The sequence below is a fragment of the Bradyrhizobium sp. SZCCHNS30572 genome (assembly GCF_032484415.1).
GTDB lineage: Bacteria > Pseudomonadota > Alphaproteobacteria > Rhizobiales > Xanthobacteraceae > Bradyrhizobium.
On sequence record NZ_JAUESY010000009.1, the window covers coordinates 335324 to 392194 of the forward strand.

At 65.5% G+C, this 56871-nt stretch carries 52 protein-coding genes (2 of these 52 only partly in view); 30 read left to right on the top strand and 22 right to left on the bottom strand.

The window, feature by feature from the left end:
- A protein-coding gene (ppx, locus tag QX048_RS26660; RefSeq protein WP_315826938.1) for an exopolyphosphatase crosses the window boundary here: on the top strand, positions 1-816 show its 3' portion. It extends 684 nt beyond the left edge of the window; only the last 816 of its 1500 coding nucleotides appear in the window; the start codon falls outside the window, past its left edge; the stop codon is at positions 814-816.
- Positions 817-823: 7 nt separating this feature from the next.
- Here ppx and QX048_RS26665 read toward each other — a convergent pair whose 3' ends face one another.
- Positions 824-1246, bottom strand: a complete 423-nt coding sequence (locus QX048_RS26665) for a globin family protein (RefSeq protein WP_315826801.1) — start codon at positions 1244-1246, stop codon at positions 824-826.
- A 370-nt stretch (positions 1247-1616) separates the two neighbouring features.
- Positions 1617-3104, bottom strand: coding sequence for an aldehyde dehydrogenase family protein (locus tag QX048_RS26670; protein ID WP_315826800.1), 1488 nt, complete (start codon positions 3102-3104; stop codon positions 1617-1619).
- 118 nt (positions 3105-3222) lie between these two features.
- On the opposite strand from QX048_RS26670, the gene QX048_RS26675 reads away from it, so the two are divergent.
- Positions 3223-4308: a substrate-binding domain-containing protein gene (locus QX048_RS26675; protein ID WP_315826799.1), complete on the top strand. Its 1086-nt coding sequence runs from the start codon at positions 3223-3225 to the stop codon at positions 4306-4308.
- Positions 4309-4345: 37 nt separating this feature from the next.
- Here the strand turns inward: QX048_RS26675 and QX048_RS26680 are convergent, their stop codons facing one another.
- Positions 4346-5209: a TerC family protein gene (locus tag QX048_RS26680; RefSeq protein ID WP_315826798.1), complete on the bottom strand. Its 864-nt coding sequence runs from the start codon at positions 5207-5209 to the stop codon at positions 4346-4348.
- A gap of 79 nt (positions 5210-5288) precedes the next feature.
- Positions 5289-5711, bottom strand: a complete 423-nt coding sequence (gene ndk, locus QX048_RS26685; RefSeq protein WP_315712380.1) for a nucleoside-diphosphate kinase — start codon at positions 5709-5711, stop codon at positions 5289-5291.
- A 285-nt stretch (positions 5712-5996) separates the two neighbouring features.
- Here ndk and QX048_RS26690 point away from each other — a divergent pair, with 285 nt between their 5' ends.
- From QX048_RS26690 to QX048_RS26700, 3 genes are all read left to right on the top strand, one after another.
- Complete coding sequence (locus QX048_RS26690; RefSeq protein ID WP_315712648.1) at positions 5997-6266, top strand: sulfur globule protein precursor; 270 nt, start codon at positions 5997-5999, stop codon at positions 6264-6266.
- Between the two features lie 189 nt (positions 6267-6455).
- Entirely contained in the window at positions 6456-6647 is a 192-nt protein-coding gene (locus QX048_RS26695; protein ID WP_315712381.1) for a hypothetical protein, read from the top strand.
- Positions 6648-6698: 51 nt separating this feature from the next.
- Positions 6699-8564 (top strand): ABC-F family ATP-binding cassette domain-containing protein, encoded by a 1866-nt coding sequence (locus QX048_RS26700; protein WP_316200760.1) that lies wholly within the window; start codon positions 6699-6701, stop codon positions 8562-8564.
- A 131-nt stretch (positions 8565-8695) separates the two neighbouring features.
- Here QX048_RS26700 and QX048_RS26705 read toward each other — a convergent pair whose 3' ends face one another.
- Positions 8696-9094, bottom strand: a complete 399-nt coding sequence (locus QX048_RS26705) for an avidin/streptavidin family protein (RefSeq protein ID WP_315712383.1) — start codon at positions 9092-9094, stop codon at positions 8696-8698.
- A 156-nt stretch (positions 9095-9250) separates the two neighbouring features.
- Here QX048_RS26705 and QX048_RS26710 point away from each other — a divergent pair, with 156 nt between their 5' ends.
- The gene (locus QX048_RS26710) at positions 9251-9484 is read left to right on the top strand and encodes an acetyl-CoA carboxylase biotin carboxyl carrier protein subunit (protein WP_316200759.1); all 234 of its coding nucleotides are present in this window, start codon (positions 9251-9253) and stop codon (positions 9482-9484) included.
- On the opposite strand, the gene QX048_RS26715 is transcribed toward QX048_RS26710, so the two are convergent.
- The 4 genes from QX048_RS26715 to QX048_RS26730 form a co-directional block, all read right to left on the bottom strand.
- The gene (locus tag QX048_RS26715) at positions 9481-10299 is read right to left on the bottom strand and encodes a phytanoyl-CoA dioxygenase family protein (protein ID WP_315826796.1); all 819 of its coding nucleotides are present in this window, start codon (positions 10297-10299) and stop codon (positions 9481-9483) included. The two genes, QX048_RS26710 and QX048_RS26715, sit on opposite strands and share 4 nt — an antisense overlap.
- 15 nt (positions 10300-10314) lie before the next feature.
- Positions 10315-10809, bottom strand: a complete 495-nt coding sequence (locus tag QX048_RS26720) for a hypothetical protein (RefSeq protein ID WP_315712649.1) — start codon at positions 10807-10809, stop codon at positions 10315-10317.
- 204 nt (positions 10810-11013) lie between these two features.
- Complete coding sequence (locus tag QX048_RS26725; protein ID WP_315749957.1) at positions 11014-11466, bottom strand: DNA polymerase III subunit chi; 453 nt, start codon at positions 11464-11466, stop codon at positions 11014-11016.
- A 9-nt stretch (positions 11467-11475) separates the two neighbouring features.
- The gene (locus QX048_RS26730) at positions 11476-13011 is read right to left on the bottom strand and encodes a leucyl aminopeptidase (protein WP_316200758.1); all 1536 of its coding nucleotides are present in this window, start codon (positions 13009-13011) and stop codon (positions 11476-11478) included.
- A 339-nt stretch (positions 13012-13350) separates the two neighbouring features.
- On the opposite strand from QX048_RS26730, the gene lptF reads away from it, so the two are divergent.
- From lptF to QX048_RS26770, 8 genes are all read left to right on the top strand, one after another.
- The gene (lptF, locus tag QX048_RS26735; protein WP_315749956.1) at positions 13351-14520 is read left to right on the top strand and encodes an LPS export ABC transporter permease LptF; all 1170 of its coding nucleotides are present in this window, start codon (positions 13351-13353) and stop codon (positions 14518-14520) included.
- Positions 14517-15614, top strand: coding sequence for an LPS export ABC transporter permease LptG (gene lptG, locus QX048_RS26740; RefSeq protein WP_315712392.1), 1098 nt, complete (start codon positions 14517-14519; stop codon positions 15612-15614). Before lptF ends, lptG begins: the two co-directional genes overlap by 4 nt.
- Positions 15614-18124 (top strand): LPS-assembly protein LptD, encoded by a 2511-nt coding sequence (locus tag QX048_RS26745; protein ID WP_315826795.1) that lies wholly within the window; start codon positions 15614-15616, stop codon positions 18122-18124. Before lptG ends, QX048_RS26745 begins: the two co-directional genes overlap by 1 nt.
- A 104-nt stretch (positions 18125-18228) precedes the next feature.
- A complete protein-coding gene (locus QX048_RS26750) occupies positions 18229-19167 on the top strand; it encodes a SurA N-terminal domain-containing protein (protein WP_315712396.1) in 939 nt (312 codons plus the stop codon).
- The gene (gene pdxA, locus QX048_RS26755) at positions 19167-20168 is read left to right on the top strand and encodes a 4-hydroxythreonine-4-phosphate dehydrogenase PdxA (RefSeq protein ID WP_315712398.1); all 1002 of its coding nucleotides are present in this window, start codon (positions 19167-19169) and stop codon (positions 20166-20168) included. Before QX048_RS26750 ends, pdxA begins: the two co-directional genes overlap by 1 nt.
- On the top strand, positions 20165-21025 hold the full coding sequence (rsmA, locus tag QX048_RS26760; RefSeq protein ID WP_315712399.1) for a 16S rRNA (adenine(1518)-N(6)/adenine(1519)-N(6))-dimethyltransferase RsmA: 861 nt from the start codon (positions 20165-20167) through the stop codon (positions 21023-21025). The genes pdxA and rsmA overlap by 4 nt, the downstream gene beginning before the upstream one ends.
- 27 nt (positions 21026-21052) lie before the next feature.
- Positions 21053-22111, top strand: coding sequence for an alcohol dehydrogenase (locus QX048_RS26765; protein WP_315712400.1), 1059 nt, complete (start codon positions 21053-21055; stop codon positions 22109-22111).
- Positions 22112-22492: 381 nt separating this feature from the next.
- Positions 22493-24760 carry a hypothetical protein gene (locus QX048_RS26770; RefSeq protein WP_316200757.1) on the top strand — a complete coding sequence of 756 codons (2268 nt, stop codon included), beginning with the start codon at positions 22493-22495 and terminating at the stop codon, positions 24758-24760.
- Positions 24761-24772: 12 nt separating this feature from the next.
- Here QX048_RS26770 and gmk read toward each other — a convergent pair whose 3' ends face one another.
- The 7 genes from gmk to fabD form a co-directional block, all read right to left on the bottom strand.
- A complete protein-coding gene (gene gmk / locus QX048_RS26775) occupies positions 24773-25432 on the bottom strand; it encodes a guanylate kinase (protein ID WP_172109343.1) in 660 nt (219 codons plus the stop codon).
- 3 nt (positions 25433-25435) lie between these two features.
- Positions 25436-26323, bottom strand: coding sequence for a YicC/YloC family endoribonuclease (locus QX048_RS26780; RefSeq protein ID WP_315712651.1), 888 nt, complete (start codon positions 26321-26323; stop codon positions 25436-25438).
- A gap of 124 nt (positions 26324-26447) precedes the next feature.
- Positions 26448-27737 (bottom strand): endolytic transglycosylase MltG, encoded by a 1290-nt coding sequence (gene mltG / locus QX048_RS26785; RefSeq protein WP_315767262.1) that lies wholly within the window; start codon positions 27735-27737, stop codon positions 26448-26450.
- A gap of 277 nt (positions 27738-28014) precedes the next feature.
- Positions 28015-29280: a beta-ketoacyl-ACP synthase II gene (gene fabF, locus QX048_RS26790; protein ID WP_315712404.1), complete on the bottom strand. Its 1266-nt coding sequence runs from the start codon at positions 29278-29280 to the stop codon at positions 28015-28017.
- A 221-nt stretch (positions 29281-29501) separates the two neighbouring features.
- The gene (locus QX048_RS26795) at positions 29502-29741 is read right to left on the bottom strand and encodes an acyl carrier protein (protein WP_006610957.1); all 240 of its coding nucleotides are present in this window, start codon (positions 29739-29741) and stop codon (positions 29502-29504) included.
- A gap of 437 nt (positions 29742-30178) precedes the next feature.
- Positions 30179-30916: a 3-oxoacyl-[acyl-carrier-protein] reductase gene (fabG, locus tag QX048_RS26800; RefSeq protein ID WP_316200756.1), complete on the bottom strand. Its 738-nt coding sequence runs from the start codon at positions 30914-30916 to the stop codon at positions 30179-30181.
- A 34-nt stretch (positions 30917-30950) separates the two neighbouring features.
- The gene (gene fabD / locus QX048_RS26805; protein ID WP_316200755.1) at positions 30951-31910 is read right to left on the bottom strand and encodes an ACP S-malonyltransferase; all 960 of its coding nucleotides are present in this window, start codon (positions 31908-31910) and stop codon (positions 30951-30953) included.
- Between the two features lie 372 nt (positions 31911-32282).
- Between fabD and rpsF the strand changes: the two genes are divergently transcribed.
- From rpsF to rplI, 4 genes are all read left to right on the top strand, one after another.
- Entirely contained in the window at positions 32283-32744 is a 462-nt protein-coding gene (gene rpsF, locus QX048_RS26810) for a 30S ribosomal protein S6 (RefSeq protein WP_315826788.1), read from the top strand.
- Positions 32745-32749: 5 nt separating this feature from the next.
- A complete protein-coding gene (gene rpsR, locus QX048_RS26815; RefSeq protein ID WP_008963441.1) occupies positions 32750-32989 on the top strand; it encodes a 30S ribosomal protein S18 in 240 nt (79 codons plus the stop codon).
- Between the two features lie 132 nt (positions 32990-33121).
- Entirely contained in the window at positions 33122-34072 is a 951-nt protein-coding gene (locus tag QX048_RS26820; protein ID WP_315826787.1) for a hypothetical protein, read from the top strand.
- Between the two features lie 49 nt (positions 34073-34121).
- Positions 34122-34715 carry a 50S ribosomal protein L9 gene (gene rplI, locus QX048_RS26825; protein WP_315826786.1) on the top strand — a complete coding sequence of 198 codons (594 nt, stop codon included), beginning with the start codon at positions 34122-34124 and terminating at the stop codon, positions 34713-34715.
- A 60-nt stretch (positions 34716-34775) separates the two neighbouring features.
- On the opposite strand, the gene QX048_RS26830 is transcribed toward rplI, so the two are convergent.
- Entirely contained in the window at positions 34776-35552 is a 777-nt protein-coding gene (locus QX048_RS26830; RefSeq protein ID WP_315712428.1) for a hypothetical protein, read from the bottom strand.
- A gap of 422 nt (positions 35553-35974) precedes the next feature.
- Between QX048_RS26830 and QX048_RS26835 the strand changes: the two genes are divergently transcribed.
- The 4 genes from QX048_RS26835 (at position 35975) to QX048_RS26850 (ending at position 41860) form a co-directional block, all read left to right on the top strand.
- On the top strand, positions 35975-37225 hold the full coding sequence (locus QX048_RS26835; RefSeq protein WP_315826785.1) for a cyclopropane-fatty-acyl-phospholipid synthase family protein: 1251 nt from the start codon (positions 35975-35977) through the stop codon (positions 37223-37225).
- Positions 37226-37866: 641 nt separating this feature from the next.
- The gene (locus QX048_RS26840) at positions 37867-39375 is read left to right on the top strand and encodes a replicative DNA helicase (RefSeq protein WP_315712432.1); all 1509 of its coding nucleotides are present in this window, start codon (positions 37867-37869) and stop codon (positions 39373-39375) included.
- Between the two features lie 45 nt (positions 39376-39420).
- The gene (gene alr, locus QX048_RS26845) at positions 39421-40605 is read left to right on the top strand and encodes an alanine racemase (protein WP_315826784.1); all 1185 of its coding nucleotides are present in this window, start codon (positions 39421-39423) and stop codon (positions 40603-40605) included.
- 727 nt (positions 40606-41332) lie between these two features.
- Complete coding sequence (locus QX048_RS26850; protein ID WP_315712435.1) at positions 41333-41860, top strand: hypothetical protein; 528 nt, start codon at positions 41333-41335, stop codon at positions 41858-41860.
- Between the two features lie 373 nt (positions 41861-42233).
- On the opposite strand, the gene QX048_RS26855 is transcribed toward QX048_RS26850, so the two are convergent.
- A complete protein-coding gene (locus QX048_RS26855; RefSeq protein WP_315826783.1) occupies positions 42234-43124 on the bottom strand; it encodes an SDR family oxidoreductase in 891 nt (296 codons plus the stop codon).
- A 91-nt stretch (positions 43125-43215) separates the two neighbouring features.
- On the opposite strand from QX048_RS26855, the gene QX048_RS26860 reads away from it, so the two are divergent.
- Positions 43216-44043: a helix-turn-helix transcriptional regulator gene (locus QX048_RS26860; RefSeq protein WP_316173827.1), complete on the top strand. Its 828-nt coding sequence runs from the start codon at positions 43216-43218 to the stop codon at positions 44041-44043.
- Positions 44044-44200: 157 nt separating this feature from the next.
- Positions 44201-44971, top strand: coding sequence for an exodeoxyribonuclease III (gene xth / locus QX048_RS26865; protein WP_315826781.1), 771 nt, complete (start codon positions 44201-44203; stop codon positions 44969-44971).
- Positions 44972-44999: 28 nt separating this feature from the next.
- Here xth and QX048_RS26870 read toward each other — a convergent pair whose 3' ends face one another.
- Entirely contained in the window at positions 45000-45503 is a 504-nt protein-coding gene (locus QX048_RS26870; protein ID WP_315755755.1) for a hypothetical protein, read from the bottom strand.
- 160 nt (positions 45504-45663) lie between these two features.
- The gene (locus QX048_RS26875) at positions 45664-46389 is read right to left on the bottom strand and encodes an alpha/beta hydrolase (protein ID WP_315826780.1); all 726 of its coding nucleotides are present in this window, start codon (positions 46387-46389) and stop codon (positions 45664-45666) included.
- A 104-nt stretch (positions 46390-46493) separates the two neighbouring features.
- Between QX048_RS26875 and QX048_RS26880 the strand changes: the two genes are divergently transcribed.
- Complete coding sequence (locus tag QX048_RS26880) at positions 46494-47480, top strand: helix-turn-helix domain-containing protein (protein ID WP_316191210.1); 987 nt, start codon at positions 46494-46496, stop codon at positions 47478-47480.
- 13 nt (positions 47481-47493) lie between these two features.
- On the opposite strand, the gene QX048_RS26885 is transcribed toward QX048_RS26880, so the two are convergent.
- Positions 47494-47787 carry a GlsB/YeaQ/YmgE family stress response membrane protein gene (locus QX048_RS26885; RefSeq protein ID WP_315712445.1) on the bottom strand — a complete coding sequence of 98 codons (294 nt, stop codon included), beginning with the start codon at positions 47785-47787 and terminating at the stop codon, positions 47494-47496.
- Positions 47788-48286: 499 nt separating this feature from the next.
- Between QX048_RS26885 and QX048_RS26890 the strand changes: the two genes are divergently transcribed.
- The 5 genes from QX048_RS26890 (at position 48287) to QX048_RS26910 (ending at position 56180) form a co-directional block, all read left to right on the top strand.
- Positions 48287-50071, top strand: coding sequence for an amidohydrolase (locus QX048_RS26890; RefSeq protein WP_315826778.1), 1785 nt, complete (start codon positions 48287-48289; stop codon positions 50069-50071).
- Between the two features lie 79 nt (positions 50072-50150).
- Positions 50151-51647, top strand: coding sequence for an amidase (locus QX048_RS26895; protein ID WP_315826777.1), 1497 nt, complete (start codon positions 50151-50153; stop codon positions 51645-51647).
- A gap of 95 nt (positions 51648-51742) precedes the next feature.
- Positions 51743-52543 carry a hypothetical protein gene (locus QX048_RS26900; protein ID WP_315826776.1) on the top strand — a complete coding sequence of 267 codons (801 nt, stop codon included), beginning with the start codon at positions 51743-51745 and terminating at the stop codon, positions 52541-52543.
- A gap of 247 nt (positions 52544-52790) precedes the next feature.
- The gene (locus QX048_RS26905) at positions 52791-54602 is read left to right on the top strand and encodes an amidohydrolase (protein WP_315826775.1); all 1812 of its coding nucleotides are present in this window, start codon (positions 52791-52793) and stop codon (positions 54600-54602) included.
- A 72-nt stretch (positions 54603-54674) separates the two neighbouring features.
- On the top strand, positions 54675-56180 hold the full coding sequence (locus tag QX048_RS26910; RefSeq protein WP_315749931.1) for an MFS transporter: 1506 nt from the start codon (positions 54675-54677) through the stop codon (positions 56178-56180).
- A 14-nt stretch (positions 56181-56194) separates the two neighbouring features.
- Here the strand turns inward: QX048_RS26910 and QX048_RS26915 are convergent, their stop codons facing one another.
- Positions 56195-56871, bottom strand: the 3' portion of a protein-coding gene (locus QX048_RS26915; RefSeq protein WP_315749930.1) for an LssY C-terminal domain-containing protein. 142 nt of this gene lie beyond the right edge of the window; the window shows 677 of its 819 coding nt (coding positions 143-819); the start codon falls outside the window, past its right edge; it ends in the stop codon at positions 56195-56197.

The window sequence follows — 56871 nt, forward strand, 5'->3', positions numbered from 1 at the left end:
GGCTATGCGATTCCGGCGGCCGATGCGCTGGCCTTCGTGCGCCGGCTGCGTCGTCTCGTCGCCGCCGACATGCTGGCCGACATCGAAGCGATCGCCGAGGCGCGGCGCCCGCTGCTTGCCTATGCTGCGCTGGTGCTCGAGCACATCATCCGCGTCGCCAGGCCGACGACCGTCGTGTTCTCGACCTTCGGCGTGCGCGAGGGCCTGCTCTACTCCAAGCTTCCAGACGCCGAGCGCGCCAAGGACGGGCTGCTGTGCGCGGCGCAGGGCCTCAACGAGCTGTTGTCGCGCTCGGCCCAGCATGCCCGCGAGCTGATCGACTGGACCGACCGCCTGTTCCGCGTGATGCACATGCGCGAGACCGAGGACGAGCGCCGGCTGCGGCACGCCGCCTGCCTGCTGTCCGACATCGGCTGGCGCATGCATCCGGACCATCGCGGCGAGCAGACCTACGGCATCGTTCTGAACGGCAATTTCGGCTCGATCAACCACGAGGGCCGCATCTTCGTCGCGCTGTCGGTGTTCTTCCGCTACGAGGGCCTGCGCGACGAGGCGGCGGCGCCTGCCCTCACCGAGCAGCTGAGCCCGGCCCAGATCGATCGTGCGCGCCTGCTCGGCACCGCGTTTCGGGTCGCGCATCTGATCTCGGCGGCGCGGCCCGGCGTGCTGCCCGCAACGCATTTCCGCACCCAGGATCGCAAGCTGATGCTGGTGTTCGAGCACCAGATGGTCGACCTCGTCGCCGACCGCGTCGGCGGACGCTTCAAGCAGCTCGCGCGTCTCGTCGGCCGCTCCGGCTCGATCGTGCGCAGCTAGATCCGGATCAGGACCGCCGAGCGCCGACCGAAATTGCGATCATGCGCTTGGCGATGACGCCATAGACCTTGCGCCAGGCCTGCTCGACCTCATCATTCCAATGCGGACCAAGTCCTTTGGCGAGGCTCCACAGTAGTGCTTCGCCGACCACCGGGTAGTGCTCAGGCCGGACCCCATAGCGCGCATGATTGCGGCCGAGGATGTCGGTGCTCGACAACAAACCAGTCGTCTGATCGAGGCTGCCGACGAGGACCGCCAGGGTCGCGATGAAGTCCCGTTTCAGCACGTCCATGTCGGCGGGAAACATCGCCCGACATTCCGGCGCGAGCTCGAAGACGCGGTCATAGAACGTCGTCGTCATCTGTGTAGCATTGGCAAATACCAAGTCGAACGACGACTTGACGTGCGCAATCTCATCTGCAGTCAACATGCGCAAGTCCAATTCGAAACAATTCCAATCATGGCCCGATCAGCGGAGCTCGACGTGGTGGTGTCGCGGCGGCGCGAACGGGTTCAAGATTATAAGAAACAGAGGACCGCGCCCTGCGGTACCTGACAAAGGCGCGGCACCGTGCCGCAGCGCTGTCGATTGGCTTGTGATCCTGCCGCGACGATGGCTGGCCGACTCAGTGATCGGAGACGGTAACGGCAACAAACACGACGGCCATCGTGCTTCTCACAGGCCATCGGAGGACGCCGACGCGCCGGCCGCCGACCGGCGCCAAGGCCGACTGATCCGTTGGATCGCGCAGACGGCCGCCGATGCGAATGGCGGCCGTCCGCGTCAGCCGACGCCTGGCTCACACCGCGAGATTCATCCAGACGGATTTCGGCTCCGTGAAGTTGTCCAGCGCGGCCGTGCCGTGCTCGCGGCCCAGTCCGGAGTCACGATCGCCACCCCAAGGCAGCCGCACATCGGTGTAGCCATAGGTGTTGATCCACACGGTGCCAGCGCGCAGGCGCTTGGCGAAGCGATGGACGCGCCCCATGTCGCGGCTCCAGACGCCGGCGGCCAGGCTGTAGGCCGTGCCGTTCGCCATCCGCAGCGCCTCGGCCTCGTCCCTGAACTTGATCACGCTGACCACGGGTCCGAAGATCTCTTCCTGCGAGATCCGCATGTCGTGCGTGACGCCGGCGAAGACGGCGGGGCTGACGAAATAGCCGCGGGCGGCCGCGCGCTGGCCGCCGGTGACGAGCGTGGCGCCTTCGTTGCGTCCGATGTCGACATAGTCGAGGATCGTCTTCATCTGCCGTTCGGAGATGACCGGTCCGAGCGAGGTTGCGCGATCGAGCGGATCGCCGATCCGCAGCGCCCGTGCGCGCTCGGTCAGGCGCTCGACCACCTCGTCATACACGCGCTCGTGCACCAGCACCCGCGATCCGGCCGAGCACACCTGCCCGGTGTTGAAGAAGATGCCGCTGGCCGCAGCCTTCGCGGCGGCCTCGATGTTCGCATCGTCGAAGATGATGTTGGCCGACTTGCCGCCGAGCTCGAGCGAGACGCGTTTGAAGTTGCCGGCCGCCGCCTTCATGATGCCGCGGCCGACGCCGGGCGAGCCGGTGAACGTGACCTTGTCGACGTCGGGGTGGTTGACCAGTGCCTCGCCGACGGTGCGCCCGGGGCCGGTCACGATGTTGAGAACACCGGGCGGCAGTCCGGCTTCGAGCGCGAGCTCCCCGATCCGCAGCGCCGACAGCGACGTCAGCTCGGCGGGCTTCATCACGACGGTGCAGCCGCAGGCCAGCGCCGGCGCGAGCTTCCACATCCCGATCATCAGCGGGAAATTCCACGGCACGATCGCCGCGACCACGCCGACCGGCTCGCGCACCGTATAGGTCAGCGCATCATCGCGCGTGGAGACGACTTCACCGCTGATCTTGTCGGCCCATCCGGCGTAATAGGTGAGCGTATCGATGGCGGCGGGAAGATCCTGGCGCAGGATCGCCGACACCGGCTTGCCGGCATCGAGGCTTTCGAGCTCGATGATCTCGTCGGCATGGTCGCGCAACAGCTGCGCCCATTTCAGCAGGATCGCGCCGCGCTCCGCCGCACGCATCGTTCGCCACGGCCCTTCGAAGGCCTTGCGGGCCGCGGCGACTGCGAGATCGACATCCTCGGCATTGCCCTCGGCGACCGTCGCAATCGCCTGCTCGGTTGCAGGATTGAGCGACGTGAAGGTGCGTCCCGAAACCGAGGGAACATGCCGGCCGCCGATCAGGAGCTGGAACGGCTTCGTCAGATAGGACGTCCCCCTCGAGCCGCGCTCGTAATCATATGCAATCGACATCATATTTCCTCCGTTTGTTGTATACCAATGAAGGTAAGAACAAATATCTGTTCGTAAATATGATATCTGTTGCCTATGGCCGGCGGTCATATGAAGCCGACTTCACAAGCGGGCCCTGATGTTGCGGATCGCGATCGAACCTGTCTGGCGCTTCTACAAGGACGACGGCCCGCAGAGCATCGTCGTGATGCTCCGCGTGCTCAGTGAAATCGGGAGGACGGGTAAGATCACCAGCGCGGCCAGTGACGCGCATCTGTCCTATCGTCACGTCTGGAATCTGATCGAGCAGTGGTCTGAATTCTTCGGCGTGCCGCTGGTCGAGACCCAGCGCGGCAAAGGATCGAAGCTCACGGCGTTCGGCGACAAGCTGGTCTGGGCCGGCGAGCGCATGCAGGCTCGCCTCGGCCCGCAGCTCGACAATCTGGCGCAGGAGCTGGTGACCGAGATCAAGCCGTTCCTGCAGTCGCATCCTGGCGTGATCCGCGTTCACGCCAGCCACGGCTTTGCCGTCGCCAAGCTGCGCGAGCTGCTGGATCGCGAGTCAGGCGTCGGGGTCGATGTCCGCTATGTCAGCAGCCAGCATTCGCTGGCCTCGCTGGCGCAAGGCGAATGCGACCTGTCGGGACTGCATCTGCCGCGCGGCGAGCTGCGTGCCCAGAACATCCAGGCCTGCCGGGATTGGCTCGATCCCAAGCAAGACTGCGTCATCAGCTTCGTGACCCGCGAGATGGGGCTGATGGTCAAGCGCGGCAATCCGCTGTCCATCCGTTCATTGACCGATCTTGCCGACGGCAGGGCGCGCTTCGTCAATCGCGATCATGATTCCGGCACCCGCCTGTTGTTCGATCAGTTGCTCGCGTCACAAGGCATCGACGAAACCAGCATCAATGGCGCGCAGCAGATCGAGTTCACCCATGCCGCCGTCGCCGCCTATGTCGCGAGCGGCATGGCCGACGTCTGCTTCGGCGTCGAGGCTGCCGCGCGGCAGTTCGGGCTCGACTTCATCCGTATCCTCACCGAGGACTATTTCTTCGCCTGCCATAAATCGTTTCTGGAAACCGACCCGATGCGGCGGGTGCTCGAGGTGATGAAGGGCGACGAATTCCATCGCGCCGTTGCTGCCCTGCCCGGCTACCAGCCAGCGGCCACGGGATCGGTCCACACCGTCCGCGAATTCCTCGATCGGCTGGATGCGGAGTCCTGACGCCGCCCGGTCGGATGCGGCGCGTCCTGACGATCAGCTACGGCAGATCGACGCCGCGCGCCGGCACCGGCTGCAGCTCGCTCTCGGCCTGACGCTGCAGCGCGCGGCCGCGCCAGATCGAGCCGGTGATCAGCACCACACCGGCGCCGATCAGCGACATCAGCGTCTCCATGACATCGACATGGCTCGCGAGATTGGTCTTGCCGGCGAACAGCGCCGAGGTCGCCTCGATGTTGATGAGGACGGTGCCGTCGAGCAGATGGTGCAGCATCGGCTCGATCGCGGGATCGGTCGCGATCACCTCGCCGGCCACCCAGCCGAGCAGCATCGCGCCGAGCCAGACCAGCAGCGGGACCCGATCGAGCACCAGCATGATCAGCGCGGCACCCGCGATGATCAGCGGGATGCTCATGGCAAGGCCGATGATCAGCAGGGACGCCTGGCCGTTGGCGGCCGCAGCCACCGCGATCACGTTGTCGAGGCTCATCACGAGGTCGGCGAGCGCGACGATGCGGACCGCATGCCACAGCGTCGTGCCGGCCGCGATCTCGTCGTTCTCGTCCTCGGGCACCAGCAGCTTGGCGGCGATCACGATCAGTGCCAGCCCGCCGATCAATTTCAGGTATGGCAGCGCCATCAGGGTGGCGACGATGCCGGTAAAGGCGATGCGCAGTGCGACGGCAATGCCGGAGCCGGCCACCATGCCCCAGAAGCGATGCTTGCCGTGCAGGCCGCGGCAGGCGAGCGCGATGACCAGCGCATTGTCGCCCGACAACAGCACATTGATCCAGACGATCTTGCCGAGCGCGAGCCAGAAGCCCGGGCTCTGCAGGTCGGCCTCGAATTGAGCGAGCACATGGCCGAAGCTGGCGGAATCGGCGAGTTGCGATAGCCAGTTCACGGCCGGGCCTTTCAGATAAGTTCAGCGCAGAGCACGAAGGTCGTGCGGCTGAGGGGGCCCTCAGCCGCACGAGGATCGATCAACCGACGATCTCGTTGCCGGAGAAGAACTGCGCGATCTCGATCGCTGCCGTTTCCGCCGCGTCGGAACCGTGCACCGAGTTCTCGCCGATCGACTTCGCATGCAGCTTGCGGATGGTACCGTCGGCCGCCTTCGACGGGTCGGTGGCGCCCATCACGTCGCGGTACTTCAGGATGGCGCCCTCGCCCTCCAGCACCTGGACCACGACCGGGCCGGAGATCATGAAATCGACCAGTTCGCCGAAGAATGGCCGCGCCTTGTGCACGGCATAGAAGGTCTCGGCCTGATCGCGGGTCATGCGGATGCGCTTCTGGGCCACGATCCGCAGGCCGGCCTTCTCGATCAGCGCGTTGATCGCGCCGGTGAGATTACGCTCGGTCGCGTCGGGCTTGATGATCGAAAAGGTGCGCTCAATCGCCATGATATCGTCCTTGGAGGTGCGGGATTTCGGTGAGTTGCGGGCTTATATCGACGCGATCGGCCGACGGCAAGCGACCGGGGCCCCTGCCGGAGCGCGACGCCTTACGACAATTTCACAATTCTGAACATAGTCTGAAGGCTCCGTGCCACCCGTGTTCAGCTCGAAGCTCCTAGGGTGTTCGCATCGGGCGAGGACGAGCCAGCAATACGACCGGTGGCCGCCCTCTCCCAGCCTCATCCGTCGGACAATTTCGGCGCCACCAGCGCTGTCATCCAGGAGACGATCATGTTGCGCAAACTCTCCCTCATCGCGGCGGCCACCGTTGCCCTCGGCGCAGCCGCCCTCGCCCCGACTGCCGCCTCGGCTCACTGGCATGGCGGCTGGCATGGGGGCGGTTGGCACGGAGGCTACGGCGGATGGCACCGTCCGTTCTACGGCCCGCGCTTCTTCGTCGGTGGCCCGGTCTACAGCTACGGCTATGGCGGCTGCTACGTGCGCCGCGTGGTTCCGACCCCGTGGGGACCGCGCTGGCGGTGGATCAACCGCTGCTATTGATACGAGCCTCGGCGCGGCACCCGCCCCCCGCCGCACCGAACTCGCATCGCCCCGGCGTCTCCCCCACGCCGGGGCTTTTTTTGTGCATTTTCAACCTCATTTCGGGGTCTTCCGGTCGGGAGCGGGAAACAAATCGAGCGGTCACGACTTGTTACGGCATCGTCCTGCAACTGCTCGTGGAACTCCCTCATGTCTGGCCGCACCGCCGATTTCAGCGAGGCGCTCGATCGCAAGACCAGCCGGTCGATCTGCGAGGCCGTCGGCGAACGCCTGCAACGCAGCCTGCCGCCGGACGGCTCTCGTCTGCCGGCTCAGCTTGCGGACCTGATGAACGAGTTGCGAAAGCGCGACGAGACCGGGATGAGCCTCTCCGGCCGCTGAGACCGCGACAAAGCGGTTGCCTTTGGCCGCGCGCGCGGTGACAAGGCGCGCATGCTTTCCATCACCGACATCTCCATCCGCCTCGCCGGACGGCTTCTCATCGACCAGAGCTCAGTGCAGATTCCGCCCGGCGCGCGCGTCGGACTGGTCGGCCGCAACGGCACCGGCAAGTCGACCCTGTTCAAGGCGATCCGCGGCGAACTGTCGCTGGAGACCGGCAGCATCACCGTGCCGCCGCGGTGGCGCATCGGCAGCCTGGCCCAGGAAGCCCCGAGCGGGCCCGAAAGCCTGATCGAGGTGGTTCTCCGGGCCGACCTCGAGCGGCATGCGCTGCTGCAGGAGGCCGAGACCGCCCATGACGCACACCGCATCGCCGAGATCCAGACCCGGCTCGTCGACATCGACGCGCATTCCGCCCCGGCGCGCGCGGCCGCTATTCTCAGCGGCCTTGGATTTTCCGCCGCGGATCAGGCGCGAGCCTGCGCCGAATTCTCCGGCGGCTGGCGCATGCGGGTCGCCCTCGCGGCCACGCTGTTCGCCGCGCCCGACCTGCTCCTGCTGGACGAGCCGACCAACTATCTCGACCTCGAGGGCACGCTGTGGCTCGAGGATCATCTGGCGCATTATCCGCGCACGGTGATCGTGATCAGCCACGACCGCGATCTCCTGGAAACCTCCGTCGACCAGATCCTGCATCTCGACCGTTGCAAGCTCACGCTGTATCGCGGCAGCTACTCCTCCTACGAGGAACAGCGCGCCACCCGCGAGATGCTCGATGTCAAGGCGGTCAAGCGCCAGGAAGCGGAGCGTGCGCGGCTGCAGGCCTTTGTCGAGCGCTTCAAGGCCAAGGCCTCGAAGGCGCGCCAGGCGCAGTCCCGCGTCAAGATGCTGGAGCGGATGAAGCCGATCACCGCGCTCGTCACCCAGGACGTGCACGAGATCACGTTCCCCGCACCGGAGCGACTGCTGTCGCCGCCGATCATCGCGGTCGACAACGCCTCGGTCGGCTACGATCCCGCGCAACCGGTGCTCAACAGAGTCACCTTACGCATCGACAATGACGACCGCGTCGCATTGCTCGGCGCCAACGGCAATGGCAAGTCCACGCTGGTGAAGCTGCTCGCCGGCCGGCTCACACCGTTTTCCGGCAAGGTCACGCGCGCCGACAAGCTGTCGATCGCCTATTTCGCCCAGCACCAGCTCGATGAGCTGGACGAGACCGGATCGCCGTATAGTCACGTGCGCAAGCTGATGGGCGATGCGCCGGAATCGAAAGTGCGCGCGCGCGCCGGCGCGATCGGATTTTCCGGCAAGGCCGCCGACACGCTGGTGAAGAGCCTGTCGGGCGGCGAGAAGGCGCGGCTGCTGCTCGGGCTCGCGACCTTCTTCGGCCCCAACATGATCATCCTGGACGAGCCGACCAACCATCTCGACATCGACAGCCGCGCCGCGCTGGCCGAAGCGATCAACGAATTTCCCGGCGCCGTGATCATGGTGTCGCACGATCGCTATCTGATCGAGGCCTGCGCCGACCGCCTCTGGGTCGTCGCCGACCGCACCGTGAAGACCTATGATGGCGACCTCGATGACTACAGGCGCATGGTCTTGTCGACGCGCAGCACGCCGGCCCGCGACAACGAGCGCTCTCAGGTCGCCGAGAAGACCGAGCGGCCCCGCAGCGATAACAAGCGCAGCGGGCTGAAGCAGAAGATTGCGGCAGCCGAAGCCGAGATCGCCCGCATCACCGAGATCATCGCCAAGATCGACGGCGCGCTGTCGCTGCCCGACATCTTCACGCGCGACCCAAAGCAGGCCGCGCAATTGTCGAAGGCGCGGGCCAATGCCGCCGACGCGCTGGCGCGCGCCGAGGAGCAGTGGCTGGAAGCCAGCACGCTGCATGACGAGGCGGGGAGCTGAAGCGCCCCGAGCCTCGGATCGGCATTCGGCCGAAAGTCGCCGATAGCTCGGCTTTCAGCTGCTTCCAAGTCGAAAGCCTTCGCGGTCGGCGGCTAACACGGCTGAATGCGGGATCGGAGCGAGCGACCGGATCAATTGGTTCGCTGGAACAGGTCGGCACCCGGCAGATTGCCGAGATCACCGTTGGGCTGAATGTAGAAGAGATTCCAATTCGCCCGAAGTTGATTGCCGCCGACTTGGCCTCTCCAACGCGTGATGGAATTGCACTGGGCAAAAGTCACGACCAGCATAACGGCGCTGCCGGCGGATCTGCCGGATACCGGATAGGGAATACCCTGGCATGCGAACCCAGATGCGTTGTTGGTGAATTGCCCTCGCACCTGCCCATCGGTGACTGACCAGATCTCGAGAACCGAGCCTCGTTGATTGGTCCATCTCGACGGCGCCGGCAGGACGTCGGCACGCGCAGCAATCGACGAAACCACGACAATCATGCCTGCGAAAAGATACTTGCTGAAGAACCACTTCATGGCGCGCCTCGCTATGCCCAGAGCTAGAGGTAGCAACGATGACTACATACATCCATAAGATTGAAAGCGCCATTGTAGCAGAATCAAAATTGCTCTACTTTTGGTAGCTGACGTTGATGTTTGAGGTTCGATTGAGGCGATTCAGGAGGACGAAACATGAACAAGCAGATTTACGCTCGACTTGACGGCCTGCTCTACGACGTCTGCGTCAAGGCCGGTCAAAAGGTGAAGACCGGTGAGGTCCTCTACGTCATCGAGGCGGCCAAATCACAGCTGTCGGTGAAAGCTCCCTACTCCGGGACAATCAGTCAGGTCAGGCGCAAAGCGGGCGATACGTTGAACGCGACCGATGTCGTGATGGAGCTGGATGCGGAGGACGCGGCAGCTTAATCGTCGCCGAAGTTCGGAGTCCTCTGCAGATGGATCGGCGACGACGCGCCGTTGTAGACCGTCGCTCGATCCAGCACGCGCTCGGCCTCGGCGGACGGCCAGGATCTTTCGATCTTGGGCCGCTTTCTGTCGAAGGCGCATTGCAGCCCCTCCGGGAGATCCGACCAGAACGGCACGAAGGACAATACGATCAGGGCTCGGTCTTCGCTCGAATTGTTCGCATGGGATGCGTGAAGGAGCCTGCCGTCGCGAACGATAAGATCCCCCTTCCGAACAGCAACATCAACTTCGTCTGGCCTCGTGGAAACCAGCACGTCGTCGACATGCAGAACCCGATCGGGATGTGTCGGCCTGCCCTCGATCAATTCATGTAGATCGTTCTTGCGCCGATGACTGCCGGGAAGCACGCGCAAGCATCCGTTTGCAGCACTCGTGTCGGTCAAATAGTACATGAAATAGAGAATTGGAGGCGTGGCGCCGTAACTCACGGCGCTCGACCAGCCCCACCAATCCTGGTGCCAGTGCAGCCTCGGACATCCGGCCGGCTTGGAGATCAGAAATCCAGCAAAAAAGCGCGCATCCCGGTATCCGGCGCGCTCCAACAATTCATATTGTGCATCGAAGAGAATGATCGGCGCGAAATCGACCGAAAAGTTGACCGAGACAACAAGCCCGAGATGGGGCTCCGCTCTCGCCTCAAGACTGGCCCGAGACTTGATTCGATTGCCGGCCTCCAACAATTCGCGAGGAAGAAAATCACGGCGTACCGCATACCCGGCCTCCTCCAACTCGCGACGGAGGCCGGTTATTTGCATGGCCACCTCCCGCCGTCAGCTCGTCCGCTTCTTCGCCTTCGGCTTCGCCACCTTCGGCGCCGGTCCCGGATCGGGCGCGCGCTCGACCGAGGTCAGGCGGCCGGAGCTGAACGTGTAGACGCCGGCGCGTGCGCCGCGCAGCCAGGTCACCGTGGCCACGCGCTCGCCGCCATTGCTCGAGATGTTGACGTTGTCGGGTGCACCGATGCCGCGCACCACGTCGCATTCGGTGTGGCCGAGTGCGACGGTGCCGCCGGCAGCCGGCGTCGCGGCGGCGGGATCATTCGCCAGCGCGTTCGCGCCCGCAGCATCGGCCGCAGGCGCCATGCCCGGGCATGCGCCTTCGGCGCTCACAAGATCCTCAGCCGTGACCGGCTTGTCCGGCGTCAGCGGCGGCGCGTCGATCGAGATGTTTCTGATGAACAGGCGCTGCGGCCGGTTGAACCACTCAGCGTCCTTGGACAGGAAATCGGGCGTGCTCGAGCATCCGGCGACGACCGGGGCAAGCACAAGGAACGCCAGAGCGCGCGTCAGCTGTTTGGTGTGGTCTCGCACGATGAACCTTGCTGAATTGCAACCTGTGGACACTCTAACGTGTTGTCCCAACATCACTTTGCGGCACGTTCGTGACTTTGCCAACGCTCTGCCGGTAAATCGGCAGATTATCATTAATCACGCGGCGCTGCCATCATCGGCGCTTCACGGGCCTCCGCATCATTGTCGGCGCTGCCAGCGCCCCCGCTCATCCGCCTGCCAGTAGGTGACCTCGAATCCCCGCGATTTGCAATCGGTCCACGCCGATCTCGCAGCCGCGAGCGCGTCCGCATCATCGCCGTTGAACACGAGCACCATGCGCTCGTAGCTGTGCGAGTCCGATGGCAGCGCCGCGTTATCCACCAGGAAACGGACGTTCGCGCCGTTGGGATTGCTTTCTTCCACCGCGAGCACGATCGGCTGGTCGGCCACATCGGCCACCCGCCAGGTGGCGTGCGGCAGAAACGAATCGTCGCGATAGGTCCACAGATGCGCATCGAGCGCATCCGCGCGCTCCTCCGATGTCGACTGCACCACGACGCGCCAACCGCGCTCGAGCGACTTCTCGAGCAGCGGCGGCAGCACGCCTTCCACGGTCATGTTCTGCAGGTGGTAGAACAGAACTTCGGTCATCGCCCCGCGTCACGCCTTGGCGCCGGATTTGGCTTCGGCTTTGGTGTCGGATCTGGATTCGTAGGAGTCCCACACCAGCCGATCGAGCAGCCGGACGCCATAGCCCGATCCCCAGCTCTGGTTGATCTCCGATTTCGGCGCGCCCATCGCGGTGCCGGCGATGTCGAGATGCGCCCACGGCGTGTCGTTGACGAAGCGCTGCAGGAATTGCGCGGCGGTGATCGAGCCGCCATGGCGTCCGCCGGTATTCTTCATGTCGGCGAACTGCGAATCGATCAGCTTGTCGTATTCGTGGCCGAGCGGCATGCGCCACACCTTCTCACCCGTCTCCTGCCCCGCCTTGAACAGCTTGTCGGCGAGATCATCATTGTTGGTGAAGAGACCGGCATGCTCGGTGCCGAGCGCGACCATGATCGCGCCGGTCAAGGTCGCCAGGTCGATCATGAATTTCGGCTTGAACTTGGTCGCGACGTACCACAGCACGTCGGCGAGCACGAGGCGTCCCTCCGCATCGGTGTTGATGATCTCGATGGTCTGGCCCGACATCGAGGTGACGATGTCGCCCGGACGCTGGGCGTTGCCGTCCGGCATGTTCTCGACCAGGCCGATGGCGCCGATCACGTTGGCCTTGGCCTTGCGTGCGGCGAGTGCATGCATCAGGCCGACCACGCAGGCCGCGCCGCCCATGTCGCCCTTCATGTCCTCCATCGAGCCGGCCGGCTTGATCGAGATGCCGCCGGTGTCGAAGCACACGCCCTTGCCGATGAAGGCGACCGGCTGCTCGCCGCGCTTGCCGCCATTGTAGTGCATCACGACGGTGCGGCTCGGCCGTGCCGAGCCCTGGCCGACGCCGAGCAGCGCGCCCATGCCGAGTTTCTTCATCGCGGGCACGTCGAGGATCTCGACGGTGACGCCGAGCTTGCGCAAGGCGGCAGCGCGTTTGGCGAACTCTTCCGGGTAGAGCACGTTCGGCGGCTCGTTGACGAGATCGCGCGCCAGTATCACCCCGTCGGTCACGTGGGATCGCGGCGCGAAGGCCTTCTTGGCCGCCGCGACGTCCGCCACGGCGATCGAGACATTGGCGCTGACGGCGCCCTCCTCGTCCTTCTTCTTGGTCTTGTAACGGTCGAACCGATAGGCCCGCAGCCGGATCCCGGCGGCCAGCGAGCTGACCTGATCCGGCAACAGCGGTCCCGAAGGCAGCTCGGCGAGCACCGCCACCGCTTCAGTTCCGGCGTTCAGCTTTCCGGCTAAAGTCCCGCCGAATTTGAGGAAATCCTTGTCCTTGAGGTCCGATCCCTTGCCGATGCCGATGACGATCAAGCGCTGAATCTTGATTCCCTCAGGAGCCAGCAGATCCAACACCGCGCCATCCTTGCCCTTGAACCGGGCTGCCCCGGCCGCGCGCTTGATCAGGTCCGAGGCTCCCCCGAGCGCCTTCTCGGTCGCGACTCCAAGACGCAGGGTGTCATCGCAGAACGCCACCACGATGCCACGCGGGGCGGTCGACAGCGGGACGAAGCCGACCTTGACGGCGTCGGACATCAAGCAATCCTCCAAATTTCGACGTGATGAGCCGCCACGTCCGGCCGAAAACCTCAAGGGCCAGACGCGGATGGCGGCAGTTCGGAACCCAACTTGACAGCAGTATGGCCTGCCCGGACCGCGGCTGCCAAGCGCCGCGTGGCGGGCCAGTCACAATCATGAAATTTTGACCGTATTTTCGGGGCGCCACGCCACAGCCATTTTGTCGACGGATCAACGAGATGGTAATGATATTCACTGCTCTTGGAACGTCACGGCGACAGCGGCCTTGGGGGACCCGTTTCAAGGGGGGCTGCAGCGCTCGTTCCGGGACTGCTGATTGGGGATCGAGCGCAGACGATGGGGTCCATCGACAGGTACATCTTTCGCACGACGCTGGCGTCGTTCGCGCTGGTGTTGGTCAGCCTCACCGGCGTGATCTGGATTACGCAGGCGTTGCGCGGCATCGACCTGATGACCAGCCAGGGCCAGACGATCCTGACCTTCCTTGGCATCACCGGGCTCGTGATTCCCTCCCTGCTCGGCGTCATCGCGCCGATCGCGCTGATGATCGCGGTCTCGCACACGCTGAACAAGCTGGCGACCGATTCGGAGATCATCGTCATGAACGCCGCCGGCATGTCGCCGATCCGGCTGTTCGTGCCGTTCGCCTATGCCACCTGCGCGGTAGCCGTGCTGGTGACGGTGATCGCCGCCTTCTTCGCCCCCGACGGCCTGCGCCGGATCAAGCAGTGGGATGCCGAGATCACCGCCGACGTGCTCGCCAACATCCTACAGCCCGGGCGGTTCGCGCAGCTCGACCAGAACCTGACCATCCGGATCCGCGAGCGCCAGCCCGGCGGTGAGCTGTCCGGCATCCTGATCGACGACCGCCGCGACCCCAAGGAGCGAATCACGATCATCGCCGAGAAGGGCACCGTCGTGAAGAATGCCGACGGCTCGTTCCTGGTGCTGGAGGACGGCAATCTGGAACGCTTCGAGCTCGGCAAGCGCGAGCCGGCGATGGTCGCGTTCGCCCGCTACGCCTTCGACATGTCGAAGTTTTCGAACCAGGGCCGCGACGTCACGCTCGGCATCCGCGAGCGCTATCTGTGGGAACTGATGGCGCCCGCCGAAAACGATCCGATCTACAAGCAGATCCCGGGACAATTCCGCCAGGAATTGCACGACCGCTTCCTGGCGCCGATCTATCCGTTCGCCTTCGCTGCCCTCACCTTCGCATTCCTGGGCGCGCCGCGGACCACACGCCAGAGCCGCAACTTCTCGTTCGGCAGCGCCATTCTCGCCGTGTTCGGCGTCCGCATGGCGGGCTTCGCCTGCTCGGTCATGACCGTGAAGACGCCGATGGCGGCGCTGGTGCAGTACCTCATGCTGTTCGGCGTGCTCGGCCTCAGCATCTGGATCATCATCGGCGGCGTGGTGGTCGAGCCGCCGGCGCGGCTGATGGAAGCCATCAACCGCTCGAACGCGCGGATCGCACGCCTGTTCGGAAGGCCGGCCACCGCATGAGCATGGTCACCAACACGCTCGGGCGCTATTTCGCCGGCCGCTTCCTGGTCTCGGCGGTCGGCGTGTTCGCGAGCATCTTCATCCTGCTCGTGCTCGTCGACTACATCGAGATGGTGCGCAAGACCTCCGGGCTCGCCTCGGCCTCGGCGCTGATGGTGGCGGAGACGTCGCTGTTCCGGGTGCCGCAATTGCTCGAGAAGATGATGCCGTTCTGCGTCCTGATCGGCGCCATGACCTGCTATCTCGCGCTGTCGCGCCGACTCGAACTCGTGGTGGCGCGCGCGGCCGGGGTCTCCGCCTGGCAGTTCATCGCGCCGGCGCTGGCAAGCGCCATCGTGCTCGGGCTAATGGCGACGACCCTCTACAACCCGATGTCGGCAAATCTGCGCGAGCTCTCCAAGCGCATGGAGGCCGAGCTGTTCGGCGCCGCCCCGGGCGGCGGCGTGCAGGACGCGGCCGGCTTCTGGCTCAACCAGATCAACCCCGACGGCTCGGTCATCATCAATGCCGCGCGCAGCGAGCAGCAGGGCGTCCGCCTGACCGGACTGACCCTGTTCCGTTTTGATACGGACAAGCACTTCAAGGAACGAATCGAAGCGCGCGAGGCGACCCTGGAAGAAGGCCGGTGGGTCTTCCGGTCCGTGCGCCGATTCTCCCTCGATGCGCCGCCGGTCGACGAACCGACGTACATTCTTCCGACCAGCCTGACGCCGGCACAGGTCCGAAACAGCTTCTCCACCCCCGAAACTGTGTCGTTTTGGCAACTTCCGACATACATCCGCTCGTCGGAGAGCTCGGGCTTCGCGACCGCGGGGTACAAACTGCAGTATCATAAGCTGATCGCGCAGCCGTTTTTGCTGGCTGCGATGGTCATGCTGGCTGCGTCCGTGTCGCTCAGGTTCTTCCGAATGGGTGGCGTACAGAAAATGGTTTTGAGTGGCGTGGGCGCCGGGTTTCTGCTCTACGTTCTGTCGAAAGTAACTGAAGATTTGAGCAAGGCTGAGTTGATGAATCCGATCGCTGCGGCGTGGCTGCCGGTGTTCGTCGGCGGCCTCACCGGCTTCATGGCCTTGCTCTACCAGGAGGACGGCTAGTGTCGTTCGTTGCCGTCCGTCAGACAGCGCTCGCCGCGCTTCGGCAGCATGCCGTTGCGCGCGTCGGTTGCGCGCGCGTGCGTCGCGCCGGGTCTGGCGTACTTGGATTCGTTATGGCCTGCGGGCTCGGCCTGATGGTCGCTGCTGCGATCGCGGTCGTGGCGCCGACCCCTGCCGTGGCGCAGGGCTTCACCTACAATCCGCGCCCGCCCAAGGCGCCGCCGCCGCGCGTCGCCAACGACAACCAGATGCTGGTGCAGGCGACCGAGGTCGATTACGACTACAACAACTCGCGCGTGTCGGCGGTCGGCAACGTGCAACTGTTCTACAACGGCACCTCGGTCGAGGCCGACCGGGTGATCTACGACCAGAAGACCAAGCGCCTGCATGCGGAAGGCAACATCCGCATGACCGACGCCGACGGCAAGATCACCTACGCCAACAGCCTCGATCTGTCGGACGACTATCGTGACGGCTTCGTCGATTCGCTGCGCGTCGAGACCGAGGATCAGACGCGGATGGCGGCGACCCGCGCCGACCGCTCCAAGGGCAATTACACCGTCTTCGAGAACGGCGTGTACACCGCCTGCGCGCCGTGCAAGGACGATCCGAAGAAGCCGCCGCTGTGGCAGGTCAAGGGTGCGCGCATCATCCACGACCAGACCGAGAAGATGCTGTATTTCGAGAACGCCCAGCTCGAATTCTTCGGCGTTCCCCTGGCCTACATCCCCTACTTCTCGACGCCCGATCCGACCGTGAAGCGCAAGAGCGGCTTCCTGATGCCCGGCGTCACCCAGACCGGCGGCTACGGCTTCGGCGTCGACATCCCCTATTACTGGGCGATCGCGCCGGATTACGACGCGACCTTCACGCCGCGCATCACCTCCAAGCAGGGCGTGCTGCTGCAGACCGAGTTCCGCCAGCGCCTCAGCAATGGCGGCTATCAGGTGCGCCTGTACGGCATCGATCAGCTCGACCGCAACGCCTTCGCCGGCCAGCCGGGCGACCGCCAGTTCCGCGGCGGCGTCGACACCAAGGGCCAGTTCGCGCTCAACGACAAGTGGGTCTGGGGCTGGGACGGCATCCTGCTGTCCGACTACATGTTCCTGTCGGATTACCGGCTGGCGCAGTACCGCGACCCGTTCAACTCGTTCATGAGCCTGCCGACCGAGGCGATCTCGCAGCTGTATTTGACCGGCGTTGGCAGCCGCAGCTTCTTCGACGTCAGGGCGATCCACTATCTGAGCTTCTCGGGCAACCAGCAGACCGTGCCGGTGGTCTATCCGGTGCTGGATTACTCGAACGTGCTGAACTATCCCGTGTTCGGCGGCGAGTTCAGCTACAAGACCAACTTCGTCAATCTGAGCCGCCAGACGGCGGTGTTCGATCCGATCACCACCACGGCCAACACCAACGGCCTGTGCACGACGACATCGGCTGACCCGCTTGCGCGCCTGCCGACGCAGTGCCTGCTGCGCGCCACGCCCGGCACCTACACCCGCCTGACTGCGCAGGCGGAGTGGCGGCGGTCGTTCACGGATCCCTACGGCCAGATCTGGACGCCGTTCGCGATCCTGCGCGCGGATGCGATCAACGCCAACGTCTCGAACCAGCCGGGTGTGGGCAACTTCCTGCAGACCGGCGACACCCAGGCGCTGCGGCTGATGCCGACGGTCGGCCTGGAATATCGCTACCCGTTCATCAACGTTCAGCCGTGGGGCACGACGACGATCGAGCCGATCGCGCAAGTGATCATCCGGCCGAACGAGACCTATGCCGGCCGGCTGCCGAACGAGGACGCCCAGAGCATGGTGTTCGACGCCAGCAACCTGTTCAGCGTCGACAAGTTCTCCGGCTACGACCGCGTCGAGGGCGGCGGGCGCGCCAATGTCGGCGTCCAGGCGACCACGCAGTTCGACCGCGGCGGCACCATCAACGTGCTGTTCGGCCAGTCCTATCACCTGTTCGGGATGAACTCGTTCGCGGTGCAGGACGCCAACAACACCGCCATCGGCTCCGGCCTGGACAAGAACGTCTCGGACTACGTGGCGCGGGTCGACTACTCGCCGAACCGCACTTACACGTTCAGCATGCGCAGCCGGTTCGACCAGCAGACCCTGAACATCCAGCGCTTCGAGGCGGAAGCCAAGGCGAACTTCGACCGCTGGTCGGTGGCCCTGACCTACGGCAACTATGCTGCCGATCCGGCGATCGGTTACCTCACCCGTCGTGAGGGCATCCTGGGTAGCGGCTCGGTCAAGGTGGCACCGAACTGGGTCGTGACGGGCGCCGCGCGGTGGGACCTCGCTGCCAACAAGATCAACCAGTATGTGATCGGCGCGGGCTATGTGGACGACTGTTTCGTGCTGGCCGCCAACTATGTAACGTCGTATAACTATACGGCAGGCACCACTCCACCCGTTCTGAGCCATGCCTATATGCTCCAGATCGGGCTTCGGACGCTTGCCACGACCTCGTCGACGGGAACCGGGGCTGGCGGCCTTCAGTAGTGCGCGCCAGTCTCCGACGGGCCGCTCCGTGGGGTTCGAAAGTCCCTCGTCGGGAGCCGTGGCGCGGCTTCCAGTTGGATCAATAGCGACAGCGAAGCTTGGTCATGACGATCGCGTTCTCTCCTCGCCTTCGGGCCCTGGCCATCTGCACTCTTGCCGCACTCGCCTGCGGCATCGGAACGATGTCGGCTCGCGCCCAGAGCATCGTCGTCATGGTCAATGGCGATCCCATCACCGACTATGACATCGAGCAGCGCACCAAGCTGAACTTCCTGAGCACGCGCAAGCATCAGTCCCGCCAGGAGATCATCGACGAGCTGATCGACGACAAGGTGAAGATCAAGGAAGGCAAGAAGTTCGGCGTCGAGCCGACCGCCTCCGACGTCGACCAATCGTTTGCTGGCATGGGCTCTCGCATGCGGCTCAACCCGGAACAGTTGACCAAATCGCTGGAGAGCCAGGGCGTGCGGCCGGAGACGCTGAAGGCCCGCATCAAGGCGGAGATCGTCTGGAGCAGCCTGGTGCGCGGCCGCTACAAGGAGCGTCTGCTCGTCTCCGACAAGGACGTGGCCGCGGCCGTCGCCGCTGCCGGCGGCGACGGCGATCAGCAGGGCCAGGCGTTCGAGTACAAGATGCAGCCGATCGTGCTGATCGTGTCGAACTCCTCGAACCAGGGCTTGATGGAAGCACGTCACAAGGAGGCGGAAGCGCTGCGCTCACGGGTGCAGACCTGCGCCGAAGCCAACAACATCTTCAAGACGACGGCGAACGCGGTCATCAAGGAGATCGTCGTCAAGACGTCCGCCGACATTCCGCCGAATCTGCGCAAGCTGCTCGATGACACACCGATCGGCCACCTGACTCCGCCGGAAGCGACGCGGCAGGGCATTCAGATGGTGGCGCTCTGCTCGCGGACTCCGACCACGATCGACACGCCGAAGAAGCGCGAGATCAAGGAGCAGATGTACACCAAGAAATACGAGGCCACCTCCAAGGCCTATCTGCAGGAAGTCCGCAAGGCGGCGATGATCGAATATCGCTGATGACGAAGCCGCTCGCGCTGACCCTGGGGGAACCGGCAGGCATTGGCCCCGACATCACCCTGCAGGCGTGGCTGCGCCGCACCGAGCTCGGCCTCCCCGCCTTCTACGTGCGCGGTGATCCTGCCTTCCTGGCTCAGCGCGCCAAGCTGCTCGACCTCCCCGTCACCGTGGACGAGGTTCGTCCCGAACAAGCGGCGCAGGCGTTTGCGACCGCGCTGCCCGTGGTCCCCACCGGGCACGCCGTGACGGCCCCGCCGGGCCGCCCGGACACGACGAGTGCCGAGGCGGCCATCGGCTCGATCCGGGAGGCCGTGGCCGACGTGAGGGCCGGACGCGCCAGCGCCGTCGTGACCAACCCGATCGCCAAGGCCGTGCTCTACCGTGCCGGCTTCTCGCATCCCGGCCATACCGAATTTCTCGCCGAGCTCGCCGCGGATGGCGGAGCCACGCCACAGCCGGTCATGATGCTGTGGTCGCCTGTTCTCGCCGTGGTGCCTGTGACGATCCACGTCGCGTTGCGCGATGCGATCGATCAGCTGACGAGCCCGCTGATCACGTCGACGACGCGAATCGTCGCGGCGAGCCTGCGCCGCTATTTCGGCGTATCGCGGCCGCGCATTGCGATGTCGGGCCTCAATCCGCATGCGGGCGAGGACGGCACGCTCGGCACCGAAGAGGACACGATCATCGCGCCCGCGATCGCAACCTTGCGCAATGCTGGCCTCGACGTGCAGGGACCGCTGCCGGCAGACACGATGTTTCATGAAGCCGCGCGCAAGACCTATGACTGCGCCATCTGCATGTACCACGATCAGGCACTGATCCCGATCAAGACGCTGGCGTTCGACGAGGGCGTCAACGTGACGCTCGGCCTGCCCTTCATCCGCACCTCGCCCGACCACGGCACGGCGTTCGACATTGCCGGCAAGGGCACCGCCAATCCGGCGAGCCTGATCGCGGCGCTCGAGCTCGCGGCGCGCATGGCCAGCCAGTCGTCATGAGCGCGATCGACGACCTCCCGCCGCTGCGCGAGGTCATTCGCGATCATCAGCTGTCGGCTCGCAAGGCGCTCGGCCAGAACTTCCTGCTCGATCTCAATCTCACCGCCCGGATCGCGCGCGCCGCCGGCCCGCTGGAGGACGCCACCGTGGTGGAGATCGGCCCCGGTCCGGGAGGCCTGACGCGGGCGCTGCTCGCGCTCGGCGCGCGCCACGTGATCGCGGTCGAGCACGACGAGCGCGCGATCCCGGCGCTGCAGGCGATCGCCGCGCGCTATCCGGGGCGGCTCGAAATCGTCTGCACCGACGCCCGCACCTTCGACGTCCGGCCCTACCTCGGCAGCACCAAGGCGAAGATCGTCGCCAACCTGCCCTACAACATCGCGACGCACCTCCTGATCGGCTGGCTTTCCGCAGAGCCGTGGCCGCCCTGGTACGACATGATGGTGCTGATGTTTCAGCGCGAGGTCGCCGAGCGCATCGTCGCGCGCGAGAACGAGGACGCCTATGGCCGGCTCGGCGTGCTCGCCAACTGGCGCTGCGAGACCAAGATCCTGTTCGACATCTCGCCATCCGCCTTCGTGCCGCCGCCGAAGGTCACGTCGTCCGTGGTGCGGCTGGTGCCGCGCCCGTCGCCCGAACCCTGCGACCGCCGCGCGCTCGAGCAGGTCGCCGCCGCCGCCTTCGGCCAGCGCCGCAAGATGCTGCGGCAGAGCCTGAAGTCGCTGCCGGCGGATCCCGCGCGGCTCGCGGCCGCCGCAGGCGTCGATCCCACCCGCCGCGCCGAGACCATTCCGGTGTCGGGCTTTGTTGCCATGGCCCGCGAATTGACCAATAGTCGCGACGCGAACAAGTCTTAATCAACAACCATTTCAGGGAGTTTCATCATGGCGTTGATGCGCCGTCAGTCGCTCGTCAAGTTCGACGCACCGCTGTGCGAAACCATCGTCGAGACGCCGAAGCCGCAAGGCCGGGAAGTTCTGGTTCGCATCGAGCGCTGCGGCCTGTGCCACTCCGACCTGCATATCCAGGACGGCTATGCCGATCTCGGCGGCGGCAAGCGCCTGGACACCACGCGCGGCATGACCCTCCCCTTCACGCTCGGACACGAGATTGCCGGCGTCGTCGATGAGGTCGGACCCGACGTGCCGAAGGAACTGATCGGCGCGCGCCGCGCAGTGTTTCCGTGGATCGGCTGCGGCCAATGCCGCGACTGCGCCAATGGCGACGAGAATTTGTGCGCCAAGCAGCGCTTCCTCGGCGTCTCGATTGACGGCGGCTTCGCCACCCACGTGCTGGTGCCGGATGCGAAGTATCTGCTGGAATACGATCCGCTGCCGGTCAATCAGGCCGCGACGCTGATGTGCTCCGGCGTAACGGCCTATGGCGCGCTCAAGCGCCTCGTGGATCGGCCGCGCCAGCGCAATCTGCTGCTGATCGGACTCGGCGGCGTCGGCATGATGGGCCTGTCGTTCGCGCAGGCGATGTTCAAGCAACCGATCTCGGTGGCCGACCTCTCGGCGGCCGCGCGCGAGACCGCGCTGAAGAATGGCGCCGCGACGGCCTACGATCCGGCCGAGCCGGATGTGATCAAGCGCATCCTCAAGGAGACCGAGGGCGGCTTCGACGAGGTCGTCGATTTCGCCGGCAACGAGAAGTCGATGGCCTTTGCGGTGTCCGTCGTTGCACGCGGCGGCAAGATCGTCGTCTCCGGACTGATGGGCGGCCAGTTCACCCTGCCGATGGTTCAATGGGTGTACAAGCGCATGACCATCGAGGGCTTCATGGTCGGCACGCTGACTGAGGCGCACGAGTTGATGGCGCTCGCGCGCGCCGGCAAGATCAAGCCGCCGCCGATGCGCGAGGAGCCGATGGCTGACGTACAGAAGTGGATCGATGCACTGCGCGCCGGCCATGTGGTCGGACGTGTGGTGCTGACGAACTGATCCCTCGTCCGTTGCGACATCGCACGCGGCGGCGGTGCTGCACCGCTGCCGCTGTGGCCAATCATTTGTCCACAAACGTAGAGGTTGTCGGCGCCGCGCCTCGGATCCCTGAGGGTGAAAAGCCAGGTCCATCTTCACGGATGTGACCGATTTGGCGCGATAGCGCGGCCAAAATCGCGGCGGGATGCGGATCCTTTTGTGGGAAAAAAGCCGCACTCGGGCACGAAAGGATCGCGACAGAATTAATCCGGAATTGCGGCTCATTGCCACCCAACTTCTCTCCGAGAACGCGCCGTTGCGTAAGCGTATCCGGAGTCTTCAATGGCAAGCCGAACGGCAGGAGTTGCGTTTGCCATTGCAGCCGGAATCGCCGGCACCGTCGTGCTCGTGCTGCCGCGCGTCGTGTTGGCGGCGGAGGAATGTCTGACCGAGCCGACGGGAGAGAAGTCCGACGCGCAACGCTGGTACTATCGTTTCGATCGTGGCACCAATCGGCGTTGCTGGTATCTTAAAGACGCCAACGGCAATACCCGTGACGCCGCGGCACCGATGCGGGCCGCGCAGCAGCCGACTCCCTGGGACTTCGCCCAGCCCGCTCCACCCAAACTGACGCCGAGACGCACCGATGGCCCGGTCGCTCGCACCAGCGACGCCCTCGCCGAAGCGCCGCAGCCGCGGCTGCGTGCCGATCTCGCCGTGCGGGGCACGCCGAAGCCGCAGAATCTCGCCACGCCGACGACGCTGACGGCATCGGACACCAGCCTGCCGCGCAGCCTCGATAGCTCGCCCTGGCCCTCTGCCCCGCCGCAACAGGCGGACCCGATCGCGGCCGATGCGCCACCACCGGCAATGGCCGACGACGGCAATGCGGAGCCGGACGCGAATGCGGCGCCGACTGCCGACGGGCCGATCATCGCACCCAAGCCGAGCAAGCCCGAAGCGCCCATCCACGTGCTCATGCTCGTGGTCATCGGCGCACTCGCGATTTCAGGACTGCTGGCGAGCGCGCTCTATCGGCTCAGCCGGATGGGACGACGGCAACGGCGCAACGGCAGCTGGCACGCGGACGCAGTACGGATGCGCCGTAGTCGCATCAAACCACGCTCCAAGGCGCCGCAGGGCGGGATGCGTGCGAACCGCGGCAGCATGCCGGCGGCACCATCCCATCCAGGCGGCAGCCGCGGCTCCCAGCCGGCTTCGGCGCTCGACCTCGCCAGCGCGCGGCTGTCCGCTTCAACGGACCAGATCGACCCCCGTGCGCAGCGACCGGCGCCGTCTCCCCAGCATCAGGATCACCCGGCCGTGGCCGCACGCCGACGCGACCGGGACGCGGCTGCGGAGATGCAACGATCACAATCCACCGACGCAGTATGGCAGGCGGTCGATGAGTTGGTGGATCGCGCAGCAGTGCGCCGGGCCGAGCCTTCCGGGGCACAGATCGCTGCGACCAACGCGCCGCCATCGCCGGTTGCCGCAACTGCCGCATCGCCTGCTGCTCCGGCGCAGGCACAACTGACGGCTGCCCAGATGGCCGCCGCGCAGGCCGCTGCCGCCAAGATTGCAGCAGCCCAGGCGAGCGCCGCCGCTGCAGCCGCCTCGCCGCGCTCGCCGACCTATGCGGCACCGACCGCGCCCGCCGAGCCCTGGCCGGCGGCGCAGCGGGTTGAACCAGCGAATCCCACCCGCATCCAGGCAGCCGCAGCAATGCCGTCAGCCGCCCCACCACCGGCGCAAGCTGCCGCGACCGCCGCCCCACCTGCCCCCGTCGACGTCAGCGAAATCGTGTCGGCGCTGCGCAAGGCCCGAAGCCGCGATGTCACGTCCCCCTCTGCCGGCGCTCCGATCGACGCCGCCAAGGTGATTGCCGCGCTGCTGGTGTCGCGCGCGGCCAAGCGGCACGCCACGCAACCCGGCGAGGCTAGCGATGATCCGGCTGCAGCGGCCCTCGCTGAGACGGCTCCGCCAACGCAGGCGGACGCTGCACCCCGGACCACGCAGGCGTCGCAACACCTGACGAACCATCCGCGTGGCGGCCAGCCCGTCGCTCAGCCCGTTCCCGGGACGCCCGATCAGCCTGCCTCCCCGCGCGCGCCGTCAACGGCGCCCGCCGATCCTGCGGCCGCACTGATCGAGACGCTTCGCGCGCATGCGGCACGACAACCGGCCCCTCAGCCTGACGATGACATCGCCGTGGGCGGACCCGCGATGATGTCGGAAGCCCCTGCCGCCGAAGACGATGAGCTCGACGATCCTGCGGCGGCGCTGATCAACCTTCTGCAGTCGCGCTTTTCATTGCCCGAAGACGAGCTGGAGGCAGAGCCGCAGCAGGAGGAGCTCTCCGTCGAGGCTCAGCAGGACGTCGTGCACATGCATGATGATCCCGCGGCCCGACTGATGAGTCTCCTGGAATCGCGGTCGTCGATCCCCGCCGCGCTACCTATCGACAGACCGCAGGCGCAGCAGCAGCCACCGCGCCCGTCGCAGCAGCGTCCCCTGTTCGTGCCGACGCCGTTCGAGGATCCGGCGACCCCGCCGCTCGACTTCATTCCGCGGCCTCCGGCGCTGCGGCCGCGGCCGCGCAACATTCAGCAGGATGATGAGCTCGACGGCATCCAGGACATCCTGGCGCGCCTCGGCCGGCGGGCGTAGACGGAAGGCGTTTCAGCTCTCGAGCTGGCGCTGCAGCTCGCGCACGAAGGTCGTCAATCCGGTCCGGCGCTCGCGCTTCAGGCGCTCGGCCTTGAGGATCGACTGCACCTCGGCGAACGCATCGTCCACGTTGCGGTTGATGACGATGTAGTCGTACTCCGCCCAGTGGCTCATTTCGTGGCTGGCGCGGCTCATGCGCCCGCGGATGACCTCGTCGGAGTCCTGCGCGCGCGTGTGGAGACGCTTCTCCAGATCGGCGGCGGACGGCGGCAGGATGAACACGCTGACGACGTCCTGCCGCGCCTTCTCGCGCAGTTGCTGCGTGCCCTGCCAGTCGATGTCGAACAGCACGTCCTGGCCCGCCGACAGCGCCGCTTCGACCGGCGCGCGCGGCGTGCCATAGCGATTGTCGAACACAGTGGCCCATTCGAGCAGCTCGTTGCGCTTGGCCATGTCCTCGAAGCGCGCCCGGTCGACGAAGTGATAGTCGCGGCCGTCGACCTCACCAGGCCGCATCGGACGCGTCGTCGCCGAGACCGACATCCGCAGGCCCGACATGCGCTCGATCAGCAGGCGCGACAGCGTCGTCTTGCCTGCCCCCGAAGGCGATGACAGCACGAACATCAGCCCGCGCCGCTCGACCCCATCGAAGCTTCCGTCGTGAGCCGCCATGGATCACTCCAGATTCTGAACCTGTTCGCGAAACTGCTCGACCACGGTCTTCATCTCCAGGCCGATGTTCGTCAGCTCGATGTCGTTCGACTTCGAGCAGGTGGTGTTGACCTCGCGATGGAATTCCTGGGCGAGGAAGTCGAGCCGGCGGCCGACGGGCCCGCCCTTGCCGAGCATCTCGCGCGCCTGCGCGATGTGCGAGGCGATGCGATCGAGTTCTTCGCGCACGTCGGCCTTGGCCGCGATCAGCAGCGCCTCCTGCGCCAGGCGATCGGGATCGAAGCGGTCGGAGGTTTCGAGCAGGGCTGCCACCTGTTCGGCCAGCCGCGCCTTGATCGCCTCGGGCTTGCGGCCCGGCGACGCCTCCGCCCTTTTCGCCAACGCCTCGATTTCGTCGACGCGCTGATTGAGGATCTGACCGAGCGTGTCGCCCTCGCGCCGGCGCATCTCGACGAGATGTTTCAGAGCGGTGTCGAAGCCTGCAATCGCCGCCTCTTTGGCGGCCTTGTCCTCGGCCTCGTCACTCTCCGGCTCGGCCACCTCGATCACGCCCTTGATCGACAGCAGCCCGTCAATGCTCGGTGCGACCGCGTCAATCCTGCCGGCGAGCGAGCTCGCCATCTTCACCACCGCAGCCAGCACGTCCTCGTTGATTCGCACCGTCGACCCGGTCTCGGTGCGCTTGACGGTGAGATTCGCATAGACCGTGCCGCGCGACAGGACTTCCGTCGCGCGCTTCTTGGCGAAGGCCTCGACCTCGTCCCAGCCCTGCGGCAATCGCACCCGGACGTCCAATCCCTTGGCGTTGACCGACTTCAACTCCCACTCGAACGAGTAGGGACCGCTTGCCCCGTGGCTACGGGCAAAGCCGGTCATGCTCGACAGCGCCATTTCGTCCATGTCTCCGGCACATTGGGAACGGGGACAGACTCAACCCCCGCCGAAAGTGCGCGAACCTTACGGCCTTTTGGGCAAATGTTAAGCCCGGTTCTGCGCGGCCGACATGCGTGGGAAATTATTGCTGAACGACCGGCGGGCTCGGCTGCGCCGCCCCCTGACGGGCGCCGTTGCCAGGTGCGGCCCCCGGTGCAACTCCGCCGGTGGCGCGGTTGGCCGGCGGCTTCTTTGCCGCTGCGGGCGCCCGTGGGGTCGCTCCGGCCGCCGGATCGGCCGCGCCACCCGCGACGGCAGGCGGCGCCTCGTCGGGCTCGACGGTGTCGTTCTGAGTCTGCCGCTCCATCGCCCTGAGCTTGGCGACGTTCTTCTGGTGCAGGTCGTAGGTTTCGGTGAAAGCATGGCCGCCGGTGCCGTCGGCCACGAAATAGAGATCGCGCGTGCGCGCCGGATTGGCTGTCGCCTCCAGCGAGGCGCGGCCGGGGTTGGAGATCGGTCCCGGCGGCAGGCCCTCGATCACATAGGTGTTGTAGGGCGACGGCTGGGTGATCTCGCTGCGCTTGATCGGACGGCCCAGCGTGCCCTTGCCGCCGACCAGACCATAGATGATGGTCGGATCGGACTGCAGCTTGATCCTCTGCTTCAGCCGGTTGACGAATACTGCGGCCACCCGGCTGCGCTCGTCGGGCTTGCCGGTCTCCTTCTCGACGATCGAAGCCAGCGTCACCAGCTGCTCCGGCGTCCTGACCGGCAGATCCGGACTACGCCGTTCCCAGATCTCGGCCAACACGCGCTTCTGCGCCTGCTGCATGCGTTGCACGACCTGATCGCGGCTGGTGCCGCGCGGAAACTTGTAGGTCTCCGGCAACAACGTGCCTTCGCGCGGAATCTCGCGGACGCTGCCGGTGAAGATCTCGTTCTCGGACAGGCGGGCCACGATCTGCTCTGACGTCAGGCCCTCGGGCACGGTCACCGAATGCTGCACGACCTTGCCTTCGACGATGACGCCGATCACGTCGCGCAACGATGCATTCTTCTGGAACGCATACTCGCCCGGCTTGAGGTCGGAACTGGCCTTCAGGGCATAGACTCCACCGATGAAGATCCACGGATTGACGTCGATCACACCTTCACGCGCGAGCACGTCGGCAATATCGCGTTTGCCCGCGCGCTGCGGGATGTTGACGACCTTGTCCTCCTGCAGCGGTCCTGCCGCTTCCAGGATCTGCCGTCCATAATAGTAGGCCGCGCCCACGCCGAGCATGGCCAGGATGAGCAAGGTGATGATCGCGTTGCCGACGACCACGAACGGATTGCGGGCGCGGTCGGAGCGGCGCGGCGGCGGCGGCACGCGTTCCGGCTCCAGCGCTGCGCGCGGGCTGCGGGGCGAGATGGGCGGCCGTTCACTCATCGATGCAACCTTCAGTCCTGTCGCTCTCGTCGTGGCCGTGCGCTCCCCAACGCAAGCGACCTGAAGTCCACGCCCATTTAACGATTCGTCATCTCGTCATCGAATACGGCGAAAAGGTGTTTTCGCCGGGCCTCACCGCCATGCGCATCCACTTACCGCATCGGCGCCGAAGGCCGACCTGCGAAAGACACGCGAAGTCTTGGGTTCTAGTGTGGCTGCAGTCGGATATCCGCGTGACCAAGCGACAATCGGCCCGCGCGGCATCCGTCCTTCCGCACTAGGTCACCACGCGCCGTAAAACCACCGACGCGTTGGTGCCGCCGAAACCAAACGAGTTCGACAGTGCCACGTTGATCTCGCGTTTGCGAGGTGCATGCGGCACGAGATCGATCGCGGTTTCCACCGACGGGTTCTCCAGATTGATCGTCGGCGGGGCGATGTTATCCCGAATCGCGAGAATGCTGAAGATGGCTTCGACGGCGCCGGCCGCGCCGAGCAGATGTCCGATCGACGATTTGGTCGACGACATCGAGATCTTCGAAGCGGCATTGCCAAGCAGGCGCTCGACCGCGCCGAGTTCGATCTCGTCGCCGACTTGAGTCGAGGTGCCGTGCGCGTTGATGTAGTCGAGGTCGGCGGCCGTGATGCCGGCGCGCTTCAGCGCCGCACTCATGCTGCGAAAACCGCCGTCGCCGTCCGGAGATGGCGAGGTGATGTGATAGGCATCTCCGGAGAGTCCGTAGCCGGAGACCTCGGCGTAGATCCGCGCGCCACGTGCTTTGGCGTGCTCATACTCCTCGAGCACGACCACGCCGGCGCCCTCGCCCATCACGAAGCCGTCGCGGTCCTTGTCGTAAGGGCGCGACGCGCGCTCGGGCGTCTCGTTGAATCCGGTCGACAGCGCGCGCGCCGCGCAGAACCCGGCCATGCCAATTCGGCAAATCGGCGATTCGGTGCCGCCGGCGACCATGACATCGGCATCGCCGAGCGCGATCAGGCGGCTGGCGTCGCCGATCGCATGCGCGCCGGTCGAGCACGCAGTGACGACCGAATGATTGGGACCCTTGAGCCCGTGCTCGATCGAGACATAGCCCGAGGCGAGATTGATCAGACGTCCGGGAATGAAGAAGGGCGACACTTTGCGCGGACCGCGCTCCTTCAGGAGGATCGCAGTGTCGGCAATGCCCGAGAGGCCCCCGATGCCGGACCCGATCAGCGTGCCGGTGGCACAGCGGTCCTCTTCCGTCGCAGGATGCCAGTTGGCGTCATCGAGCGCCTGACGCGCCGCAGCCATCGCGAAAATGATGAAATCGTCGACCTTGCGCTGGTCCTTCGGCTCCATCCACTGGTCGGCATTGAAGGTGCCGTCGGAGCCATCGCCGCGCGGCACCTGACAGGCCACCTTGGCGGGAAGATCGGAGACCTCGAACGACTCGATCAAGCGCGCACCGCTCTTGCCCTGAAGGATGCGCTGCCAGGTCGTTTCCACACCACAGCCAAGCGGCGAAACCATGCCAAGGCCAGTGACGACAACCCGCCTCATGTTCGTTTCTCCAGACCCGACCTTGAGCGCTTGTGCATCGGCTGACGGCCGTCGCCGCACCTCGGGTCAATTGTTCGAGTAACATGTTCTGGCCGGGCAGCGCGTCCGAATCGTCCATCGCCAGCCGCCAGATGACGGCTCATCACGACGCCGCCAACAGCAAGAAACCGGTCGACCGCACAAGACGGATCGGCCGGTTTCGCGCAACTCTCGCCGGAGCGTCAGCTCTTGGCGTTCTTCTCGAGGAACTTGGTGGCGTCGCCGACGGTCAGGATCGTCTCCGCGGCATCGTCCGGAATCTCGCAACCGAACTCTTCCTCGAAGGCCATGACGAGCTCGACCGTATCGAGGCTGTCAGCACCGAGGTCGTCAATGAAGCTCGCGTTGTCGACCACTTTCTCGGGCTCGACACCAAGGTGTTCGACCACGATCTTCTTAACCCGCTCGCCAATCTCACTCATCGTTCAAACCTCGTGCTTGTTCCTTTAAGACCCGACCCCCGGATGATCCGCATCACCCCGGCCGCTAAACTTCCTTCGCGATCGCGCAAAACCAGATTTGCCCCGCAGCGCCCCTTTACCGAAATTTGGCGGACGACTTGCGGTCCGAAAACTTCGGAAACGGGGCCACTCACAAACTCCAATCCACACTCTCCATGAGGCCGGTACGCCTCCGATCCAGAGCGCTCAAACAGGAACCCGGATCAGCAGCACCAGCCGACGGAGGCCCGGCGAACGATGGCAGCTCGCCCCGCCAATATACAGGGTTTGGAAATCCTGCAATGGCGTTCTTCGTGCCCCCATCAGCCGCCCGGTTACCATACACGCGAATCATTGACCACACGGCCCGGTATAGTGGTCGCGACGTCTTTTCGCCGCATTCCGAGCCGCGGCAGAGCCTAGATCATGGCCATGCCGCCATTGACGTGGATGGTCTGCCCCGTGACATACGCCGCCTCGTTGGAGGCGAGGTACACCGCAGCTGCAGCAATGTCCTCCGGCGTGCCCAACCGCGCCGCCGGCACCTTGGCGAGGATCGACTCGCGCTGCTTCTCGTTCAGAGCGTCGGTCATCGGTGTCTTGATGAAGCCGGGTGCGATGCAGTTGGCGGTCACGCCGCGTTTGGCATATTCGGCGCCGAGCGTCTTGATCATGCCGATGATGCCGGCCTTGGACGCCGTGTAATTGCCCTGCCCCGGATTGCCGGTGATGCCGACGATCGAGGTGATCGCGATGATGCGGCCGAAGCGCTTGCGCATCATCAGCTTGGTGGCGGCACGCGAGAGACGGAATGTCGCGGTCAGGTTGACCTTGATCACCTCGTCCCAATCCTCGTCGCGGAGCTGCACGAACAGGTTGTCGCGGGTGATGCCGGCGTTGGCGACGAGAATGTCGACCTGCCCCATCGCCTGCTCGGCAGCCGGCACCAGCGCCTCGACCTCGGCCGCGTCGGACAGGTTGCAAGGCAGCACATGCACACGGCTGCCCAGCTCGCCGGCGAGGGTCTCGAGCACCTCGCGCCGGGTGCCGGAAACGGCAACGGTCGCCCCCTGGGCATGCAAGGCCTTCGCGATCGCGTTGCCGATGCCGCCGGTCGCGCCGGTCACCAGCGCGGTCCTGCCACTCAGATCGAACATCCAACTCTCCTCAATGCCGCTTCCAGGCGGCCACTTACGACGTTTTCGCCGCGGCCAGCGCATCCTTCGCGGCCACGATATCCGACGGGCCGCCGACGGCGACGCCGACCGCACCATCCGCGATCCGCTTGACCAGGCCGCTGAGCACCTTGCCGGCGCCGATCTCGAAGAACCGTGTCACGCCCTGGCCCGCCATATATGCGATCGATTCGCGCCAGCGCACCGTACCCGTGACCTGCTCGACCAGGCGACGGCGAATCTCGTTGGGATCGCTGATCGGCGCCGCGAGTACGTTCGAGACCAGGGGCGAGGCCGGCGCCTTGATGGTGACCCTGGACAGCGCCTCCGCCATGACGTCCGCCGCCGGCTGCATGAGCTTGCAATGGAACGGCGCGGAGACCGGCAGCAGCATGGCGCGCTTGGCGCCCTTGCCGCGGGCGATCTCGACGGCGCGATCGACGGCGGCCTTGTTGCCGGACACCACCACCTGGCCGCCGCCATTGTCGTTGGCAGCCTGGCAGACCTCGCCCTGGGCCGCCTCTTCGGCGACCGCGACAGCCGCCTCATAATCCATCCCGAGCAGCGCGGCCATGGCGCCGACGCCCACCGGAACGGCCTTCTGCATGGCAAGCCCACGGGTGCGCAGCAGGCGGGTAGTATCCGCAATCGTCAGGCTGCCGGCGGCGGCCAGCGCCGAGTATTCGCCCAATGAGTGACCTGCGACGAAGGCGGCGTCGCGTCCGACCGAGAATCCGGCTTCGGTTTCCAGCACCCGCAAGGTTGCCATCGAGACCGCCATCAGAGCGGGTTGGGCATTTTCGGTCAGCTGCAGGGTCTCGGCCGGACCTTCCCAAATGCTGGTCGTCAGCTTCTCACCGAGGGCGGCATCGACCTCCTCGAACACCGAACGAGCCACCGGGAAGGAGTCGGCGAGCGCCTTGCCCATGCCGACGGCTTGGGACCCCTGCCCCGGAAAAGTGAATGCTGCCGTCATGGCCGCCCCCTGAACGTTCCAAAATCCCTGGAATTGAGTAACTTTGGCCGGAAAGACACTGGCCGGCCCTGTGATGTCAAGCACGTGACGGGCGCAATTCGACCACTTTCCCTTGCCTTGGCCCCGAAAATCGGTATAAGGCGCGCCATCCGTGGATCCCGAGCCGGGAGCTGAACGGACGGTCCCAGCAAACTCACCTTGCTCAACCTTGGGGATTTAACCTCTCCAAGCTGTCCTGGTGACTTTGATGTGGCAGGGCCAGTCGGCCCGTCGTCCCGTGTTCCCGCCTTCTGAGCTGACGTCTGCGAGTCCTTTCCACAAGGTCTCGAAGGGCTTGACGCCGGGATTTGCGCCAACTTGGAAAGGACAGCCATGCCGCTTTACGAGCATGTATTCCTCGCGCGTCAGGACGCGAGCACCCAGCAGGTGGAAGAACTGACGGCTCAGATGACCGGTATCGTCGAAGGTCTCGGCGGTAAGGTCACGAAGTCTGAGAATTGGGGCGTTCGCTCCCTCACCTACCGCATGAACAAGAACCGCAAGGCCCACTTCGTGCTGCTCAACATCGACGCTCCGTCCGCGGCGATCGCCGAGATCGAGCGCCAGGAGCGGATCAGCGAAGACGTGATCCGCTACCTCAGCGTCCGCGTCGACGAGCTCGAGGAAGGCCCGTCGGCGATGATGCGCAAGGCCGATCGCGACCGTGAGCGCGACGACCGCGGCGGTGGCTTCCGTGGTGAGCGCGATGGCGGCGGCTTCCGTGGCGATCGCGGTGACCGTGGCGATCGCGGCCCGCGCCGGGCCCGTGACGAAGAAACTGCGGACGAGGAGTAAGATCAATGGCTGAAGCCCCCGCACGTCGCCCGTTCTTCCGCCGCCGCAAGACCTGCCCGTTCTCCGGGCCGAACGCGCCGAAGATCGACTACAAGGACTCCAAGCTGCTGATGCGTTACGTCTCTGAGCGCGGCAAGATCGTGCCGAGCCGCATCACGGCCGTGTCCGCCAAGAAGCAGCGCGAACTCGCGCGCGCCATCAAGCGCGCCCGCTTCCTCGGCCTGCTGCCTTACGTCATCCGCTGATTGCGGACCTCGGACCGGCGGCCCCGCGCCGCCGGCTCCTTCCGTTGAATTCTCATAAGGCTTCCGGGTCGTCCGGTCGCCGATGGTTGGGGCGAAGGCGCCTCTAACCGCTCGAAGGGAGCGGGACAGCTGATGATCGGAACGCTTCTCATCGCGCTCGCGGCAGGCGCTGCCTCCGCGGTCATGTTCGCCTCGACCGGATCGGGCGTGATGACGGCGCTCGTGCTTGCGCTGCTCGCGCCCGTGCCGCTGCTCGTCGCTGCAATCGCCTGGGGCCGGCTTTGCGCCGTCATCGGCGGTCTCGTAGCAACCGCTTGCGTGCTGGCCATCTTCGGCTTCGATCGCGCTCTCGCCTTTGCCGTCTCCGTGACGCTGCCGGCCTGGTGGCTCGGCCACCTCATCCTGCTCGGCCGTCCGACGACCAGCCCGTCCGGCCAGGATGGCATCGAATGGTATCCGCCCGGCAACATCCTGCTGTGGATCGCGGTGATCGCAGCGCTGATTGCCGCGTTCTCCTTCGGCACCGACATGACGGCCACCAATCAGGGTCTCAGGCGGCTGCTGTCGCGCGTGCTCAGCAATACCGTCACGTCGACCGACGCGGTCGACATTCCCCGGCTGGTCGAGATCCTGGTGTTCATGGCGCCGCCGATGGCCGCGGTGATCATGACCACGATCCTGTCGCTCAACGTCCTGGCGGCCGCAAAGATCACGGCGATCTCCGGCCGGCTGATGCGCCCATGGCCGCGCCTGCGCGACACCAAGCTGCCGCTGATGACGCTGCCGGCGCTGTTTGCGATCATCGCGTTCTGCTTCCCGGGCGGGCTGATCGGCATGCTGGCGCGAATCGCCGCCGCAGCGCTGCTGACCGCCTATGCGCTCACCGGCTTCGCGGTCCTGCATACGCTGACCTTGCCGCTGCGCACCCGGCCGCTTTGGCTCGGTCTCGCCTACGCGCTGATGCTGACCTTCATCTGGCCGATCCCCATGCTGGCGATGATCGTCCTCGGCCTCGCCGACGCCGCCTTCGACCTCCGTCACCGTTACGGCCCGCGGCAGCCGCCGCCTTTGCCGGTGCCGTAAAAGTTCAACCTCACACCAACCGCTTCCGAACATCACAAGGAGAACATCGATGGAAGTCATTCTGCTGGAACGTGTCGCCAAGCTCGGCCAGATGGGCGAGATCGTGAAGGTCAAGGACGGGTTCGCCCGCAACTTCCTGCTGAAGCGCAAGAAGGCGCTGCGGGCCACCGCCGAGAACAAGGCCAAGTATGAGGGCATGAAGGCCGAGCTCGAAGCCAACAACATCAAGGCCAAGGGCGAGGCGGCCAAGGTCGCCGAGAAGATCGACGGCCGCGACATCGTCATCATCCGCCAGGCCTCCGAATCCGGCCAGCTGTTCGGCTCGGTCTCGGTGCGCGACATCGTCGCCGCCCTCGCCGCCGACGGCATCACCGTGAGCCGGCCGCAGGTCTGGCTCGACGCCCCGATCAAGACGATCGGCAAGCAGACGATCACCATCGCAATCCACCCGGAGGTCGAGACCTCGGTGACCGTGACGGTCGCCCGCAGCGCCGACGAGGCCGAGCGCATCAAGCGCGGCGAGGACATCTCGACCCGCCAGGAGGACCGCGACGCCGCCGCCGAAGCGATCGCGGCCGCCGGCGAGTTCTTCGATCCGGAGGCCCAGGACGAGGGCGCTGCCGGCGAGCCTGCGCAGCAGTAAGCGCGCCAGCCCATTTGCGGAAAAGCCCGGCTCCCCGAGCCGGGCTTTTTCATTGTCGTCTCACCGCGAGGGCGAGGACGGAACCGAGGGATCCGACGGCACCGACTGGGTCGTGGCCGGCGCCGGCGTCACCGGCGGGACCGGATCGGCGCGCAGCGCCGGCGCGGCCTCGCTCGATCTTGCCGGCTCGACCCGCGGCGGCTCGGAGCCGGCAGCGCTGTCCTCGCGCGACGCCGACGGCCGGGTCGCACCGGTCGGCTCGCCGCGCGTCTCCTCCGCAGCCGAGCCCTCCTGGGCCGGCTTCTTGCGCTTGCCGAGCCGGCCCTTCTTCGCGGGCGCGCTGCCCTCGCCGTCGGCCGGCGCAGCGGCTGGATCAGTTGCCGCGTCGGGCTTCGCCTCGGCCGGCGCGGAGCGCTTGGAGTGATGACCCGAACGGCGGCGCGGCTCGCCTGGGCTGGCAGCAGCATCCGCGGCGGCCGGTTTCGCCTCGGGCGGCTCGGTGGCGGCCGACCGGGCGCGGCGCTCGGACCGCGTCTCCTTGCCGGAGTGGCCCGTTGATCGCGCATCCGCAGCGCCGTTCGCAATCAGGTAGTTGGCGAGCACGCCGGCCATCTCGGGGCTCGTCGTGTAATGCTGGCGCAGAAATCCGGGCAGCGAGCTGGCCGAGGTGTTCTTGGCCAGGCCGCGCGGCGACTTGTGGCAGACCACGCAGGTCCCGTTGTAGATCTGCGCAGGACTCTTGCCCGCATCGAGATTTTCCTGCGCAACGGCGGCCCCCGCGAAGCCCATGCAGAACACCGCCACCACCGTCGCCAAATTGAGCGCTCGGCCCACCATTCTCATTCTCCAGCTATGGTTTCGCCCACACGGCGCCGCCCCGCGCGACATCCGCTGCCGTGTTTCCTCTCGCTATCAGCCGAACGTGACAGCGGACATTGCGGTCGCTCCACGCCCTCGACGGCGATCCCTTCAGACCTCGTCCGGCGGTCAGATGCCGGACACCGGCCAAAAGACCGGCGGCCGCGGCCTTTTTAACGGATTGCGGAGCGAATGAAAGCGCACAGATGTTCCTGCGCCGAGATGTCCATCGATCAATGACGGTTCGGAATATCGGCGTTGTGTTCATGGCAGTGGCGTCGGCTTGTGCCCGCTGGGTAACATAACAACGTGATGATAGGGAACCAATCGGTTCTCAACGCGTCGAGTGCGACGGCCGGGAAAGTCAGCAACTCACGGGAATAGCTCCTTGGGTGGTGTGGATGGACCGTTTGCTGCGAAGTCTGTTGAGTAGCTTCATTCGCCGTGGGTCGATCAGCTTTACGACCGCCAGCGGCACGTCGTTCAGCTGCGGGGATGGAACCGGTGTCTCCGTGGCGGCACGATTTCTGACTCGTGAAGCCGAGCGCCGGATTCTGGCCAATCCCGAGCTCGCGCTCGGCGAGGTCTATATGGACGGCTCGTTCGTGGTCGAACGAGGATCGATCGCGGATCTGCTGTCGATCGTGATGAGCCAGCCGGCCGTGGTGCCCGACTGGGCCAGGCCGCAATGGTGGCTGCGCTATCTGATCCGGCACCTGCGCCAGCTCAATATCCGGGCACGCGCGCGCCGCAACGTCGCCCATCATTACGATCTCGATGGGCGGCTGTATTCGCTGTTCCTCGATGCCGACCGGCAATATTCCTGCGCCTATTTCGAGACGCCGGACGCGACGCTGGACGATGCCCAGCTCGCCAAGAAACGTCATCTCGCGGCCAAGCTGCTGATCGGCCGCCGCCATCGCGTCCTCGACATCGGCTGCGGCTGGGGCGGGCTTGGACTCTACCTGGCCGAGATGTGTGATGCCGACGTGACCGGCGTGACCTTGTCGGCCGAGCAGTTGCAGGTTGCCGAGGCCCGCGCGGCCGAACGGCACCTCTCCGCCTCCGCCCGCTTCCTGCTGCAGGATTATCGCGACGTGCCTGGCACCTTCGACCGCATCGTCTCGGTCGGTATGTTCGAGCATGTCGGGGTCGCCTTCTACGACTCCTTCTTTCGCCGCAGCGCCGAGCTGCTCGCGGACGACGGCGTCATGCTGCTGCATTCGATCGCACGCTCCGTGGGCCCTGATGCGACCAATCCCTGGATCGCCAAATACATCTTTCCCGGCGGCTACGTCCCAGCCCTCTCGGAGGTTCTGCCGGCGATCGAGCGCGCCGGGCTCCTCGTCTGCGACATCGAGATCCTGCGCCTGCACTACGCGGAGACCCTGAAGGCGTGGCGCGAACGCTTCATGGCCCGGCGCGACGAGGCCGTGCAGCTCTATGACGAGCGCTTCGCGCGGATGTGGGAGTTCTACCTGGCGGCCGCGGAAATGGGGTTCCGCAAGCAGAACCTGATGAATGTCCAGATCCAGCTGACGAAGCGCCAGGGCGTCGTGCCGATGACGCGCGACTACGTCCACCGTGAGGAGACGCGGCTGCGGGCGCGCGAGCGCGGCAGCCGCCCGGCGCTGCAGATGGCGGGTGAGTAGCGCGCGCGGCCCGCGACGACAGCGGAGGGCGGCGCCAGTGCAATGGTCCTGCAGAGACGGACGGCCGCATTCCCTCGGCTGCGCCGCGCCGGTCTCGACTTCAATTCTGAGATGCTCGGTGGACGGCTTGCATCCCAAACGCGAGATTATGCCCATCCGACTCAAATTTTCAAACAAATCGTGCGGTCTGTGAACTGGCTCACAGACCCCGGGGAAGCCCGGCCGTAGTGTCCTGGCATGTCCCCGAGCCCCGCCAGAGCCATGTTGGAACCCCAGACCGACTTCAGCACCGACTACGCGCTGATCGCCGCGGGCGTGGGAGCATCCCTGATCGCCCTCCTGTATCTGCTGCTGGTCTGACGCCGGGCGCGGATCCACGCGCGGCCCTGGCACGCCCTGCCGTACCGGCTCTCGTTCCCGCCTCGCCGACGTGTCGAACGATCGCGCCGGTTGATTGCACCGGCGTGTCGCTCGCGCTCGCGCGGCGTTGAGTCCTGTCGGTTCCGTCAAGCGCGGCATCTGGCGAGTCCGGATTCATCCACCAGATTTACCAGACGGTGAATTGCGCTCAGCTTTCGCTTCCGCTTCGCGCGCGACTGGCGCTTTATCCCCTCCCCTTCAAAGCTGCTAAACACGCGGTCATGGCACTCACCGATTCGAACGTTCACAAGCTGGCGTCGGCTGACGCAGCAACGCCGGCCTATCGCAGCGCTCCTCACAACATCGAGGCGGAACAGGGTCTGCTCGGCGCGATCCTGGTCAACAACGACGCGTTCTATCGCGTGTCGGACTTCCTCGAGCCGAAGCATTTCTTCGAGCCGCTGCACCAGACCGTGTTCGAGACCGCGTCCAGCCTGATCCGGATGGGCAAGGTCGCGACGCCCGTGACCTTGAAGACGTTCCTGCCGGCCGACGTCGACATCGGCGGCATGACCGTCGGCCAGTATCTGGCACGGCTCGCGGCCGAAGCGACCACGATCATCAACGCCCAGGACTATGGCCGCACCATCTACGACCTGTCGTTGCGCCGCGACCTGATCGGCATCGGCGAGGACATGGTCAACGTCGCCTATGACGCGCCGGTGGACTTCGCGCCGCGCAACCAGATCGAGGACGCCGAGCGCCGGCTGTACGAGCTCGCGGAGTCCGGACGCTACGACGGCGGGTTCCAGAAATTCTCCCAGGCGCTGACGACCGCGCTCGACATGGCCGCCAAGGCCTTCCAGCGCGACGGCAAGCTGTCCGGCATCTCCACGGGCCTGCGCGATCTCGACGCCAAGATGGGCGGCCTGCAGCATTCGGACCTGATCATCCTCGCCGGCCGTCCCGGCATGGGCAAGACCTCGCTCGCCACCAACATCGCCTACAACGTCGCCCAGGCCTATGTTCCCGAATTGCAGCCCGATGGCACCTATCGCGCCGCGCAGGGCGGCGTGGTCGGGTTCTTCTCCTGCGAAATGAGCGGCGAGCAGCTCGCCACCCGTATCATCGCCGAGCGCTCTGGCATTCCCTCCAGCCACATCCGCCGTGGCGGCATCACCGAGGCCGATTTCGAGAAGCTGCGCGAATGCTCGATCGAGCTGCAGTCGCTGCCGTTCTATGTCGACGAAACCGGCGGCATCTCGATCGCGCAGGTGATGGCGCGCGCCCGCCGGCTGAAGCGCCAGAAGGGCCTCGACCTGCTGGTGATCGACTACATCCAGCTGCTGTCGGGCTCGGGCAAGCGCGGCAACGACAACCGCGTCCAGGAAATCACCGAGATCACCACCAGCCTGAAGGCGCTGGCCAAGGAGCTCAGCGTTCCCATCATCGCGCTGTCGCAGCTGTCGCGCCAGGTCGAGAATCGCGAGGACAAGCGGCCGCAACTGTCGGACCTGCGTGAATCCGGCTCGATCGAGCAGGACGCCGACGTGGTGCTGTTCGTGTATCGCGGTGAGTACTATTTGGCCGCCAAGGAGCCGCGTCCCGGCACCGAGGAGCACCAGAAGTGGCAGATGGAAATGGATCTGGCGCTCGGCAAGGCCGAGGTGATCATCGGCAAGCAGCGCCACGGCCCGACCGGCACGGTCGAATTGCACTTCGACGCCTCGGTCACCCGCTTCGGCGACCTCGCCCATGACGGCCTGCCGCCGCAGCACCACGACTATTGACCTGACGCGGTTGAACCGTGACGCCGCGGCGCGTAAAAGCGCCACATGAGTGTTCCCGAACAGAAACCCGCCGAACAACCTGTCTCGGCGGTCGACGACGCTGTCCCGGCCAGCGCCACCGGCGTGCTGACCATCGATCTCGATGCGCTCGCCGCCAATTGGCGCAAGCTGGAAAAGACCGCAGTGCCGGCCGAATGCGCCGGGGTGATCAAGGCCGACGCCTATGGCTGCGGCATTCCCGAGGTGGCGCGCACGCTCGCCGCGGCCGGCTGCAAGACCTTCTTCGTCGCGACGCTCGCCGAGGCCAAGATCGCCCGCGCCGCTTTGCCCGACAGCGCCGCGCTCTATGTACTCGACGGCTTCTTCCAGAACACCGGCGACGACTACGCGGCGATCAACTGCCGTCCTGTCATCGGCGACCTCAACGAGCTCGCCGAATGGGACATGTTCTGCCGCCGCACCGGCTGGAAGGGCGGCGCGGCCATCCATGTCGACACTGGCATGAACCGGCTCGGCCTCAGCCCGATCGACGCGCAGGGCATGATCCCGCGCATCCAGACCGGCGACCATGGCATCACGCTGGTGATGAGCCATCTGGCCTCCGCCGAGCAGATCAACAGCCCGTCGAACGCGCGCCAGCTCACTGCGTTCCGCGAGGTCGCCAGCGTGTTCACCGGCGTGCCCGCCGCGCTTGCCGCCTCCTCCGGCATCTTCCTCGGTGCCGCCTTCCAGTTCGACATGGTGCGGCCCGGTGCCGCGCTCTACGGCGTCAATCCGACGCCCGAGGCCGACAATCCGATGCAGCCGGTCGCCGAGATCAAGGCGCGCATCGTGCAACTGCGTGACCTCGCGCGCGGCGACACGGTCGGCTATGGCGGCACCTGGACGGCGCGCCGCCCGACAAAGATCGCGATCCTCTCCGCCGGCTATGCCGACGGCTATTTCCGCGCGGCGAGCTCCAACGACGGCACACGCGGCGCCGACGTCATCATTGCCGGCCAACGCTGCCCGATCGCAGGGCGCATCTCGATGGACCTGATCGCGGTGGATGTCACCGACCTGCCGCCGAAGGCCGCCCGCCGCGGCCACTTCGCCACGCTGCTCGGCGAGGGCATCACGGTCGACGAGCTCGCGCATCATTTCGGCACCATCGGCTACGAGGTCCTGACCAATCTCGGCCGGCGCTATCACCGCATCTACAAGGGCGGTGCGGCGGCCGCGGAAAGCTGATCGCGCGGAGCAACGCTCTCTGTCTGACGTGCACACAGCTGCTGCCACATCGTCATTGCGAGCGCAGCAATCCAGAGTCCCGCACACCACCCTGAATTGCTTCCGCCTTCGCTCTTCGAGCTACGGCGGACAAGTCGCTGCGCCCGCAATGACGGTGAACTGACATGAGCCATCGTTCTCGCGGCATGTAACGCCCGAGGCTTGCATCTCTTTTTCACCCTCTTCGAAAGACGAGGGCGCAGGGAATGCCGGGTGAAGGCCTCACCCATGGCCCGCCTGCAGAAAAAAAGCAGGCGGCAGTCACCACAGGTTCAGCCGGTCAACCGGCATTCCCCGCGCGATGGCTTTACGTCTTATGCGTACTCTCCCCGGGGATCGGCTGTCTTGCCCCCGTGACCGGCGGATCATCACCGCCAGCGTAGCATCAGCGTCGAGATGCCAGGACCATACGTCTTCGACGTGCGCCTCGTGCCGTTCGTCCGCACGGCCTCAAGCCATGCTGCGACCCAAGGCGCCCACCACATCCCACCCCGCGTGTCATGACGATCGCGATACGCCCCTCGTGCCGAGGCGGGACGGAGATAGAAGAACATGATTTCCGTAAAAACGAAAGACGAATATTTTTCGCGGAAGGACTGGACAGGGTGAGTCGCGTTGAGATCGTTGATGAATTCCGCGTTTCGGCGCGCCCGTTAGGGCCAAGCTACGCTGGCTAGGGTGCCTGGTCATGACGGATGTCGTTGGCGCGCTTCATCTCTCGCGCCAGATCGTCGACAACCTGCGCCAGGGAGCGGCCATCACTCGCAGTGAGCGACTTCCGCAGCTGCCGCGAACTCCAGAGAATTGCGGCAACGAATATGATGAAGGGAAGCCAGGAGACAATCAGGCTTACATACCATGGAATATCATTAGTCATACCCAGCTTCTTCCCTGCAAATATCTACGAGACCGCCCGGCTCGTTCAGATGAGTCGCGCGACCGGCTACAATCTTCTGTCATTCGCCCGCTTCATCTCATCCGCCAGATCACCGACGATCTGCGCCAGCGAGCGACCATCGCCGGCCGTCAGAGACGTCTGAATCCGACGGGTGCTCCATGCAACGGCCAAGACGAACATGATCAGTGGCAACCAGGCTATGATCAGACTTACGTACCAAGGCACATCGTCATTCACACCCAACCTCCACGCATGGTCTCCGCTCGGCGGACCAGGGGCGAGGCTATGATCTTAATCATTAAAAAGTCGGCTGGATGACAACGAGAATCTGCACAATGAGCACATGTAGCTAGGGGCCATACTTTGGTGAGAGGAAGCGCCTCCGCCTCAGGCGCCCGAGCGCGCGCCACATCGTCATTACGAGCGCAGCGGCGAAGCGACGCAATCCAGAATCCCACATGCCACCCTGGATTGCTTCGCTGCGCTCGCAATGACGGGCTGATGGATATCGGCACACGGCTGCGACAGCGCCCGCTGCTGTAGCCCGGATGAGCGCAGCGATATCCGGGGGTCTCACGTGCCGTATCGGAAAACCCGGATGTCGCCGCGCTCATCCGGGCTGCGGGGCTGGTCGCGCAAGAGCGCCATCATTCGATCAAGATGGGCGCTGCGGGTCGGTCGTGGCCGGCGCTCACGCCTTGAAGTAGTCCGGCTGGCCAATGTCGGCGATCAAACCGATCCCGTCCGGTCTCCAGCCCAGGCGCTGCTGTGTCAGGACGCTGGAGGCCGGCATGTCCAGCCCTGCGAACATCGCCAGTGGACCGTAGTAGTCGCCCGCCTCCTCCTTGCTGATCGACACGACCGGCACGTTCAGCGCGCGGCCGATCACCTCGATGACCTCGCGCATGGGGACGCCCTCCTCGCCGACGGCGTGGTAGATCGCGTCTGCAATGCCCTTCTCCAGGGCGAGCCGGTAGAGGCGGGCGACATCCGATCGATGCGCCGCGGCCCAGCGCTCGGTGCCTTCGCCGACATAGGCGGCGCGGCCCTTCTGTCGCGCGAGCTCCACCAGATAGGAGATCAGCCCGGCCCTTCCGGGGGCGCCGTGAACCTGCGGCAGGCGGATCACCATTGCGCGCACGCCGCGCGACGCATAGGCGAGACCCGTCTGCTCGGACACGCGCGGGACATGCGCTGACGACTCGCGCCGCATGTCTTCGGTGACCACCACATTGGCCGCAACGAGCCCCGTTCCGGAGGTGACGATGAACGGCTTGTTCGTGCCCACCAGCACCTCGCCCATGGCGTCGATGGCGGCCTTGTCGATGGCGCCGTTCTCCGCGAATTTCGCGAAGTCGTGGATGAAGGCGAGATGGATCACGCCGTCGGCATCCCTCGCGCCGCGCTTCAGGCTGTCGAGGTCCTGCAGCGAGCCGCGATGAACCTGCGCGCCCAGTTGCTCGAGCGTGCGGACGTTCTCGGCGGAGCGCGCGAGGCCGATGACCTGATGCCCGGCGGCGATCAGCTCCCTGGTGGTTTCGGAGCCGATGAATCCGGCGGCGCCGGTGACGAATACGCGCATGAGACACACTCCCTGTTCAGACCGCCGGGATATTGCTAGGCTGCTCATAAGGGTAAAGTCGTGACTTTATACGGGTATAATCGCTAACAGGATGACGGACGCCAACCCTCTCGGGACCTATCTCAGGGATCGCCGCGCCAAGCTCGATCCGACCGCCTTCGGCCTGCCGCTGCAGCGGCGGCGAACGCCGGGGCTTCGGCGCGAAGAGGTGGCGCAACGCGCCAATGTGAGCGCCACCTGGTACACCTGGCTCGAGCAAGGGCGCGGCGGCGCGCCCTCCGCCGACGTGCTGGACCGCATCGCTCGCGCCATGATGCTGACCGACGCCGAGCGCGAGCATCTGTTCCTGCTCGGTCTCGGCCGGCTACCCGAAGCCCGCTATCACGCGATCGACGGCATCTCACCCCGTCTCCAACGCGTGCTCGACACGCTGGAATACAGTCCCGCCTTCGTTCGCACGGCGACATGGGACATCCTCGCCTGGAACAGGGCGGCTGCGGCTGTCCTCACCGACTACAGCACCCTGCCGGAGGGCCAGCGCAATGTTCTGCGCATGATGTTCCACGACAGCCGTGTCCGCGCAGCACAGCCCAACTGGCAGGCCGTGGCGCGCTATGTGGTCGCGTCCTTCCGCGCCGACGTGGCCCGCGCCGGCGCGGCCCGCAATGTCCAATCGCTGGTCGACGAGCTCTGCGCGACGAGCCCGGAATTCGCGGCGATGTGGCGCGACAACGATGTGCAAGGGCGGCACGGTGACGGCGTGAAGACCCTGCAGCATCCCGTCGCCGGATCGCTTTCGATGGAATTTTCGGGCTTCGCCGTCGATGGCCGGCCCGACCTCACCATGGTGATCTACAATCCCGCGACGCCGGAGGATGCCGACAAGATCCGTGCGCTGGTGACGTCGCGACCGAAGTAGGTGCGAGTGCCCTCTCGACTCGCGCCGCCGAGAAGCACGCGGGTTGCCTGACAGGCCGGGCTTTCGTAGGCAGCCTTGGTTGCATCGACGCTGCAGCGTGAACAAAAAGCCGATTGCGAGCTTGGTCATCCGGACCATCCCCACGGCGACGGGCCTCATGAAGATCGCGACCTTCAACATCAACAATGTCCGGCGGCGGCTCCCCAATCTGCTGCGCTGGCTGCGCGCGGCCAGGCCCGACATCGTCTGCCTGCAGGAGCTGAAATGCACCCAGGCCGATTTCCCCGTCGATGCGATCGCCAAGGCCGGCTATGGCGCGGTGTGGCAGGGACAGAAGACCTGGAACGGCGTCGCGATCCTTGCGCGCAAGGCCGAGCCGGTGCTGACCCGCACCGCCCTGCCCGGCAATCCCAGAGACCAGGAGGCGCGCTACATCGAGGCCGCGGTGCGCGGCCTCGTCGTCGGCTGCCTCTATTTGCCGAACGGCAATCCGCAGCCGGGGCCGAAATTCGACTATAAGCTCGCCTGGTTCAAACGCCTGCAGAAGCACGCGGCTGATTTCATCAAGGACGACCTGCCGGCCGTGCTCGCCGGCGACTACAATGTGGCGCCTGCTACGCTCGACATCTATCCGACGCGATCCTGGGACAAGGACGCGCTGATCCAGCCGAAGAGCCGCGCCGCCTTCAAGGCGCTGGTCGATCAAGGCTGGTGCGACGCGATCCGGATGCTGCATCCGGACGCGCCGATGTTCACGTTCTGGGACTACAAGCGCAACCGCTGGCCGCGCGATGCCGGCCTGCGGCTCGACCACCTGCTGCTGAGCCCGCAACTCGCGCCGCGCCTTGCCAAGGCCGGCGTCGACCGCGCCATTCGCGGCGAGGACGGCGCCAGCGACCACGCACCGGCCTGGATCGTGCTGAAATAATCCGAACTCGCCTGTCCGCGTCGGAGCCTCAGCCGCGGTCGGGCCAGGTCTGCTGCAGATTGGTCGCGCGCTCGGGCAGGCCCTCAGTCAGCACCGCCATGCCGCCGCACACCGGCAGATGCACGACGAGGCTCGCGGCATCCGGCACGTTCGGACGCGGCGTCACGTTCCACAGCATGATCTCCTGGCGCGTGCGGCGGATCTCCTTGAACTCGTAACTATACGTCTCCGAGCCGCGCGGATATTCGCGCCAGAGCTGGCCTTCCTTGCGGAAGCTGCTCTGCGTGCCGTCATAGCGATCGGCATAGGACAGGCAGGCCGGCACGTTCAGCGCTTCGAGCACGGCCGCGCCGACGTTCGACGCCGCGGGAAGGACGCTGTTCACCGCGCCGATCGCGGCGAACACGGTCGTGATCGCGCCGGCGGCCATCGCGAGCCAGCCGGCCTTGGTCGCGGCCGGCCGCGCGGGCGCATTCGCGGCGGACACCTTGGATGCAAGTCCGCGAGGGGACGTCAGATGGAGCTGGGCCATGACGCGTTCTCCGATGGTGCGGCGAGGATGGATGCCCCGCCGGGCTGCATTCATCGGAGATCAGTCTGGCCGATCGCGCTCCCGGCGAATGTGACGCCGATCACAACCTGGAATGATGACCGCCCGGCGCCACACCGGGAGCGCGTGGCGACACGCGCCGTCAATCGCGTCCCGCATCCATGATCGCCTGCGCGAGCCGGCCGGGATCGGAGAAGCACAGCTCATGGCTGCCGGGCACCTGGACCAGCCGGAACAGGCCGAGCTTGCCGGACAGCCGCGGATGCCATGGCAGGCTGTGCGGCAGCGCCGTGTCCTCGGTGCAGTTGATGTAGGATTTCGCGATTGCCATCTCGGCGGGACTGGCGCGCAGCTTGATCTTGTCGGTGAAGGTCTTGTTGGGATGCGGATTGAGCATCTCATAGGTGCGCGTCGCGGTGGCGAGATCGGCGTCGTTGATGAAGGCCTCGCGCCAGACCGGGAACGGCAGCACCACCGAACCGTCGCCGCGCTCCGCAGCGACCGCGTCGAACAGCGCAACATAGTGCGGTGGCACCATGTCGTTGAGGCACTCGCCGTCGTTGGGCACGAACGCATTCCAGTAGACCAGGCGGCGGATGCGCTGAGCGATGCGGTCGGCGACGCCGGTGATGACCATGCCGCCATACGAATGCCCCATCAGCACGGCGTCGGTGATGTCGTGCTCGCTGAAGTAGTCGCAGATCGAGGCGATCGCCTCGTCGAGGCCGGTGGTCTTTGCGTCGCCGGGGCGGTTGCCGCGGATGGTCGGCAGATGGACGGTGTGGCCGGCGGAGCGAATAGGCGCTGCGACCGGCTCGAGCTCGGCGCCGGTATGCCAGGCGCCATGGACCAGGACGTAGGTTGACATGATCACGTTCCTTTGCACGATGGAAGGCGGTGCAAGGACTATGGGCCGGACCGCGCCCGCGGCGCTTGGCTGCAACTGAACCCGATTGGTCTCGGAGTGAACCGATGGGCGCCGAGCCGGAACGGCAGCGGAGCTGGAATACGGCGGCGGTGCGGCCGGAGGAGCAGTTCTCTTATTACCGCGAGGCGATCTGCCAGGCCTTCATGAACCTGACGCCGGAGCCGGCGCGCGGCATCGGATTCGCTGCGGAGGTGCAGAGCATCAGCGTCGGGAGCGGCGCCATCAACCGCGTCAGCTTTCCCGAGCACATCGTACGTCGCTCGCGCACGGACATCGCCGCTTCCACCCAGCGCTGCTTCTATCTCAACCTCAAGCTCGCCGGCCGCTGCACCATCCTGCAGGACGAATGCGATGTCAGCCTGTCCGCCGGTCAGGTCGGCATCTTCGACAGCGATCGCACCTTCGTGCTGCAGCACGATCGCGGGCCGTCGCTCGGCGTGATCTCGTTCCGCGTCCCCGCCGATGCGCTGTGCAGCCGCCTGCCGGCGGAGCCGGACATCGCGCCGACGCGGCTGTCCGACGATCCATGCGTCGGCGCACTGATCGTGGAGACGGCGCGCTCCCTCAACGCCAATGCGCTGCGGCTCGCGCCCGACGATGCGTCGGCGCTGTTCGGCGTGCTGCTCGATCTGGTGGCGCTGAGCCTGGCGCGCCGCGGCCGCCGCGAGACGCATGCGACCACCTCATTTGCCGATGCGACGACCTTGGCGCTGCGCCGCGCCATTCACGAGCGGGTGCGCGAGCCCGGCCTGACGGTGGCGACCATCGCATCTGTCGTCGGGATCAGCGAGCGCTATGTGCACAAGCTGCTGGCCCGCGCCGGGACCAGCTTCTCCGACCTGGTGATGGAGCGCCGGCTCGATGGCGCAGCGCGCGATCTGCGCGATCCCGCCCGACGCGGCCGCGACATCGGCCGCATCGCCTTCGACTGGGGCTTTTCGGATCTGTCGCACTTCACGCGCCGCTTCAAGCAGCGCTTCGGCATGCGCCCGCGCGACTGGCGGGCGGAGACCGCGCGTCACTCCGGCTGACCACCGCCTGCGGTCAGCGCGGACTCCGTTCGCGGGCTGCGCCCCACAACCAGATTGCCGCCAGCAGGACCAGCGAGCCGACGAACGCCGCGACGACATCGCGCAGCGAAATGACGATGCTGCCCATGCCTGGAAACAACCCGAACAGGTTGAACAAGACACCACCGATGAGGGCGCCGACGCATCCCAATCCGATGTTGGTGAGGAGCCCGAAACCGGCTCGGCGGCGCTTCACCAGGATTCCGGCAAGGCCGCCACCAATCAAGCCGACGACGAGCCAAGTCCCTGCATGTGCCAGTGTGAACATTCTTCACTCCGTCGGTCTGCCGTCACCCCTCAGCTGGAGCATCACGGCCAGCAGCAAGATCATGAGAACACATTGCCGAGCGAAGCGAGACCGCCAGTTGCTACACGGAAGCGGCCAGATCAGGGGTCTTGCTCGCAGAGCCACACGAATCGCACGCTTGCAGGTTACATCGATTTCGTTGCCATGAGCTGAATTCTGCACATCGGATGAGTTCGCAACCCACTCGCAAACTGGCGCAGGCCGGCGTCCATGACAAGGTGATGCGGCCCTGCTTGCTTGGCCATTCCGCTTCGGACGTCGCGTACCTCCTCCCGAAATGACAGTCATTCGAATCTAATCGTCTCGAACACGCGAGGCTCATGCGAACGCTTCGCACGCGAAGGGCTACGTAGTTCCCCCGAGTTCATTTGATCCGCGGAATCAAGAAGAATGCGTTTCCCGCAGAGCGTGTAAGGGTGAATGCATGTGCATCGCATGCAACTGGGCAAGATTCCGTGGTTTGCTCCAGCTTGATTTTGGCTCCGTCAACGAGGCCGAGCCGTCACGACGCAGGCTCCTGCAGGCAGGCGCGGCGTTCGCCGCAGCCGGCGTTGCCTCGGTGTCCGCTCCGACGAACGCCGAGGCGCGAACCGGCGGCGGCAAGGCCGACATCGTGTTTCGCAACGGCCCGGTCTACACCGTGAACGGCGGCCGGGAATGGGCCCGCGCGGTCGCCGTCAAGCAAAAGCACATCGTCTATGTCGGCGATGACGCGGGCGTCCGGTCCTTCATCGGCCCGAAGACCCGCGTCGTCGATCTCGCCGGCAGGATGCTGCTGCCCGGCTTCGTGGAAGGACACATCCATCCGATAGCGGGCGCTGTCGTGACTCGGGGTGTCGATCTTCAATACGACACAAGGGAGGAGATGCTCGACGCCCTGAAGGCCTATCGCGCCAAGCTGGGCCAGGCCGGCATCGTCCGCGGCTTCGGCTGGCGCTATAACGCCTTTCCGCCGACCGGCCCTCGCAAGGAGGATCTCGATCAGATCTGGCCGGACACGCCCGTCTTTCTCGTCGGGATCGATGGCCATTCCGCCTGGGTCAATTCCAAGACGCTGGCGATTGCCAAGGTGACCAAGGCGACCAAGGATCCGTTGCCCGGCTACAGCTACTTCGAGCGGGACCCGGCCTCGGGAGAGCCGACCGGCTATCTGGTCGAGCCACCGGCGATGTTTCCGGTCCTCAACGCGATCTCGCCGTTCACGACCGGCTATATTGCGGACTCGCTCGCACAGTGGCTGCCGAAGGCGTCGGCCGCCGGCATCACCAGCGTGTTCGATGCCGGACTGCTCGTTCTGCCCGAGGAGACAGGCTACGAACTCTATCAGGATCTGGAGCGCAAAGGAAAACTGCCGTTCCGTGTGGTCGGATCGACCTACCACAACAATCCGGCGATCGACCCCGTGCCGATCGCGAAGGCCCTGCGTCGGCGCTTCAATTCCGAACTGGTGCAGGCGCCCGTTCTCAAGCTCAACATCGACGGCGGCGAAGCACAACGGACCGCCGCATTGCTGGCCCCCTATAGCGACGATCCGAGCACGAGCGGCGAGACGCTGGTCCCGCCGGAGCAGTTCAAGGACATCATCCGCCGCGCCGACAGGGCGGGCCTCAATATTCACATCCATTCCTACGGTGATCGCGCCAACCGCCTGTCGCTGGACGCGTTCGAAGCCGCGATCAAGGTCAATCCGCCGCGTGATCGCCGGCACACGCTGGCGCATCTCGTATTTGTTTCACCTGACGATCTGCCGCGCTTCGCCAAGCTCGGCGTCACCGCGCAGTTCTCCGCCCAATGGTCGGTGGCGGATGCCTATTGGCAGGGCGTGATGCGGCCGCGCGTCGGCGCCCGCGCCGAGCAGGCGTTTCGCACCGGCTCGATCCTGCGTCACGGCGCCAACATCTCGCTCGGCACCGATTGGCCGGCCGCCGGCTATTACAGCACCTACAAGCCGCTGGATGCGATCGAGATCGCGACCACGCGGCGGGATTTGAACAAGCCGGATCAGCCGGCTTTGGTGCCGCTCGACGAGCGGATCAGCCTCGAAGAGGCGATCCGCGCCGCCACCATGGGCCCGGCCTATCAGCTCGGGCTCGACCAGAAGGTCGGTTCGATCGAGGTCGGCAAGCTCGCCGATCTGATCGTGCTTGAAAGAAACCTGTTCGAAGTCGCCCCGCACGACATCCACAACACAAAGGTGCTGATGACCGTCATGAACGGTCAGGTCAGGCACGAACAGCGAAGCTGACTCCGGCGACGTCTCGGACCGACACCTTCAGGACCACATCGACATACTCAGACCGATTCCCGGACATGCGGAGGCGTATATGATCGACAGAAGAATGCTCATCAAAGGCGCGGGAGCGGCGTTGGTCGCGTCCGAGCTCGGTTTGCCGGCCGCGCGGGCCGAGTCTGCCGATCCGCTCTGCTACGCGTCGGTCGCCGATCTCATCGCCATGTTCCGGGCCCGCAAGGCGTCGCCGGTCGATCTCTTGAAGGCGCAGATCAAGCGGATCGAAGCCTACAACACGAAGGTCAATTGCATCACCTACGAGCACTTCGACCAGGCGATGAAGGAGGCCAAGCAGTCCGAAGACCGGTATCGGCGCGGCAACCCGAGGCCGCTCGAAGGGATCACGGTGGCCATCAAGGACGAATTCTCCAGACCGGGCTGGCGGATCACACAGGGCTCGCTCCTCTACAAGGACTCGCCGCCGGCAACGGAAAACTCGGCCATCACCGACTTGCTCGAGGCAGCCGGCGCCGTCATGCCGTTCCAGACGACCGTGCCGGAATTCTACCTCTTCCTCGGCGCGTCCACCCGCGCCTGGGGCACGACACGCAATCCATGGAATCTCGAATACTCTCCGGGCGGGTCGTCGGCGGGATCGGGCGCGGCGCTGGCCGCAGGCTTCACGACGCTCGCCATGGGCTCGGACATGGGCGGCTCGATCCGAATTCCCGCCTCGCAATGCGGTCTCTATGGCTTCAGGCCGCCGTTCGGACGCGTGGCCGGTGGGGAAATCCCGTTCGCGACCTCGGGCCCGATGGCGCGGCGCTTCGACGACCTCGTCCGCCTCCAGAACGCGATCGTCGGTCCGTCCGAGCGGATGATGGCCGCGATGCGCCCTCGCCTCGACTATCCCACCCGTTATCCGCGCCTTTCCGGGTGGCGCATCGCCGTGGATTGGGGCGCCGGCATTGCGGACGTCATACCGTCCGTGAAGGCCGCGATGCTGAGAGGCATCGAGGCGCTGCGCGCCGCGGGTTGCACGGTGGACGAGGTCGATTGCGGCTTCACGAAGGCCCACAAGATGGTCTTCATCCGCGGGCTGATGTCGACGTCCATCGGCACGGCGATCGAGATCTCGAATGCGCATCGCGATCAGCTCTCGCCCTACATGACCGAAATGCTCGACCAGGTCGGCCCGGTCGGACCGCGCCAGGCCGAAGAAGCCGAAGAGCTGCTGCAGCGGCTGCACCGCCAGGTCCAGCAGCGCGTGTTCGGCAAGGGGTACCGCATCCTGCTCATGCCGACCATGGCAACGCCTCTTGTCGGGGCCGACATGTTCAAGAGCAAGGAAAACAAGGTGGACCCGTGGGTGGGCACCGGTCTGGGCTTGGCGCTGACGTGGCACTGGAATCTGCTCAACCGCTATCCGGTCGTCGATGTCCCGCTCGGCTTGGTCGAGGACCGCATGCCCTCGGGCATGCAGGTGATCGGCCAGACCTACACCGATCTCGACACGTTCCAGTTCGCGTCCAACTGGTCCCGTCTCCGGCGGTCCCTGTTCGCGGGCGAGCGTTTTCCGACCTTCACCTGATGCAGCGGGGCCACGCGGTGCGGACGCGAGACGGTGGCTGCAAGAGCAGCGCTTCGACAGCGAGGTCGACAAGGACGCCGAGAGCCTTCCGACACGTGGTTCTGTTGCTCCTGGTCTCGGCACTCTGCCATGACTCCGGCGCCCTGGCACAGCAGGCCAAGACGCCGTCGCTCGAAGATCTGGCCAAGGCGGCGCAGAACCCGATCGCGGACACGATCAGCGTCGGCCTTGAGAATATCGCCATGCCGAATACGGGCCCGTACCGGCAGACGGCCGACGTCTTCAAGATCGAGCCGGTCATCCCGTTCCAGCTCAATGCCGACTGGAATCTGGTGACGCGCACGACCATTCCCGGCATCGCCCAGGTCCGCTTTTCCCCCGAGCAGGGCCGGATCGGCGGGGTCGGCGACATCAATCAGATCTTCGCGCTCACCCCGTCCCATTCGGGCGCCCTCATCTGGGGTGTCGGCCCGACCTTTTCCTATCCGTCGGCGACCGATCCCGCCCTCGGTTCGGGAAAATGGAGCGCAGGTCCGACCATTGTCGCGCTGACCATGCCGGGTCCATGGGTGCTGGGGGTGCTCGCCAACAACATCTGGTCATTTGCAGGTCCGAGCGACCGCGCGCCGGTGAACCAGATGATGCTGCAGTACTTCGTGACCTACAACTTCTCCGACGGATCCTACATCAGCTCGAGTCCCATCATCACGGCGAACTGGCTCGCGAAGGGCAATGATCGCTGGGTCGTCCCGATCGGCGTCGGCGTGGGCAAGCTCTTCATGGTCGACAAGCAGCCGATCAATGCCGAGGTGGGCGCGTACTACAATCTGCTGAAGCCGGACCAGGCATCGCATTGGCAGTTTCGCGCCAGCCTGGCTTTCCTGTTTCCAAAATGACGCTGCTTGGAACGAGCGGCCTCCGTGGCCGTGAGCAGCAATCCGGTCTGCAATCCTGTCTGAAGGCATTCGATTTGAATTTTCACCATCAGCAAGCATCCAGAGCGTCAGTCTGCGTGCGCACGCTCGACGCCTTTGAGGCCGAGTTGATCGCGGTCAATCCTGGCGGCCGCGGAAGAACGTAGTTTAGCGTACGATCAGGGAATGATGCGGCTGACGCGGAACGCGGGCTTTTCGGAGCAGGACAATGTGCATCGCATGCGGCTCAGCCATCGGTTCGCTGTTCGCGGCGTCGAAGCCGGAGGGCGGCGGACTGACCCGTCGCCAGATGGTTGCAACAACGGTTGCCGCCGCAGCATTCGCGGCCGCTGGCTCGGCTCCGGCCTTTGCCGCCCCCAATCGCACGACCGTGTTTCGCGGCGGGCGCGTCTACACGGTGGAAGACTCGCAGCCCTGGGCGGCGGCCGTCGTCGTCAAGGGCGACAAGATCGTCTATGTCGGCGACGATGCCGGAGCGATGAAGTTTGCCGGACGGGGGGCTGAGGTCATCGACCTCAAGGGCCGCATGCTGATGCCGGGCTTCGTCGAGGCGCATTGGCATCTTTGCACTCTGGCATTTGCCCGCGGCGCCTGGGTCAACGAGGAAGATCCTGAGCGCATCTCCGAGATCCTGCGCGATTACGCCAAGACGCATTCCGACGAGAAGTTCATTCTCGGCTTCGGATGGATCGCGGGCGCGTTCCCCGCCTCGGGTCCCCGCAAGGAACCGCTGGACGCGATCTTCCCTGACCGGCCGGTCCTGCTCGTCAGTTGCGATCTGCACAGCTACTGGGTCAATTCCAAGCTGCTGGAGATGGCCGGCATCACGAAGGACACCCCACGCGACGTCGTGCCCGGCTCCTCCTGGTACGAAAAGGATCCCAATGGCGAGCCGACTGGCTTCATTTCGGAAGTACCCGCGCTGTTCGCGGTACTGAAGACGCTCGAAAAGCACGGCATCGAACCGTTCGGCCTCAAGTCGGCCGCCGCCGCCATCGAGGAATGGCAGCCCAAGCTCGCAGCCGCCGGCATCACCACCCTCTTCGATGCCGGCTTCAGCGCCTGGCCGACCGAGCAGCATCACGGTTTCGACATGCTGGTCGACCTCGAGAGCCGCGGCAAGCTGCTGCAACGCGTGATCGGCAGCCTCTATCACAACGACCCCAACGTCGATCCGCTGCCGATCATTCGGGCCTATCGGAAGCGCTATCGCACTCCGCTGGTCAAGGCCGAGGTGCTCAAGCTGATCGTCGATGGCACCGAGCTGAGCCGCACCGCCTATCTGCTGGATCCCTATGCCGGACGCCAGGATTGGCGCGGCGAACCATTGTTGCCATCGCCGGTGTTGAATCGAATCCTGCGCGAAGCCCATGCGGAGGGAATCGATACGCACCTTCACGCCGTCGGCGACGCCGCAGTTCGCATGAGCCTGGATGGATACGAAGCCGCGTTCGGCAGGCAGGGCCCCGGCAACCGCCGCCATACCATCTGCCACGCGTTCCTCACCGCGCCCTCGGACATTGCGCGCTTCAGAAAGCTCGGCCTGATTGCGAACACCCAGATCCAGTGGGGCGTGCCGGATACGAGCCAGCGCCGCATCCGCGAGATCTACGGCGAAGAGCGCTGGAGCCGCATGTACAGCTTCAAGACGTTCATCGACCAAGGCGTCACGGTGTCGTTCGGAATGGATGCCCTGGCGACCGGCTCCAAGGTCGTGGTCAAGCCGCTCGAGGCGGTGCAGGCCGGCCATACGCGCCAGGAGCCCGGCAAGCCCGACGGCCTGGTCCATCCGCCCGCTGCCGAACGCCTGAGCCTGCCGCAGCTCATCCGAGGCTACACAATCAACGGAGCTTACCAGATGCGCATGGAGGATAAGATCGGCTCCATCAAGGTCGGGAAGCTGGCCGATCTGATCGTGCTGGAGAAGAACCTGTTCGATGTCGGGCCGCACGAGATCGGCAAGGTGAACGTTCAGTTGACGATGATGAACGGCCGGATCACGCATCGCGACAGACTCTGAACGGGAATGAGGACGGTGCACGAGATGGCGAATGCGCGGACTGAACAGAATCTTGCGCCGGCGGATTCGCCGATGTCGAAACGTAATCGCTGGCTGATCCTCCTGACCGTCTCCAGCGCGCTGGCGCTCGTCGTCATCGACATGACGGTGCTCTATACCGCGCTGCCCAGCCTGACCCATGAGCTCGGAGCAACCGCCTCGGAGAAATTGTGGATCGTCATGGCCTACGGGCTCGTCGTCGCCGGCCTGCTTCCAGGCTTCGGCTCGCTCGGCGATCGCGTCGGGCACAAGAGGACATTCGTCGCCGGCCTCATCGTCTTCGGACTGGCCTCGGTCGTCGCCGCCTATTCGCCGACCGCCACGATCCTGGTTGGCGGACGCGTCCTGCTCGCGATCGGCGCCGCGCTGATGATGCCGGCGACGCTGTCGATCATTCGCATCACCTTCTCCGATGACCACGAACGGGCGCTCGCCATCGCGATCTGGGGAGCCGTTGCGTCCAGCGGGGCGGCAGTCGGCCCCTTGGTCGGCGGTGTCCTGCTGGAATATTTCTGGTGGGGCTCGGTCTTTCTGATCAACGTGCCGCTCGTCGTCCTGGCGCTGGTCGCCGGCCTGCTGCTGATTCCTGCACCGGCCGATCGTGCTGAGCGCGACTGGGACCTCCTCGGTTCAGTGCAGGTGATGGCCGGGCTGATCGGCTTCGCCTACGTCGTCGAGGAGCTCGGCAGTCGCCAGTCTTCCTATGTCGTCCTTGCCGGCACGGCTGTCGCGACGGTCATCATGTTGACGGTGTTCGTACGCCGTCAATTGCGTCTCGAGGATCCTTTGCTCGACTTCACCCTGTTCCGAAACGTCGAGTTCACGCTCAGCGTGATCACCGCGATCGTGGCTTCGCTTGCCATTGCGGGGACGGAGCTCGCGATCAGCCAGCGCCTGCAACTCGTCCTCGGCTACTCGCCGCTGCAGGCGGCATTGTACATCCTGCCGGCCCCGCTCGGTGCATTCATCGGCGGGCCGCTCGCGAGCCTCATGCTCCGTCGCGTGGGAGCCGCCACCACGATGTCCGGCGCGCTGTTGATCGCCGGCATCGGCGCGGCCGGTTACCTGCTCTGCTACAACGCCAATCTGGCCCTGCAATTGGTCTGCATCGCGATCAACGGGCTCGGGCTCGGAGCATCCATTGCCGCCGCCTCCAACTCCGTGATGAATCACGCGCCTGAAGGCCGCGAAGGCATGGCCGCGTCGATCGAGGAGGTGTCGTTCGAGCTCGGCGGCACGATCGGCATCAGCATTTTCGGCAGCATCCTGTCCGGAGTCTATACGGCGTTCATGGTTCTGCCCGACGGCCTCGGCATTCCCGCCGTTGCGCGCGATAGCATCGACGAGGCGCTGATCGCCGCCGAGCGGCTGCCAACCGAACTCGCTGCCATCGTCACCTCGCACGCTCACCGCGCCTTCGATCAGGCGTTCCTGACGGTCGTCTGCGTTGCGATGGTCGTCCTGCTCGGCACCGCCTTCCTGGTCCGGCCCCGAGCAGAGCGAACGACATCGAAAGAGGCTCGTCAGCATGTCCATTAGACGGACGACGGCAATCATGTGCCGTCGTCCGTGGTGGAGACCAACATGCTCGCCAACGCAATGTCACCGTCCGTCACGTAGTGATTGACCCGCTCAGGGAGGCTCTGACCAGCTTTGTACAGCTCCACGATCTCGATCGATCGTGTCCTGATCAGTTCGGCCATGATGTAGTCCCGCTCGGCGTTGACATCCGGGTCGGTGGCGTGCGTGACCTGAAACGTCAATCGAGTGAACGATAGGCCGGTGTCCTTCGTGCCGGCTCCGACCCACAGAGCGGATTCATCGACCGCCGGCCGATCGGCGTTGGACCAGAAATCGCCTGCATTCCAGGTTTGCTCTGCGTGTGCCAGGCCAACAGCCCAGAACCTGACGTGATGGCGCTGTCGCGGGCTGTTGCCGATGGCTTTCTGAAAGCCGATATCCTGGCCGCGTCCGAACAGATAGAGCGTGCTGAACGGAGCGGTGGGGTAAGGCGTATCGAGGACGAAGGCGCGGATCATGGCCCAAGAGCTCGTCAGGCCCAATCGGTCCGCTTCAGACCACCCCACCGCAGCAAAACTTGCGCGAAGCTGTTGGAGCGTCCCGACCAGGGCGAGATTAACGGGGTCGCCGGGCAATCCATCACCCGTGATCGTGTAGCTGGGCACTCGCCGCTTCTGAAGAATCCTGAGACTCAACCGGATCACGCGCG

Excerpts from the sequence above, each read along its gene's own strand:
- xth (WP_315826781.1), top strand. The coding sequence starts at position 44,201 with ATGAAGATCGCGACCTTCAACATCAACAATGTCCGGCGGCGGCTCCCC.
- QX048_RS26710 (WP_316200759.1), top strand. The coding sequence starts at position 9,251 with ATGAACAAGCAGATTTACGCTCGACTTGACGGCCTGCTCTACGACGTC.
- QX048_RS26670 (WP_315826800.1), bottom strand. The coding sequence starts at position 3,104 with ATGTCGATTGCATATGATTACGAGCGCGGCTCGAGGGGGACGTCCTAT.
- QX048_RS26910 (WP_315749931.1), top strand. The coding sequence starts at position 54,675 with ATGTCGAAACGTAATCGCTGGCTGATCCTCCTGACCGTCTCCAGCGCG.
- QX048_RS26850 (WP_315712435.1), top strand. The coding sequence starts at position 41,333 with ATGACGGATGTCGTTGGCGCGCTTCATCTCTCGCGCCAGATCGTCGAC.
- QX048_RS26820 (WP_315826787.1), top strand. The coding sequence starts at position 33,122 with ATGATCGGAACGCTTCTCATCGCGCTCGCGGCAGGCGCTGCCTCCGCG.
- QX048_RS26750 (WP_315712396.1), top strand. The coding sequence starts at position 18,229 with ATGACGATCGCGTTCTCTCCTCGCCTTCGGGCCCTGGCCATCTGCACT.
- QX048_RS26885 (WP_315712445.1), bottom strand. The coding sequence starts at position 47,787 with ATGTTCACACTGGCACATGCAGGGACTTGGCTCGTCGTCGGCTTGATT.
- QX048_RS26780 (WP_315712651.1), bottom strand. The coding sequence starts at position 26,323 with ATGGCGCTGTCGAGCATGACCGGCTTTGCCCGTAGCCACGGGGCAAGC.
- fabG (WP_316200756.1), bottom strand. The coding sequence starts at position 30,916 with ATGTTCGATCTGAGTGGCAGGACCGCGCTGGTGACCGGCGCGACCGGC.
- QX048_RS26795 (WP_006610957.1), bottom strand. The coding sequence starts at position 29,741 with ATGAGTGAGATTGGCGAGCGGGTTAAGAAGATCGTGGTCGAACACCTT.
- pdxA (WP_315712398.1), top strand. The coding sequence starts at position 19,167 with ATGACGAAGCCGCTCGCGCTGACCCTGGGGGAACCGGCAGGCATTGGC.
- QX048_RS26875 (WP_315826780.1), bottom strand. The coding sequence starts at position 46,389 with ATGTCAACCTACGTCCTGGTCCATGGCGCCTGGCATACCGGCGCCGAG.
- QX048_RS26870 (WP_315755755.1), bottom strand. The coding sequence starts at position 45,503 with ATGGCCCAGCTCCATCTGACGTCCCCTCGCGGACTTGCATCCAAGGTG.
- QX048_RS26905 (WP_315826775.1), top strand. The coding sequence starts at position 52,791 with ATGTGCATCGCATGCGGCTCAGCCATCGGTTCGCTGTTCGCGGCGTCG.
- QX048_RS26715 (WP_315826796.1), bottom strand. The coding sequence starts at position 10,299 with ATGCAAATAACCGGCCTCCGTCGCGAGTTGGAGGAGGCCGGGTATGCG.
- mltG (WP_315767262.1), bottom strand. The coding sequence starts at position 27,737 with ATGAGTGAACGGCCGCCCATCTCGCCCCGCAGCCCGCGCGCAGCGCTG.
- QX048_RS26700 (WP_316200760.1), top strand. The coding sequence starts at position 6,699 with ATGCTTTCCATCACCGACATCTCCATCCGCCTCGCCGGACGGCTTCTC.
- lptG (WP_315712392.1), top strand. The coding sequence starts at position 14,517 with ATGAGCATGGTCACCAACACGCTCGGGCGCTATTTCGCCGGCCGCTTC.
- rplI (WP_315826786.1), top strand. The coding sequence starts at position 34,122 with ATGGAAGTCATTCTGCTGGAACGTGTCGCCAAGCTCGGCCAGATGGGC.
- QX048_RS26855 (WP_315826783.1), bottom strand. The coding sequence starts at position 43,124 with ATGCGCGTATTCGTCACCGGCGCCGCCGGATTCATCGGCTCCGAAACC.
- QX048_RS26895 (WP_315826777.1), top strand. The coding sequence starts at position 50,151 with ATGATCGACAGAAGAATGCTCATCAAAGGCGCGGGAGCGGCGTTGGTC.
- rpsF (WP_315826788.1), top strand. The coding sequence starts at position 32,283 with ATGCCGCTTTACGAGCATGTATTCCTCGCGCGTCAGGACGCGAGCACC.
- QX048_RS26765 (WP_315712400.1), top strand. The coding sequence starts at position 21,053 with ATGGCGTTGATGCGCCGTCAGTCGCTCGTCAAGTTCGACGCACCGCTG.
- QX048_RS26840 (WP_315712432.1), top strand. The coding sequence starts at position 37,867 with ATGGCACTCACCGATTCGAACGTTCACAAGCTGGCGTCGGCTGACGCA.
- QX048_RS26880 (WP_316191210.1), top strand. The coding sequence starts at position 46,494 with ATGGGCGCCGAGCCGGAACGGCAGCGGAGCTGGAATACGGCGGCGGTG.
- alr (WP_315826784.1), top strand. The coding sequence starts at position 39,421 with ATGAGTGTTCCCGAACAGAAACCCGCCGAACAACCTGTCTCGGCGGTC.
- fabF (WP_315712404.1), bottom strand. The coding sequence starts at position 29,280 with ATGAGGCGGGTTGTCGTCACTGGCCTTGGCATGGTTTCGCCGCTTGGC.
- gmk (WP_172109343.1), bottom strand. The coding sequence starts at position 25,432 with ATGGCGGCTCACGACGGAAGCTTCGATGGGGTCGAGCGGCGCGGGCTG.
- QX048_RS26675 (WP_315826799.1), top strand. The coding sequence starts at position 3,223 with ATGTTGCGGATCGCGATCGAACCTGTCTGGCGCTTCTACAAGGACGAC.
- QX048_RS26860 (WP_316173827.1), top strand. The coding sequence starts at position 43,216 with ATGACGGACGCCAACCCTCTCGGGACCTATCTCAGGGATCGCCGCGCC.
- QX048_RS26830 (WP_315712428.1), bottom strand. The coding sequence starts at position 35,552 with ATGGTGGGCCGAGCGCTCAATTTGGCGACGGTGGTGGCGGTGTTCTGC.
- QX048_RS26730 (WP_316200758.1), bottom strand. The coding sequence starts at position 13,011 with ATGTCCGACGCCGTCAAGGTCGGCTTCGTCCCGCTGTCGACCGCCCCG.
- QX048_RS26665 (WP_315826801.1), bottom strand. The coding sequence starts at position 1,246 with ATGTTGACTGCAGATGAGATTGCGCACGTCAAGTCGTCGTTCGACTTG.
- QX048_RS26725 (WP_315749957.1), bottom strand. The coding sequence starts at position 11,466 with ATGACCGAAGTTCTGTTCTACCACCTGCAGAACATGACCGTGGAAGGC.
- QX048_RS26835 (WP_315826785.1), top strand. The coding sequence starts at position 35,975 with ATGGACCGTTTGCTGCGAAGTCTGTTGAGTAGCTTCATTCGCCGTGGG.
- QX048_RS26690 (WP_315712648.1), top strand. The coding sequence starts at position 5,997 with ATGTTGCGCAAACTCTCCCTCATCGCGGCGGCCACCGTTGCCCTCGGC.
- QX048_RS26695 (WP_315712381.1), top strand. The coding sequence starts at position 6,456 with ATGTCTGGCCGCACCGCCGATTTCAGCGAGGCGCTCGATCGCAAGACC.
- rpsR (WP_008963441.1), top strand. The coding sequence starts at position 32,750 with ATGGCTGAAGCCCCCGCACGTCGCCCGTTCTTCCGCCGCCGCAAGACC.
- lptF (WP_315749956.1), top strand. The coding sequence starts at position 13,351 with ATGGGGTCCATCGACAGGTACATCTTTCGCACGACGCTGGCGTCGTTC.
- ndk (WP_315712380.1), bottom strand. The coding sequence starts at position 5,711 with ATGGCGATTGAGCGCACCTTTTCGATCATCAAGCCCGACGCGACCGAG.
- QX048_RS26705 (WP_315712383.1), bottom strand. The coding sequence starts at position 9,094 with ATGAAGTGGTTCTTCAGCAAGTATCTTTTCGCAGGCATGATTGTCGTG.
- rsmA (WP_315712399.1), top strand. The coding sequence starts at position 20,165 with ATGAGCGCGATCGACGACCTCCCGCCGCTGCGCGAGGTCATTCGCGAT.
- fabD (WP_316200755.1), bottom strand. The coding sequence starts at position 31,910 with ATGACGGCAGCATTCACTTTTCCGGGGCAGGGGTCCCAAGCCGTCGGC.